Here is a 57,671-nt window from a genome sequence, read left to right as displayed (position 1 = left end):
ATCATTTTTTTCAGGATCAACGGCTTTTATGCTTATATGAATTTTAGGTAAAATGTTATGTTGATCACATGCGTCAAGACCATTTTCTACAAACTCTCTAACTGCAGTGTATAGTGAACGTGCCGGATTACTAAATCCAGCGAGATCACGATTGCGATAAAAGAATTCGCTTGGTGAAATTTGATTGAAATTTTCTTTATTGACCAATATTTTGACCCTCCCACAATATCATTTTTTCTTGTTTTTCTATATGACGTACAGATTCTAATTTACGATACACAGAACGATGAACACTGCCAGAACATAATGATGTAATCGCATCGACTATTAGAGATATTTTTTTTGTTGTAGATATTACAGATACAGTTTTGCCATATACAGATATGTGGGATCCAGTTAAAGTCTCCAAATTACGTCTAGCTTTACCATTTGTGCCTATGAGTCTGGATTTTATACGTTCAATCTGTGATGGTGATTTTGAGCTAAAATCTCTCAAATCCAATATGTGTAATTGATAATCGTCTTTTAATAATTCTAATGCTTTGGATGGAGAAAATCCACGTCCGATCGCATTTACAATATTGACAGCTTTGAAAGGTAAAAGTGGATCAGTGGATGTATTACTAGTGATTAGAATTTCTCCAGTTTTACTATCAATATTTAATTTAACACTACACATGGATTCAATTGTATATTTTGTTTTACCAGATTTACCAATCAACGCACCAATTCTAGCTAGAGGGATACGAACAGGTTTTTCAAATATCATAATGTCACCTCTTTGATTACATCAATTGGATTAGTCACTTGTAAACCTCGTTTAACAAAAAATGAAGAGACATTATTAATGTCTCTCTCCAATAGAGACATAGCATTTGGATGTCTAGTATCAACAGCAGAGCCTAAATCAAATAAGACAAGGCCATTATTAGTCTTGAAAACATTATACCCAGACAAATCAGCATGAATAAGATGTGCTTTGTTGTACAAAATATCAATCAGTTCAATCATGGAGTTATAGTCATTTTTATTTACATCACATTGTACTAGAGTCTTTGCAGGAACTCCACCATCTCCAATAAAATCCATAGCTAGAACATTTTTATCTACATATAGTGGCGCAGGAACAGATATACCAAAACTTTGACATCTATGGAGATTTTTAAACTCTTTTTTTGCCCATTGATATACTAAACTTCTAGTATTTTTTTTAACATGGGTAAATCGTGGATCACCCGTTATGTAAGACGCACGTTTCTTAAAATTAGATGTAGAGGTCAAATATGTTTTAAGTGCAATGTTTACATTATCTTTGACCGCCCAAAAAACTACAGATTCTTTACCGGCGCTCACAACTCCGTTTACATACGAGATTATATGTGAATTTATCATTTTATACATAGTCATCACAGTAGTGCGATCGAGTACTTCATTTACCACTTTATTTTTTTTAAATCCGGCAAATAATTTAGAAGTGTTTCTCGAATTAGATTTATTATCTAACTTTATTTCAAAATCATTTATCAATGATTCATCATTTTTCAAAACAGAGATCGCCTAGACATCAAAAGTCACGGGCCAAATGACCGTTATTTTTGAGCCAATCTACCTGTGGTAATGTAAATCTCCACACTATATCGCCACGTTCATCTGCTTTAAAATCCCACGGAGCAATTATGACAATATCATTATCACGAATCCAAATCCTACGTTTCAATTTGCCACGAATTCTACCTCTACGTGTTATAGAATCTGTACATTTTATCAATACTTGATCGCTACCAAGTAATTTTATTACTCTACCCAACAACTCCCCTTCCTCAGGAAGTTTAATCTCTTTGAGTTCACTTTCATTTAGGACTTTACGTTTTCCCATATATGAGAATAATTCATTTATTATATAATTGTGTAGTAAATATCAGATAATTACATCTTGTAGACAATCAAAAATTGTGTATTATTAATTTTTTTAACTGCACCAGTAGAACCAATTCCAAGTTTTAAAGACAGGGAAATTATATTTTGTCCAACCATATTAAGTATTGTAGATTTACGCAATAATGTTTCAGCTTCAGATATTCCAATTACATCTCCTCCATAGTATTTTGGGCTTATGTGTAAATTCAAAGATTCAGTTGTAATATTTTTATCAAGAAGATCAGCATCACAGATGTTTGTTAGAATTGTATCTTTGCGCTCTATAATATTTACAGAAAATGACATCAGGCATATTTTCCTTTCATGGTAGATTTTGCGCCACATGCCTCACATACTAAAAAGGATATACGATTTTCTTTTACAACTGTAGTGTCAGGACTGGAACATGTAATACACTCTAAATAATCTTTAACATACAATTCTAAAAGACGTGTGAAATCTTCTGGATCTCGTTTACCTATGAACATAGCCATATCTCCAATACGTTCTGCAGGTACTGCAAATTCTTTGGCAAGATACTGCATTAATTTTTCAGGTTCTCTGCGTAACACTTTGGAGAAATCTAAAAAGTTACGAAGAAATGTTTTTTGTCCTTCCCAAGTTACATCAACAACTGGTAATTCAAATCGATCAGCAGTGTTTGTGGCATCGTTGGATAAACTAGATTTAATTTCATCAAGAAGAGCAACATAGTCTTTTTTAGTCATATATAAAAAATTAAAAAGAGTTTGTCTTATATGAATTTATAAAAAAGAGGGGTGAGACTATGCCTTGCCTATACGGAAAACATTAGTCCCACATTCAGGACAAGTACCTTTAAGGGCGGGACGACCGTTTTTGAGTGTTGTTTCTTGTTGATTTTTGATTTCCCGTTTTGTTCTGCATTTTACACAATATGCTTCTGCCATTATAACTAACAACGACATTACAACGTATTTAGTGAGCGTTGGTAAATAATTATTAACAATTAGGATAATCATTATAATGAATTTTAGAAAAATTAGTAAAAAATACTAAAATAAAGTGGATCAAGTTTATTTATTTCAAAAATGTTACAATTTCCACACAACTTTGAAAAAATTAACATAATTTACCAAAAAATAATCTGTAAATTATCATAATCATATAAATTCAAATAATTTAGATTAAGAAAAAACGATCACAATTCAATCACATAACTTTATGAGTTAAATATGCATGACATGAAAAAAAAGCATGGTTGTGACAGTGGTAGTTGGTGGATTTTTCGGAGATGAGGGAAAGGGCAAAATCATATCATATCTGGCACACAAAGATAATCCACAGATAATCGTCAGAGGTGGGGCAGGACCGAATGCAGGACATACCATAAAGGAAGAAGGAAGGATATACAAGGTACGAATGCTCCCTAGTGGTTTTCTAAATAAGAATGCACGAATAATGATTGGGCCTGGAGTCGTGGTGGATCCAACAGTATTACATAAAGAAATTGAAGAATTTAATGTAAAAGAACGAGTATCTATTGATAATAATTGTGGTATAATAACTCAAGACCACAAAGATCAAGACACACAGGGTATGTTGCAAAAAAAAATTGGAAGTACGGGATCTGGAACAGGTCCTGCTAATGCACAGAGAGCTTTACGCACATTACAATTGGCAAAAAATATTGAATCATTAAAATCATATCTTGTAGATGTTCCTAGTATAATTGATACGGCAATTAAATCAAAACAAAATGTACTTGTAGAAGGCACGCAAGGAACATTTCTATCGTTATGGCACGGAACATATCCATTTGTAACATCAAAGGATGTGACAGCATCAGGAATATGTGCAGATGTAGGAATCGGTCCAACAAAAGTTGATGATGTAATGGTAGTATTCAAAGCGTATGTGACACGAGTTGGCACAGGTCCGTTAGATAATGAATTATCAGCAGAGGAGACGGAGAAACGTGGATGGTCAGAGGTCGGAACTGTAACTGGACGACAGAGACGGGCTGCAGAATTTGATTTTAATTTGGCCCGAAGAGCAGTTTTATTGAATGGGGCAACACAGATTGCCATTACAAAGATGGATGTTTTATATCCAAAATGTGCACAAAATACATCATATGATGATTTAGAAGACGATGTAAAAATATTCATACAGAAAATAGAGAAGGAATTGAAATTACAAGTGGTAATTATAGGCACCGGGCCTAATGCCAAAGATGTAATAGATAGAAGATAAGTTAGGTTTTAATTTAGATAAATGATTATTAATTATATATGGACACACTTCCTTTGTATGTCAAAGTTAGTTCTATGCTCGAATTTGCACGGCTTGTATGTGCGTTAGAGAGAATGCCACGTATATCATTTATGCATAAACTAAATGATGTCAAAGTGATTTCAGTACAAATGGATTTATTAAAAGAGAGACCCATCATTTACTACTTCCCAATAGGACAAGAAGATGGAGAATTTATACAATATGGTTTCAAGAATGGTAACGAATACACAGCAATCATAAATTCTACAAAAGATTCACAGTTTATTTACTCACCCATTATACATATAAAATCACTATCACCAAATCTTTTGCCAGAATCAAAAGAGTTGAAAGAAAAGTATCATCCTTTGGAACTAGAAGATTTAACTAGCCTTGCCAGAATCAGTTATGGGTTCGAGGAGGCACCATTCCCACTCTTTGCATTCCCATACAAGGACAAATGGATGATGGGTATTTTTATGAATTTAAATGAAGAAGGTGCATCATATTTTTGTTTTATTAGAATGAACGGTAATCCTAACAAGTCATTTTTGAAATATTCTGCAAATAGTGGTACAGCACCAGAAATTGTCGAGAGTCCCGGAAGTCATGGATTTACACACATCAAAGTAATAAAATTGGAGGAGACACATCCACTTGTCTATTATGAACAGTTACAAGACTAGAATAAAGAAAACCTCTAAAAAAAATGGAAAGATCATACTTGCTTGTGATTTTTCACCAAATGTAGCACATATAGAGGATAAAGTTATAAAAATTATCAAGGATTTAGTTCAGTACATTTGTGGTGTGAAATTGAATATGCATCTATTACTTCCACTTGATGCCAAATCAATTAGTAGAATTACAAAGATAGCACATGAATCAAACCTAGTAGTTTTAGCAGATATAAAACTAAACGATATTGGAAATACCAATAATATTACCACAAAAATATTATGGAAGATGGGATTTGATGGAGTTATAGTAAACCCCATTATGGGATTAGATAATTTGAAAAAAATAGTTGTAGAATCGCATAAAAAAAAGAAAGGTGTGATCGCATTATGTCATATGAGTTCTCCAGAATCTACCACATCATATGAACTGAAAATCAATAAAAAAAAGTTGTATCATTATTTTTTAAAATGGGCAGTAGATACCAATGCAGATGGAATTATAGTCGGAGCTACATTTCCAAAAATTATAACAGAATGTAAAGGAAAAATAGGTAAAAAATTAGAGATATACTCTCCAGGTATAGGGGTTCAAGGCGGTGATGCAAAGAGTGTAATTTCTGCTGGCACAGATTACATCATAGTAGGTAGGTCAATTATTAATTCTAAAAACCCATTACAAAAAATAAAGAAATTATTTATCCAAACTAGATAAATATTCAGAGGCAAGTATTAAAATATTTTTAGAATTTTTATGTGTAGTTCGTTTTATTGCATCATCAATTGATAACCATGCAGATGATTGGTGTTCGTCAGATAGAATAATATCAACAGTTTTAGATTCGGCTAAATAATAAATTACAGTTTTGTGAATCAATTGACCATTGTATGTAAAATCATACTCTACGTGTCGGGAAAAGCCATCGATAAAATGTAAATCAGTAATACCAGTTTCTTCTTTTGTTTCACGAATTGCCGCCTCATGTGCTGTTTCACCATCTTCGACTTTACCTTTTACAAAATTCCAATGTCCTTGAATATATTGAAGAAGCAAATATGATTTACCATCACTTGTGTTACGATATATGATTACACCCCCAGAGGTTTGTGAATATGTCATAAGCCTAAACGTCTATTCCTGTTTTGAAATGTATTTAAAACTTTAAGAAATGTGTTTTTTGTAAAATCAGGCCAAAATTGATCTATAAAAAATAATTCGCTATAACCACTCTGCCATGTTAGAAAGTCACTCAAGCGCTTTTCACCGGATGTACGTAGAATAAGATCAGGGGAGGGATATGGCAAGTGAGATGTATAGAGATTTTCCTCTATGATGTGTTTATCAATTTCGTCTATATTCAGGGAACCACATTTCACTTTAGCAGATATTTTCTTAACGGCATCAAGAATTTCAGTTTGTCCTCCATATGCAAGGGCAAGATTCAGAAAACGAGAATCATAATCTTTCGTAACATCTTCTAATTTTTTTAATATTGATTGAACATTTTGTGGTAAATTATCAATTTTGCCTATCCCTTTTACTTGAATTTTGTGTGTATGTATTATTGAATCATCATATAATTGTTGTAATTTCTTCTCCATTAATTCATACAAGTAGGGCAACCCATCGTATCGCTGAAGATTTTCTATTGATAAAAGATATAATGAAAGAATTTTAATATCAAGATCTGTCCACCATAAAATTATATTTGTGGCAGTCTCAGCTCCCAAAGAATATGCTTTGTGGATAGTTTTAGAATTGTGAAGTGCCCATCTTCTATTTCCATCTAGAATTACAGCCACATGATTTAGTGGTTTTTCACATTGATTGTTGTCTTTAAGTAGGGATGGGGTTTTACTGCGAGATAGTTTTGATAAATTAGACCAAGATAAATTCATATAATTATTATTGCTGAGGGTAATCTAAATATTATTCCATTTCTTCGTTTTTTTGATTTCTATATCTTTTAAACAACAACATGGCAGAGAATAGAGTAACAGACAGACCACTCACAAGTGGGATAATAAGAAAAAAGGGATCATCGTCATAAATCAAAACATTTGTGAATGTATGAACTGTTGGGTATAATGAGGCTAAAACCACCAATCGTAGTATATCAGTGATCTGACGCTTTATACCACCAATCACGTTTGTAAGATATATTCCTGTAAAGATTACACCTATGCCTGCCCACAAGACAGGTAGGGTGCCAGAAATGAATTGGCCAACTAGTACTTTATTGGATAAGATTTGTGAAAAATTAAGTCCAGATAAAACATCAAGTTGTGCTACAGAAATACCAGAGCCTATTGAGGATATAATTAGAATAAGACCAGTAATTAATGTAAAGAGCTTTATAAAACCAGTAGGAGTAGGTTTGGTCCAACTACTCCATGCGCGATCAATGTCAAACGCACGAATTAAAAATGCTCCACCAAGTATGCTTACCAACACCGCAAAAATTTCAGCAGTGTAACCAAACACAGTTGCAATACCACCAATTAATAATAAAATTCCAGGAACACCAAGAAAGAATTTGGAATATTTTGTATCATATGCAATCATTTTAAGATATTTACCAAATACAGCATATGAATATTCTACAGTCCTACTAGTCTTTATTACAACACGCTGAACAGAGACAATTGGAAGAATGGTTTGAATTATAGGAATTACAGATTCATCGTCTTCACCATCAGAAACAATGACTGCCCCAGTAGACAAAAATTTATTATGAAAAGATTTAATTTCTAACAGAATTTTTTCATCAGCTTGTACACCTCAATCTTTAATTCCAGCTGCAATCATAACCTCAGCAGTGTAACCTTTACTTATCAGATCTTCATATGTCTTTATGGCAGAAAAGATTGCGTTCGAGTCTGCATCTTCTGGATCCTCAAGGGCTAATCGTTGTGCAGCTTCAATGCAATTATTACGACCCACAACAGGGGTTTTAATCCCAGCCTTCTCACCTACGTCATTATCACGATCGACACAAATTACCAACAATTTTGCGTGAGTAGATTCAGATTTGGAGACGGGTGTATTTTCAAGCATAGACAATATATGGTATGATCATATTTTTAAAAATTACGAATCTTCAGGATCAAATCACACATTCATGTGATTAATTACGGTCTAGATGTATAAGATTGCTCAATCATGCGTTCAACATTTGCCAATCTAGAACGAATATTCTCTAATTTCTCCTCAATACCATCTGACGACTCGGCAGATAACATCTCAGCGACCAAGATGGTATCTCTGAGATACGAATTATACTCGCGTAACGCATTTATGAATATCACATAACTCTCGACCCATTCATCATCGGCCTGACTCTTTACTAGACGTATGATTTGTTCATTAATTTGATCTGTAGATATTTGAACGCCATATGCGTATTGTTCAAAAGTAATATCATCATTTAAAAATTGTTTGAACGAATCTTGATTGTGATCATTTATAGAGTCATAAATATTTTTTACACCATCTAGATGATCATCAAAGTTTTGAACAATTTCCACCATAGCAAAATTTGTAGGAATAAACCACACAGCCGAGCTGGCAATAGTTATGGCACCAAGTATTGTAATTGTCAGAATTAGGCCTTTCTTTGATATCATGATTTACATTTTAATTCTATGTATTTAAAAATAACAATTGAAGGTTCTGTAACATCTTGGGCGTTATTCATAGAATCATAGAGAAGAAAATAGTTAAAACACTGGATAATGTTATAGAACCTGTATGAGTCAATGTTATATATCTCTCAAAGTATACTAGTATCCATCAAGAGATGTTATGAAAATGGTTTGGATTTATGAGCAAACAGATGGTAAAGCAATAAAAAAATTCCTCAAAAATGGTATGCCAGATCCAATGTATTTTGGTGGAGGATTTTATCAAAATAGAGAATATGATGATTCATCACATTCACGTGCATATGTTGAAATCAACCCATACATAGGCACAAGAAAGCAAAATATGAGTTTACCACTAGCATCCAAGACCGTTCGCAGTATAGAAATCTGGAAGGAGCCCGGATACAAAGATTGTAAACTTGTTGCAACATGTATACCAGAAGAGATGGAAATATTTACGAAAATGCTAAGAACATCACATAGAAAAACAGAGTCAAATATTCCAGATTGGTTAAAAGAAGGATATGGAGCTGATCAAGAAGTTTTAATGTTTGATGTAGAATTAGATCGTCAAATAACATTTACAGAATTTGATGAATCTCAAGAACCATTTCTAGACAAACTCATATACAGACTTGCAATTGAAGATGCCGTTTTTGTTCAAATAATATTTTCACAGATAGATCAATTGTCAGAGGTGTGTAGAAAATCAACAGGTAAATTAAATAAAATTGGGCCGAAGGATAAAACGCAGATTTCCATAACAGGTTGGCACTCCAAATTACCAAAATTATCTGAGAAACGTGAAGTGAAAAAGGAATCAAAATTTTATCAGCGGCAAAAAAATATTTATGAAAAACGTAAGAATGAGCCACTAGTAGCAGTATCCATACGTGGTTTTATATGTACTAAATCCTATAAATCAACACTTGATTCATTGAAAGGGTTGTTTGAAATGATCAAAGTTCAAGATGATAAATTAATTATTCATGATTATCCGCTTCATAGGAATTTTGGTCAATATATGACAGATAGGACTCTATCGTCACAGCACGGATTCAATACATTATTAGCAATGGGATCTAATATCTGGTCAAAAACAAAGTGGGGAGAGGGTAAAGATTTTGTTCCATTTTTAGTTATGAATCATACGGAATTGAACAATATATTTTTAAAATTACCAACAGATATAGCAATTCCAGTAACATTTCAACGTGAAACAATATCTAAAACAAATCCAAAAAAAGTGGGATTTTTGATGGGTTATGCAAGATGAAATTTTATGACACCATAAAATATTAGTAATAAATGATATTGTGTAATGAGTAATGGTAGATGTAGAAATGGACGATGTAGAGAAATTATTTGATAATTGGTCAAATTCTGGGAGGGCAGAAGACATGGAAAAAGGACACAAGACAACTACATTACCATTTTTGAATTCTTTGAAATTGAATAATAAATTTTCATTTTTAGAGATTGGTTGTGGCAATGGATGGGTTATAAGAAATATTGCAAAAAAAGACAATTGTATTAGAGCATTAGGAATTGACAAGAGTTTCGGCATGATAAAGAGAGCAAGATTCATGTCAAAAGATGTCAAAGAACAATTCATACATACAGATTTTGAAAAATATATGTTTAATGAACAATTTGATGTAATATTTTCTATGGAAGTATTATACTATATGAAATCAATACAAAGTGCAATAAATAAAATTTATACTCTTACAAAATCTCAAGGTATAGCAATATTTGGAACAGATTTTTATCTTGAGAATAAAGATACCACTCACTGGGGTAAAGAGATGAATCTTAAACTACATTTATTCAGCATTGAGCAGTGGAATAAATTATGGACAAATGTAGGATTTACCACAAAAATTACGCATGTAACTGATCCGACTAGTGATGAATTGTGGAAGAGAAATATTGGCACATTATTCATTACTAGTACCAAGCCGTGAACGACGTCTTGTGTATACAACTAGTAATACAACGACGAGTCCCATTATTAGAAATATGATTCCAATGTGGTTCTGCTGAGAAACGAGTAATTCAACTCTATCAAATTCAGCTAGAGGTAAAGAATCATTTTGATTACTAGTGATAAAATTTGTCTCCACTATGTCCGGTCTCAAGGCATCATCAGATATTGCAAACAATTTCAGAGTTGTAGCTCCAAGAGTAAAATTTTGTAAAATATTATAATCAAAATGTATACTACCCACATTATCATAAATTTTTATAGAATCAAAAACAATTCCAATTCCTTTAGAATTCGTTAGATAATAATAAACATCATCTACATTGTTTGTTGTTATATTTACTACAAAAGGGGTATTGAGAGATACAACATCAGGTATAATTATACTATTAATCTCTGGTAATTTGACATTAGTTAGAGACAGCCATGAATCTCTATTAATAGAATCATATGATACTGCTTTAACAGTTATAGTTCTAGATTCAGGTCTGTAAGATTCTAATTGAAATGGACCATTACTAATGACTGCATGGTTATTCCCATCTATCCATTTAATTGAAGAGTCGTATCTAGATTGCAAGATGCCTGGGTTTTCATGTGCCAAAGCAGGCGGAATATAATCAGACGGTATATTTTTCAAGTATTCAGATATCAACATTGCATCATTTTCCACAATAAGGGATAGCCAATTTATCATCTTTGCAGTGGCCGACAATCTCGTAAATGCCACTTTATCATCAATAACTGCCTGCTCCATGACAACAAAAATCTCCCATGGTGTAGTAGGCCACACAGAAACTAAATTTGCAATTTCATCATCATCAAAATGCCAAAAATCAAGATAGAGTGTAATGGTGTCATCATCTACAATATGTATTCCAGCAAGTATATTATTAATCGGGGCTAGTTGAGGGCTAAATTCAGGATCAAACGTAGTAGAATTAATACTCGTACCCCATTCTTGTACAAAGTACAAACTATACAGAATGTCATTCATATCCATATTTTCACCGTGATGCCATTTTGTAAAATTTATATCAAATGTAACCATGCTAGTGGCCGTTCCATAGACAGACGTCCACTGTTTTTTGGAAGAATTCCACAATATACTATCAGGGTGGATATCCACAGTACCATCATTTCCATTACTAATCACAGTATAATTTACAAGAAATGGTACAAAATTACCACTATGTGGATGTAGGTATACTCCAGGATCACTTAGTGTGTTTAAAATAACTCGACTATACCCATCAGTAAATCCCCCAACAGGGTTCCACGATCCTTGATAAATTTGAGGCATACCAATTTTAACTAAATTTGAATCTGTTTTTTCAAGATTAACCAAGGTAAATCTGTTTGATATACCGGCACCAAAATCATCTACTACACCAGTAATATCACCTCCCGTCACATAATTATCAAGGGCTCCGGCAAGAAAGATTCGAATTGATTCAGTCATTCCGTGAACAATTGCTTCTTGTACAAGCAATTGACGATCTTGTTCGGTGATGAAATCACCAGTATAGATACGCTGAGTTAGATTATCCAATGCATCATGTTTATAATTCCAATAAGATGGATTTCCAAATCCAGGCATATTACCAAGCCAAGGAGCATACATTTGGGATAAAGATATACGATCATGTTTGACGAATGCAGAAGACGCCCACGCCTCTGTGTATAAATGCCAATTAAAGTTAGCAGGATCGGAGCCATATACTAGTACAAATGCCTTATTCAAATCACCGAATTCTCGCTCTACCATAAAACCGAATTCTTCTAAATGAAACGCCAATAATTCCCCAATGGATTTTCTAACAGGATCATCACTTCTAATAAAGAATTTCAATATGATTGGTTTATCTTCATAATACCAAGTGTCATCAATTAGAACAGCTCCAGAATCTAATAGTGATTCTGTCAGTAGTTGTTTTGCAAACTCTGAATCATATACAAAATTGAAGGATTCGACCTGATCAATAATATTCAAATACGTAGGACTGGTTTTTCCATAATTGGAGGTTTGAGTAAATCCGTGACCGCCAAGAAGTTCATTTACAATCAAATCACGATCTACAAGAAAATTTAACGCAAATCTTGCTTTTTGAGTGGAGAATGGATTGAATTCTATGCCAGTAGCAGGATTGACAAGTATACTGTAAAAGTTACCACTTGCCCTATACACACCTAAATTTTCACGATCATCCAAAGTTATTCTATCATACGGAATAGATGCAAGATAGACATCCAAATTATCATGTCGGATCTCCTCAAGTGCGGTATTTTTATCAGCGTATTGAATAAATTGTAGTGTATCTGTATCTGCATATACAGGATAGAAAAATAAAATGAATAATGGGAAAAAGTATAATAATTTCATAAATGGAATGAGTTAATCACATCTTAATAATTTTGTCATAAATTGATATGCAAAAATACAGTCAAGTCAAAATATTGGAAGTGTGGTGAAAAGATAGAATCCAAATGTGACAGACATGTAAATCTTGGTAATTTTCATAGATTTATCCACAGCNTCAGAGAGAGAACCTAAAAGAAAAGTACCCATAATTTTCACGCTACTTTGTTTCTCTAATAATTCAAATTCTGCCTCAACCATATTACTTGTAGATTCTTTAGCCAACTGTAGATACCAATCAGCTACATTATCTTTAGTAGATATGATTCCAAATTGATAATAGCCATTACGGTTTCGTACCTTCAATTCCCATGAATAATGTGTGTCAGATGTACAGATTTCTAACAATCGTAAATTATTTGCCTCAAATTTAGATACAACATGTTCACGTAAACCATTTTCCATATTGTTAGCATCAGCCCACCCCAAAAAATATTTTTTACCATTTATTTTCATGCATAATATTCCAAGCCCCCCCATAGCTAAATCAGAATTATGTATATTCATATCCTGAGAATTCGCATAGCCAAATTCAAGTGGATAGTCCTTTTTAGTAATTAATTCATCAAGTGTGGATTTTGCAGCTTTGAGTATATCTTTAGAGTCAGCATCATCAATCTCTTTACCCATAGCATTATGGCAGTCTATGGTCAAAACATGTTCAAATTTCCTATTTTTCGCCATTGATTCAATATCATGTCTAGTGTGACTTGGCAAATCTTCCATACCATGTGGAGATAAAGACAAAAGTAATACAGCAGTTCTCCCAAATCTTATTCCAGTAACTCGTGCTTTATTTATTTGAGTCATGATTGGTTCTGTACATGTCAGTCCCTGCGATGATTTTGAGCTTGTAAGTATACTTTGTAAATAATTATCCACCTCTGTTTTAGATGGAAGGTTCAAAGAGTGATCAGATATACTATGCATAATCATTGCAGAAGAGTTTAGACGTTTATACATCAGATACGGGATGTTACTACCACCGATTGGGTGATATGGGCCCGGATGAATATCAGGCAGTACCAGTCGAAAATCAGAATCGCCATCATTTCCATAAAGACGTAATTGAGATGTCATCACTGTAGAGAGTTTAGAATGACTCTCCATAATAGTCTCAACAGAGGTATGATCGCCTTTTACTGACATTAAATATGATTGAACCATTTTGTGAGTGCTCTCCACACCCGGACGTCCAGAACGATCAGTATGAATTGACCACGTAGTGGCAATAATCATAAATATCACCCCAAACAAGATAGCAAAAGGATCCAACAGTATAACACCCCATTGGTCGTATGGAATTAATACTAAAAATAATGATAATGGCTGTAGCATACAAATCAACCAAGATCTAAATACATTCAGACCAAGTGTGGTTGTAAATAAACCAATTCTAAACGCTGCAAACAAAAACATTCCTTCTACAATATACATCGAGTTAATCTCAGTTTGAAAAACAATACTAGATAGATATCCGGTTCCAATTACAGCAAACCACAATCCATTGCTGAATAAAGACATATGTACAGATTTAGAATACTCTTTTTTTGGTGTAAATTTTGAATCTAGATATTGAGTTACAAACAAAACAACAATCATTGGTAAAATTAATAGATAATTTGCAGGGTTGGGCAGATATACAGTATGTACTAGAAGACCAATTGCTGCCACAACACCAATTACAAAGATCAAAGAATGATAGTATGATGATGGATTAAACAAGGTGAGGGTATAACGTTTGTGTATACGTGATGTGTCATCGCTAGGAGCAGTCATGACATTTGATCAGGGAGCCAAAAATATATCAATTGCCCAAGAAACTGCAATCAGAGCTATTGGTATTGTAACAACGATTCTTGGATCAACTTTGAAACCTTTGGTTTCATCCTCAAAGAATCGCAGTAGACCAGCGCTGGATGCAGGTAGTGGATTATTATTTTTCTTACTCATGATTACAAATCGTAAAGTAATTTTCAATAAAAACTTTTTGTATATATGGTCATATGCGTTCAGGTCCCCCTCAGACATTCCAACAACATATCTTTGATGTTCAGGTCACATCCCCATTTCTCCTCCTCCAAGTCAGATAACATGTCACCAATATGCCAAACAGCCTCATTTCTCTCTCATTAATAATATGTCCTCTAACTGTGTGATGAACAACTATCCTTTGCAGTTCATGTTCGGTAGGTATTATTTGTAGTATCCATATCATCATATTTGAGAAATGTAACTAGATTTGGTGCAGATACTTTTAATGTATAACCATACTGTTCTTGTTTGACATTCATGTAGGAACAGGCAATTGATAAGATATGCCGCACTACCATATCCAAATTCATAATATCTAAAGATCACGTTTGTGATTACTAATAATATGTTGAGCGATTTGAGTTTGTGATATCTGTGGAATATCTGTGATTGTTTTAGACATTCTGTTAATCTTGGTAATATTTTTGCTCTTGCATTCATAGCAACATTATACATCACATAGAATTACCCTAGAGGTTTTCTTTTGTGTGATGCTAGTGTGTCCTCTCTTAAATTTCCTCTTTGTACTAGTATTCACACTATCTTTCGTGCTTGCTGTCTTTTTTTTGGATTATTTGTACAATAGTGAATCTGTAGATGATGTAGGATTTGAATTTTCATAAAATAACAGTCTGCACTTGAGTTTTATATTCTCAGATTGTAATGTGTTATTGTCTAGTATGACTTTGACTATAATTATTTAATTTTATCATTGTCTTGAATTATTTTTCCAATTTTTCCACACAGATATCTTACTTTTGAATCAGTCAAGAGTTATCATAATCCCTGTAAATCTTGTATGATTGATACAATCACAACACGACATGAATCAACAAACACTTGGCATACACCAAGCTTTTCCTAATTGAAATGATGGACCTGTAGATTTATTAGGATTAACCTAGGAAATAATGATGAAATAAAAATAAAACTTGATTGTCATTGTGTAGTATGTTAGGAGACCTAAACGCACACATATGGTCACTTGTGATGAATAACGATGCCATAACAATACATTATAATTGATTTTTTAATTCTGAGTATAGATTTGTATAAAAATATGAAAACATTATAACAGAAGTAAATGTCAAAATATTGTTGAATAATATTAGAAGAGACGAGGTAGCAGATAGATTAGTAATAATATCGCCAAAGGACACCTCGAAAAAATCTGACAAAACATGCCCATATTGTCCAGGTAATGAAAAGATGACAAATCCCTCAACATTATCCCTTGTAGAGAAAGACGGAATACTACAAAGATTACAAGACATTGAAGAAAATTATGTCACAAACTGGTCTATTAGAACATTTGAAAGTGCCCAACCGGCATTATCGACAAATGCAGAAAATGAATATGGAGAGAAACCGCTGTATTATGAGCCAGCGTATGGTTATCACCACATTATTGTAGCTACACCAAATCATAAAGAGACATTCTCAACACTAAATGTTGCGCAATGGTCTAATGTACTTGTAGTCATACAAGAGAAAATAAAATGGTTATACACACAAAAAAATGTGGCATATATCTCTCTGTGTATAAATCAGGGAGAAGAGGCAGGGAGTAAATATGATCATCCGTACGTGGATGTAATAACATTTCCTATGATACCACCAGTAATTGAAAAAGGAATCAAGACGACATCAGAGATCATGGATGAGAGTGGAATATGTCCAATGTGTAAATCGACGGAGGACGAATATTGTATGGAGCGACAGATATTGAAAACAAATGGTTTTAAAGCTTTTTGTCCGTGGTCACCATCACATCCATTTGAATTTTGTATATGCCCAGTAAAACATGCTACAATTTTCTCAAAGATAACTCAGAAAGAGATTGTAGATTTGGCAACTATATTATGTGCCACTCTCGGAGGATTAGGCAAAATAAATCCAAAGATTGCATATAGCATAGTATTTCATTTATCTCCAGAAAAAAGAACAACTAAACTCATACACTGGCACATAGAAGTATATCCAATTACACACAAAAAATCAGGTATGGAATATGGATATGGAGTCTTTTTGAATGATACATCACCAGAAGAGGCATCAGTCATACTTCGAACTGAGGCCAGAAAAGTACTAGCCGATATTGTAGGCATTAATTAGTGCATTTTATAGTCATATTTGTTTTTGAAATAAACAAGTAAGATTATACCAACACTCAATATTCCAGTTACAACAAAGAGTAGTTCTAGTGTATTTAGTAGCGAATGAGAGAACGCATCTGTCACAGATATAGAATTTGTGTCTGCCACAAATAGAGCAAATCCATATATGAAATAATTTGTAGCCCAGTGGACTAGTATGGAACATATTAGACCATGATGAACATATACCCAACCAAGTATTATGCCTGCAAGGGTAGCTTGTAGAAATTTTCCACTTGTCCATAAATCTCCAGAGAGAACATGAGATAAACCAAACACGATACTAGATATTATTATAATTATTGGAATAGTGGATTTTGACGAATTTGTTAAATTTGGCCTCCACAGAAAACTAAAAAAAGTTGTGAATGAAAATTTACGGTTATAGAGCAAAAATAATGGTACCCCTATCAAAAGCACACGAAAAATCGGCTCCTCCACAAGTGGAGCAATTAAGACACGATAGAATTGAATTAGAATCAGATCAATGTCCAAGATTTCAGTAGGAATTCCAATATGATCTTGAACTGTGGTGACTATGAGAGACACTAGAATCAGAATGCTAAACCATTTAATTACAACTATCAAAGTATTATACTCCACGTCAGGTTTGGCATCAAGTATTCTCTTTATTGATACAAGCAAATTAGCACGTCTGCCAAATATAGAGATAGAAAATAATCCTAAAAATATACACCAAATTATGGTAAATGCGTCACCTACGGAAATTAATAGATCAAATCCAACTAGCCATTGAAGATCAACATTACCTATGATATAATCATAATGAATATTATCATCAACATCTGCATTAAAAACAAGATAAATACCAAGTGGAAATGATAACAACATTAAACCAAATAATATAGAGATCAGTGCTGCATAAGGAATACATAATAGTTGTAAAAGTTTCTGTGGAATATTCAATAGTTCTAATGCAGCTCGATTGTTGATTCAGTGAATCCAAGTCCAACTAGGGATTCTTTTATCGTATCACGATGATCGCCTTGAAGAAAAATATATCCGTCTTTTGCAGTTCCACCACACGCGTATTTTGATTTTAATTCTTTAGCCACACTCTCAAGATTATTCAATTTAGAATCAAGACCTTCGATCATAGTACCTTTTTTCTTAAAACGTCTAGTTTCTAAGCGAATAATGATTTTAGTACTATCTTTAGCAAGATCACCACAAGCACACAAATCTTCTGGTAGTCCACAAGTGTTACAAATTACTGCCATTCGTTCACTTTTATAAGCGACTATACATTATTAAGCCTTGTTAGTTGTAGTCATTAACTTAAAAGCGTTACATCATACAATGATCAATGTAATTTAATCAAGATTTATATAAAAATATAGAAAGATCTGTTTGTTAGAAGATGTCAATGCAAATAACAAATAAAACTGAAAATGGGTTCATGCGCAGAGAAGAAATTCATTGTGAATTTACTAATCTTGGAGGCAAGTTAACCAGAACGCAAGCCAAAGAAATGGTTGCAAAGGAATTAAAAAAAGATATCGAATCTATAATATCCATAAAATTACAAACTCATGTAGGAAAAACATTACTAACGGGTCTGTTTTATATTTATGATGATCAGGAATTGGCTAAAAAACATGTTAACCCATCGATCTTTAAACGTATTGAAAAAGTGAAAAGTAAATTAGAAGAAAAAGAGGGTAAAGATGAGAAACCAGTAGAAGGTAAAGATGAGAAACCAGTAGAGAAATCAGTAGAAGGTAAAGATGAGAAACCAGTAGACAAATCAGTAGAAGGTAAAGATGAGAAACCAGTAGACAAATCAGTAGAAGGTAAAGATGAGAAACCAGTAGACAAATCAGTAGAAGGTAAAGATAAGAAATCAGTAGAAGGTAAAGATAAGAAACCAATAGAGGGTAAAGATGAGAAACCAGTAGACAAATCAGTAGAGGGTAAAGATGAGAAACCAGTAGAGAGTAAAGATAAGAAACCAGTAGAGGGTAAAGAGAACAAAGGAGATGTAAATACAGATGACAAGTAAGAAAGGATTTAGCCCTAAAGTTTCCGCATATTTTAAAATTGAAAATGATAAAGTTGTGAGAGAGCGTAAAACGTGCTCACGTTGTGGCAAGGGAGTATACATGTCACAGCACAAGGACAGAAGTACGTGTGGCAAATGTGGATTAACTGAATTCAAATAGCACCTCAACAAAATTGAGTCATCACAAATCAGATGGCTTTTCCAGATTCATCATTGGTGTAAATTATACAATAAATCACTATTTGTTAAATCTGTTGTAGTAATTTGTGTGCTTGACGTTTTTGTATTTTAGTACTTTTTTGTACAAACATATCAAGTTTTTCTTTAAATTCAGATGTAAGTTTAACTTTTGATAACATCTGAACAGATAGTCGTGTGGTATTTTGATCAAGATCTATATTAGTACGTGGAAGACCGCATGATAACCAAAATTTCAACGTCTTATCTTCCAATTTATAATCACGAAATCCAGATGGAAATTTTTTGGTGATATGAGATACAAGAGTTTGATCTGAAAATATTGCTCGGGGTTCAAGTAAACGTGAACTATCTGAATAAGTATTCTCAAAAATACTACTTGAAATTTCATCAGATATAATTCCCATTGTAGATACACGATGCATCAATTCCAAGTAGTGTAAAAATTCATGTCCCAATATAGCATGAATGGTTCCTTTTAATCCAAAAGCTACAAGAGGTGCAGATATTTGAATTACAGATTTAAGTTTATCATCAATTGTTAATGGTATTGTACGCGCATAAAGAATACCGTATTGATTAGAACTAGTGTCACCTCTTGCAATAACAACAGAGGGATCAACATATGCTACAGGATAATTTATTCCAGATGCTTTTTCAATTCTATTAATTCCCTCAACAACTAGAGGGAACCGCTTCTCAATTAGATCACATATTTTTTCAGGTAACGCACCGGACTGTTTGGATTTATCAACGTGAGCCAAGGGATTCATTATACAACATGAAATTCAAACATGGGTAAAAAGGTTAAATTAAAAATATATAAACTCAGATTAATCATGCTGTTATTTTATCTAGAACGTGGCTTTGATGCCTTTGCAGTTTTCCTACGACGTCTTGTAGCCTTTTGATCGGCCCAACGCATATGTTTTCCTGTTTTACGTAATGGCATATTTAGACCAAATATAGGGCATAGTTAATTGTTGTCAAACATAATCAAAGTATACACTAGACACCCATCAAAGCAGTTCAACATTTTTGATATCAAAATGTAAGCAGGTACATTTACAGTCAAGTAATTCAGATAGATTGGGGGTTGTGTCAGAATCGGCAATAAATCGTTGTATTGGAAATCCACCATCTACAGTGATTAGTAATTTTATGGAATTTTTGAGTAGACGCCGATAAGACAAACGATGAATTGTTTTCACCACCATACCAGATTTTTGTAATGTTGAAACTTTAGAACCAGATAGATTTCTCAATGCAGATAATTTGAAAGTAGATATAGGTACATCAGTTGTGATAACAGCACTAATAGTAGATTGAAATTTGATTGGAGATGGTGGAATTTGTGGAATTACACGTAATTGTTGTACGTGAATAAATTTATTTTTCATAAAATTAATTTTGATATTACGTTTTTTTGGATTTAATAATTTAACAAAAAATGGGCGGCCGTTTCCAGAAACAAGACTTTGAGAATCCTCGCTCCCTATCCACACATATCTAGAATCTTTATTCAAAAATTCTTTATACAAAAAATCATTAATTGTTTTTTGAATTGATTCTACATCATCATCAAATGAGGATTGTGGTATTCCACGATGATGTTTTGTGTATCTGCCAAAGACAAAAAATGGGGCAGATTTTACAAAACAAATTTGTTTAGAGAGATTAATGAGAATTATCAAATCAGGTTTATGTGAATCAAGTTTTGTGTGGGTTTTACGTGCAAATATACTAGAAATTTTACCAGTAACATCAGTTTTGATAGCACGTGAACCTAATAAATGAAACCTAGATCGAATTAGATCATCTCTGTCACATATGGATGGTTTTATTATAGTACCTGCCACAAATGTAGAGAATTGATAAGGAATAGATTCAGATATTACCATATCTACATATTTGTAAATATCCACAAAGATGTTTTTACAGATGAAACACGGTAAAATAGCAGATTTATTTAGTAATTTGAATATTTTAGATCCCAGAATTTCACTAGAACGTAGATGTAATGAATTGACAAATAATCTACCAAGACAGTTAGTACATAATGGATATTCATCGATAATTCTGTTAGCAACAGGTAGGATATCTTGAATAGTGTTGGTCATTAATAATATAGAATCATACTATTAAACTCATAAAAAGACTTGTAAGAGAACAAACTAGCCCAAACCCATACGTCGTAGGGTTCCTTGCATCTGTCTGCCCTTGGAAGCTTTAATCATAGTTTTAGATTGCTCATAGTTTTTTAACATTTCTTTTACATCATGTTCAGATGCCCCAGAACCACGAGCTATACGTTTTTTCCTAGAGCTATTCAGTAGTGAAGGATCATTTTTCTCATCATGAGTCATGCTCTGTATAATATATCGCCATTTTTGTATACGTGTTTCCAAATCTTCAGTCTGATCAGATTTCACCATGCCGGAGAGTCCGGGTATATTATCTACAAATGAACGAAGAGAGCCCATTTTGGAAACCTCTTCAAGTTGATAGTAAAAATCATCCATGGTGATTTTACCACTTGCAATTCGTTTTAATCGAACTTCATCACCTTCACTCTCTAGACGTCTTGCAAGATCCAAAACAGCCTGTATATCACCCATATCAAGTAGCCTACCTACAAAACGAGTGGAAGAGAATTTTTCTAGATCATCAATACGCTCCCCCGTACCGATATACATAACACGAGCACCAGTAGCTACAGATGCAGCAATTGCAGCACCACCCTTGGCAGAACTATCCAATTTTGTAATTACAATTCCTCCAACATCTACAGTTTTTTGAAATGCTTCTGCCTGCTTCATACACTGTCTTCCTATGGTACCGTCAATTACTAGTAGAGATAAATCAGGATTTGAAATTTTACGTATGCGTATCATTTCATCTAATAGATCTTTATCTTCCTTGTGTCTACCGGCTGTATCAATTAAAATTATATCTAGTTGAGACTTTTCAAAGTATTCAAGTCCAGATTTTACGACATCTGTAGAATCATCACTTTTCTCATTACCGTATACTTCTACTTTGGCTCTCTCACACATTGTTTTGAGTTGTACCAAAGCTCCTGGACGATATGTATCAGCACCGATTACTCCGACTTTGTAGCCTTGATCAGTTAAAAATTTAGCAAGTTTTGAGGCTACAGTTGTTTTACCACTTCCTTGAATACCTAACAATAATACCTTGTTCAATTGATTTGGTTTGAATACAAACTCTTCATTATCAGTACCGAGCATTTTAGCAAGTTCATCATAAAGAATTTTGACGATATGATCTTTACGTGATAGTCCAGGCGGAAGTTTATCATTCAAGGAGCGTTGTTTGATATTATCAGTAATTTTTAATGTCAAGGTTACATCTACATCAGATTCCAATAATGCTCGTTGAACATCACGACACAATTCTCGAATCTGTTCTTCATCTATACCAGATGAATTTACAATTTTTTTGATTGCAGATTGTAAATTCGTCTTTAACGCGTCAAGCACGATAACCAAGTTGTGCTACAGATATATCAATTTTGCCAGAATAACCATCCCAATCTTTAGTAAAAGTTTGTATATCAATCGGATATTCGAATAATGGGCAATCAATCACCAATGTTTCAGCCTCACCTCCTTCAAAATTCAAATTAAATCCATATTTTTTCGATAGATTCTCTAAATCTACTAAATTTTGTGTGGTGATTTTTACACCCAACCATGAATCATCCAATCCATCAGAGGAGACTCCACTTAGAATAAATTGAAAATTAGCATCAAGCAAAGTATGCATGTATTGTTTATCTGCATGCCATACTGGTGCAAATATTTGTAAATTTTTATCTACACATAGACTTTCAAAATAACGTTTTTGGAATTCGCTAAATATTCCACCATGAACTATACCTTGAATTTGAAATTCATCAATGCCACGTTGAATTAATTTTCGTAAAATATCGCATTCAGATTCAACATCAATGGAATTTGACTTGGCAGTAAGATGAGGAATTTTCATCGATACAGCTTGAAGACTAGTAATTGATATACATGGAGAATGAAGTAGCATACTCTCCTCAGAGTGTGGTATGACAGTTATAAGACAAGATATCTCATGCCCCTGACTTTTTGCATGATGAATAGCAAATGTACTGTCTTTACCGCCAGAAAAAAGAACACCTAGTTTCATATATCTAATATTTATCAACATGATTTATAGAATTGCAAGATGGTGGTTAAATTTTAGACTCTTTTTCATATAATTGAAAATTTAAATTTCTAAAAATAGTACGAATTTGTGAAAAAAATTCAATAAAAAAGGGATAAATTGAAAAAAAATATTAAATGTATCTAATTATCATCATCTTTATATCTAAAATTAGACAAGTATTACACATGTCTGATGTTATGTGGAAATGTTTTAGATGTGATTTAAAATTCCAAGATAAAATTCATGCAAATATACATAAACGTATTTCGGGTCACGATGTCACTAAAATCAAAGCCGTGCATATCACTTTTTGACAAATCTAGACTCAATTCGTTGATCACTAGGACGATGCTTTCCAGTCACTATATAATTAATCGCGTCACTCATAAAGACGGCATGATCACTGATACGCTCAAGATATCTTAAAAGCAGTGCTTCGGTAAGTGCACATTTTGTGTTTGATGATTTTAAAAGACTCAGTAACCTCTCATCATACATGCAATCTATAAACTCCTCATCTTCACGAATTTTAACTGCAGTACGTATATCAAGAGTAGCAAAAGATTGAATAGCTGTTTTAGTCATATGCATTACTTTGTCTACAGACTCGGACAAGTATTCATTCTTACATTCTGATATGTTACCAAATTTATCTCTTAAAAGAGATATATCATAAGCATATCTACTAAATCTTGCATAAGCATATGAGATTTCAGTAGATGAACGAATTAATCTAAAGTCTTCTCCAAGTGGTTGATATTTTAGAAACATTTCAAATGTAAAATCTTCTACTTCATAATATTTTTTTGTTATAGAATGAGATATCAGTCGTACCTTATCAGATGTGTTGTTATCATTCAGATATGAATCGATAGCAAGAGATATAGACTCAATTACCATATCTCCCATTTCAGTCATGATGTCAGTAAGTCTAGTTAACGATGATTCTATAAGACGTGTCAATTAACCAAACCTACCTTGAACATATTTTGCAGTGAGATCATCTGATGGATCAGTGAATATTTTATTTGTATCATTGTATTCAATTAAATCTCCAAGATACATAAAGCCAGTACTATCAGAAACACGAATTGCTTGTTGCATATTATGTGTCACTATGATTATTGTAAATTCTTTTCTAAGTTCCATTATGGTCTCCTCCACTTTTTGGGCAGCTATTGGATTTAGTGCCGATGCCGGCTCATCCATCAAAAGAACCTCAGGTTGTATGGCCAGGGCACGTGCAATACATAGCCGCTGCTGTTGACCGCCAGAGAGTTCTATTGCAGGTTTTTTGAGGATATTCTTTACCTCATCCCACAAATATGCCAACTTTAACGAATCCTCAACGATCTCATCGAGGATCTGCCTCTTTCTTATGCCATTAAGACGAAGTCCTGCAGATACATTATCAAAAATAGACATTGTAGGGAAAGGGTTAGGTTTTTGAAAAACCATTCCAACTTTGCGTCGATAATATATTGGATTTACATTTTTAGCATATAGATCAACACCATCAATCAAAACTTTTCCTTGTACATTAGCATGTGAAGTCATATCATGCATTCTATTCAAACAACGCAAAAATGTTGTCTTACCACATCCCGAAGGACCAATAAGAGCAGTTACAGATTTCGATTTGAATTTCATATTGATGTGATTAATTGCAGGAATATTATTAAAAGTAACACTGACATCATCAGCTATCATTTTGTAATCATCAATTATTTTATCGTGTGTGTTCAATTCAGGGATATCAGATTGTGTTTTTGATTGTGTAGGGATTGTAGTAGGTGTCAATTTCTAATTCTCCTTTGTAAAAAGACCCCAATACCATTATTATTTTTATGTAATACGAAATAACGTACTGCAAGATTTATCCCAATAATTATAATGATCAATACAGCTGCAGAACCCCATCCATGTAATTGTGCACTATCATATGGTTGTAATGCAAGGCGCCAAATACGTAAAGGTAATGCATCAAGTGGTTCATTGAAATTTTGAAAGAATTGACTAGAGCCCAATATGGTCATAATTAATGGTGCAGTTTCACCACTTATTCGTGATACAGATAATAGTATGCCTGTAACTAGACCCTTTTTTGCCGCAGTCATTACTATACGTGTGGTTATAACCCACTTTTTCAACCCCAAGGCAACACCTGCTTCCCTGTATGATGTTGGAACTAACTTTAGTGACTCTTCAGTTGTTCTAGCCACAATAGGGAACATAATTAATGATAAGGCAAAGGCCCCTGCCCACACAGAAAAATTTCCAAGTACTAGTACAATTATAAGAAATGCAAATATTCCAAGTACTATTGATGGAAACTCCATAAAGACATCATTGAAGAATCTGATAAATTTGGCCAGTTTGTTATTACCATATTCAGCAAGAAATACTCCAGACATTAATCCAATAGGAATTCCAATTAGGCTTGCCAACCCAACTATAATCAAAGTTCCTTGAATAGCAGGTCCTATACCACCATCTCCAGATCCAATTGCCCCAGGTGGAGCAGTAATAAACTCTAAACTTATAGCAGCAATACCATTACGAAATACTTCGATTAGAATGCTGCCGAGTGGGATTATTGCAATAATTACACATGAAAAAACAATTAAGCGAACTATTTTATCAATAATTAGACGTCTTTCTACATTTTGCCGAAACAGTGTTCGATAATATTGACGTTTTGTAATATCAGTCATAAGTTAACTGCACCTTCTCGAACCTTTAACATTCTAGTTACTAACAGATGAGCGACAATATTGATACAAATTGCGGTAAATAGTAAGACTAGTCCTACTGCAAGTAAGGCAGGTAAATGCAGCGTTGCCGGTGACGCCTCTACGAATTCATTAGCAATTATACTAGACATGGTCTGACTCGGATCAAATACCGTATTTACAATCGCAGATATTCCCGTAGCGTTACCAATCAATAGAGTAACAGCCATAGTCTCCCCCACGGCACGACCCAGACCTAGAATCGACGCTCCCATAAGACCAGTCTTTGCATACGGAAAGATAGCAAGTTTGAACATCTCCCAACGTGTGGCTCCAAGCATGTATGCAGCTTCCTTTTGTTGTTGTGGAATAGCACTCATCACTTCCCTAGCTACAGAGGATACGGTAGGAATTATCATTATTGCTAAAACCACACTAGCAGTTAAGATATCTAATCCGAATGGTGTACTTGAAAATATCCAAATTGAATCACCGAATGTTTCATACAACGGAGTTTCAATCCAATTTAAAAAATAATTTCTAAATATAAACAAGCCCCATAAACCATATATCACACTTGGAACAGCTGCAAGCAATTCTACAATAAATCCAAGAGCACCACCTATTTTTGCAGGAGCATCAGAAATAAACATCGCAATTCCTATACTAAGTGGAACACCAATTAACATAGCAAGTCCTGCAGTAACCAGAGTACCGAAGATATATGGTAAAGCACCAAATGACTCTCTACCTTCAACGGCATTCCAATCAGTACCAACGATAAATGAGAGACCGTAGGTATCCCAAATTTCAGATGATTCAAAATATAATTGAAAAACTATCAAGACTATTACAACTAGTACATAAGAACCGGCAACAGTAGCCCCAATCTTAAATATTTTGTCAGATAATAAACCATGTTTAGAGTTGCCAAGTTTGTGACGCAATATACAATTCGTATATATTCAATCAGTATATACAGTTCCAATATAGATTATTGTGATATCTATAGATCAGTAGATTATTCACAGTTAGTCAATAGTGTATTTGTAGTAGAATGTATAGGAATACATGAATCAAGACCCAATCCACCATTTATCAAATTCAGACCAATATCATAATAAATTATATCATTTCCAGATTGTGCATGAATAGTATTATCACCAATACCGGGAATTATCCAATCATCACCAGAATTGCCAAGTATAATATCATCTCCAGAGCCACCGAAGATACAATCATTTCCAGCACCGCCATTAATTATATCATTACCACCAAAACCAACAATTAAATCATCAGATGATGTTCCAATTAAAATATCATCATTGTCTGTACCTTGGATTAAATTAAAGTCAGATACTTGACGTCCACATGTTTGGACATTAATATTTTGAATAGATGTGACATCATTACCGAATTTATCTACAGAATACCAAGATATACTAGTTTGACCAAATAAGAATATACCAGTAGAATTATTTTGTACTATAGGTGCAGAATCAGTCAAATCAGATATGCTGACATTTCCAATATTAATTTTTGACACAATATTTGTTGCACTAATAGTAATATCTTCAGGTAATATCATAACAGGAGCAGTAGTGTCTTGTATGATTACTGTTTGAGTAGCAGTGGCTACATTACCAGAGGCATCTGTAGCTGTCCAAGTTATTGTGGTAAGACCAAGTGGGAAGGAATTTGGTGCATCATTTGTGATTTGATCTACACCCACTAGATCAGTGGCATCTGCAGTTCCAATGGATACTGCAGTCTGATTAATTGATTCTGCTTCCTGTGTTATGTCAAAAGGCAGAGTAAGTGTTGGGGCAGTAGTGTCTTGTATGGTTACTGTTTGAGTAGCAGTGGCTACATTACCAGAGGCATCTGTAGCTGTCCAAGTTATTGTGGTAAGACCAAGTGGGAAGAAATCTGGTGCATCATTTGTGATTTGATCTACACCCACTAAATCAGTGGCATCTGCAGTTCCAATGGATACTGCAGTCTGATTAATTGATTCTGCTTCCTGTGTTATGTCAAAAGGCAGAGTAAGTGTTGGGGCAGTAGTGTCTTGTATGATTACTGTTTGAGTAGCAGTGGCTACATTACTAGAGGCATCTGTAGCTGTCCAAGTTATTGTGGTAAGACCAAGTGGGAAGAAATCTGGTGCATCATTTGTGATTTGATCTACACCCACTAGATCAGTGGCATCTGCAGTTCCAATGGATACTGCAGTCTGATTAATTGATTCTGCTTCCTGTGTTATGTCAAAAGGCAGAGTAAGTGTTGGGGCAGTAGTGTCTTGTATGGTTACTGTTTGAGTAGCAGTGGCTACATTACCAGAGGCATCTGTAGCTGTCCAAGTTATTGTGGTAAGACCAAGTGGGAAGGAATTTGGTGCATCATTTGTGATTTGATCTACACCCACTAAATCAGTGGCATCTGCAGTTCCAATGGATACTGCAGTCTGATTAATTGATTCTGCTTCCTGTGTTATGTCAAAAGGCAGAGTAAGTGTTGGGGCAGTAGTGTCTTGTATGGTTACTGTTTGAGTAGCAGTGGCTACATTACCAGAGGCATCTGTAGCTGTCCAAGTTATTGTGGTAAGACCAAGTGGGAAGAAATCTGGTGCATCATTTGTGATTTGATCTACACCCACTAAATCAGTGGCATCTGCAGTTCCAATGGATACTGCAGTCTGATTAATTGATTCTGCTTCCTGTGTTATGTCAAAAGGCAGAGTAAGTGTTGGGGCAGTAGTGTCTTGTATGGTTACTGTTTGAGTAGCAGTGGCTACATTGCCAGAGGCATCTGTAGCTGTCCAAGTTATTGTGGTAAGACCAAGTGGGAAGGAATCTGGTGCATCATTTGTGATTTGATCTACACCCACTAGATCAGTGGCATCTGCAGTTCCAATGGATACTGCAGTCTGATTAATTGATTCTGCTTCCTGTGTTATGTCAAAAGGCAGAGTAAGTGTTGGGGCAGTAGTGTCTTGTATGGTTACTGTTTGAGTAGCAGTGGCTACATTACCAGAGGCATCTGTAGCTGTCCAAGTTATTGTGGTAAGACCAAGTGGGAAGAAATCTGGTGCATCATTTGTGATTGAATGAATATCAAAGAAATCTGATGCAGATACAGATCCATAGTCTATGAAATTTGTACGTAAATCTAAAGCTTCGGCATTAACTGATCTAGGTATGGTTAATTTAGGAGGAGTAGTGTCTTGTATGGTTACTGTTTGAGTAGCAGTGGCTACATTACCAGAGGCATCTGTAGCTGTCCAAGTTATTGTGGTAAGACCAAATGGGAAGAAATCTGGTGCATCATTTGTGATTTGATCTACACCCACTAAATCAGTGGCATCTGCAGTTCCAAGGGATACGGCAGTCTGATTAATTGATTCTGCTTCCTGTGTTATGTCAAAAGGCAGAGTAAGTGTTGGGGCAGTAGTGTCTTGTATGGTTACTGTTTGAGTAGCAGTGGCTACATTACCAGAGGTATCTGTAGCTGTCCAAGTTATTGTGGTAAGACCAAGTGGGAAGAAATCTGGTGCATCATTTGTGATTTGATCTACACCCACTAGATCAGTGGCATCTGCAGTTCCAAGGGATACTGCAGTCTGATTAATTGATTCTGCTTCCTGTGTTATGTCAAAAGGCAGAGTAAGTATTGGGGCAGTAGTGTCTTGTATGGTTACTGTTTGAGTAGCAGTGGCTACATTACCAAAGGTGTCATTTACAGACCATGTAATTATAGTATTACCAAGTCTGAAGATTTCTGGTGCATCATTTGTTACAGATACAATATTTATTTGATCAGACACAACAGCGTCACCAATTGATATAATCATACCACTGGAATTATTTATCTCATGCACTAAATCAATAGGTGTAGTAATATTTGGTGCAGTTGTATCAACTACCAAAATAGATTGATCCTCAGTTATGAAATTGCCGCTAGTATCATTTACAAACCATGTAATTGTAGATAAACCAAGAGGGAATAAAATTGGTGCATTATTTGTTATTGTATGAATTTCAATCGTATCAAAGACAGCAGGATTACTGAATTGTACAAGAGTACCTTCCAAATTTGTTGCCTCGACAGTCAAATCCTCAACAGAATGTATTGTTGGAGGAGTAGTATCTACGATTGTTACAAACTGGACAGATGATGCACTATTACCAAACTCATCAACAGCAATCCATGTAACTAGGGTAGTACCAAGCTCAAACAATTCTGGAGAATCATTAGATAAATTAGATATACGACTAATATCATGAACAGTGACATCATCCAAAGATACTGGGGTTAGAAGATCAACTGCCTCCATAGTGATATTTACGGGAGTTGTCATCTCTGGCGCCGTGGTGTCATGAATAATAATAAATTGTGTAGAGTTTGCATTATTTCCACTAGAATCAGTAGCTATCCATTGAATAGTATGAGTTCCAATAGAGTATACATCGGTACCGTTGTGAACAAGTATGATATCTTGAATATCAGATACGTTAGGGAGAATAATTATTGGTTTATTCTCATGTGCAGAGGTTGCCTCAAATTCTATATTAGATAAAATAGGAAATTCGGGCGGAGTATTATCTACAACATTAATAATTTGTTGTGCGGTTGCAGTATTATTGAAAGTATCTGTAACATACCAAGTTATTGTTGTGTTACCAATAGGATATACAGAAGGAGCATCATTAGTTATGGACGAAATCATGCCATTGTCTATCACATCAGGTGGACTGAGAGGTATACTAGTTTCATTTGATGTGGCATCTATCATAATATCATAGAGTGATTCAATTTTTGCAGATTGGGTATCAATAACATGAATAGTCTGTGTCGCAGTTGCGATATTACCTGCAAAATCAATAGCAGTCCATGTAACATGGGTAGTACCAAGTGAGTACACAGAAGGAGCATCGTTGGTTACAGAGACTACACCTACCGCATCAAATATTTGAGGTGTTTTTAATGTTATCAAATTTTGATCAAATGAAATAGATTCAACAGTAACATCATTATCAATACGTATTATAGGTGGTATCGTGTCAGTTACATTAATTTGTTGAATTGCAAAGCCGGTATTTCCTGAACCATCAACAGCTGTCCAAATTACATTGGTTAAACCCAGCGAAAAATTTTCCGGGGCATTATTTTGTAATATCAGCTATACCACTTTCATCAATTGCCACAGCTTCACCTATAGACAATGTCGTTAAGATCCCAGTAGCTTCAATCACAAGATCGTTGGGTGGGTAAATTATAGGCGCTGTAAAATCATCAGAGATTGAAGTTAGAACTGATGATTCAGATCTAGCATTAGATGCAGATTGAGGAGTATCAGTAGACAGAGTTACATCAGATACTGTCAAGGCAGATTGTTCTAAAAAGTACGCACGTAATGGGCTAGTGAATTTTTGTATGCGTTTTAAATTTAAATCCGATACATAGATGGAATAATCAGAACTTACCGTAATATCATTAGGATAGTTGAATTGACCATCAGCAGTACCCAATATGCCAAAAGATGCTACTAGTAGACCAGTGAAATCAAACAATATCACTCGTTGATTAGACGGATCTACAACATAGATATTATCAGAATCATCTACTGCCATCCCCAAGGGTGCCATATGACGACCTCCAGCATTTGGTCCAAATTCATTTACATAATTTCCAAGTGAATTAAATACATAGATAGCAGAGTTACGTGCATCTGTCACATATACATTGTTAGAAGAATCTACAGCAATATCATTAAGAGATACAAATATTTTAGTTTCAAATGTATCTTGTCCAAATAATAGTATAAATGTCCCATTGGATGTAAATACTTGAATTCTATTATTACCAGAATCTATTACATAGATATTTTTATCTAAATCTTGTGCAATACCTTTAGGTTGTATAAATTTACCATCACTAGAACCAACAGTGCCCCATTTAGAAATAAAAAGACCATCATGTGTAAATTTTTGTACATTATTTAATCTCTCATCAGTTACATAAAGATATTCATCATCTGCTACAATTCCAGATATGTGAAATATGTTTGAACTAGTCCATGCTAGTAAATATTCACCGTCACTGTTAAATTTTTTAAAACCATTACTTCCAGAATCATACACATAGACATTACCATTTGGATCTGTTGTTAGATGTTGTGGTGAAAGAAATTTATCAGTATCAGCACCATGAGAGCCCCACTCGGTAATATAGGAATATCCAGAATCAACTGATGCCATGTTTACAGAGAATGCGACAAGGCATAGATGTATCAAACTTATCAGTATAATTTTATTCAACAAAAAATATCGTTTTATAAATAACAAGTTATCAATAGTTAGTAAATATTACAAATTTAGTCAATTTTAGATACTTGTATGACTAGCTAAACACAGAATGAGTCCAAATTAGACACATCAATCATGAAATCAGTTAAACCGGTTTACTCACTTCACGGGTAAATACAAAACTTGTAATTCCAATCATGCAAATGGCAAATAAAACAATAACTATCAAACTAGATGATAACGGAACACTACTAGAAACACCTGCCATGAGATCACGAATGAGTAGAACAGCATAAGTCACTGGATTAAATTTTGCTAGAAAAGCAAGCCAGGAGGGTAATAATTCTAATGGGAATAATGCAGGACTAAGCATAAACAGAGGCATGCCTAAAAAATTTATAAAAGCCCAAAATGTTTCTTGGGATTTTGCAATTGCAGCTATAGTGACAGAGACTCCAGAGAATCCAAGTGAGAATATTATCACAGTACCAATTATAATCAAGATAGTAAAAGGATCAGGGATCCTAACACCAATTGCAAACGCAATACCTAAAATCATCGTAGCCTGTAAAGTTGCAATTAAGGATATTGCAAGCATTTTACCAAGTGCAATCGATGATCTAGATATAGGAGATATCAAAACACGATTCATAAATCCATATCTTCGATCCCAAACTGTATTTATACCACCAAATATACTGGTAAAAATTGCAGTAAGAATAATTATTCCAGGGGTAATAAATTCAACATATTCACCTGCAAATCCAACAGATTCGATTAATGGTTTTGTACCGGCAAAGGTATTACCTACAACAATTATCCATATAGCCGGTTGAATTAACCGTATTAGAACCGCATGTTTTGATTTACGGTAGCGTTTAACCTCACGCCAAAAAATAGTATAAGTATCGTTGAGAATCATTGGTGTCTCCTTCGATATTCTTTACGACAATCAAATTTAGCATCATTTTTCAACTCATGACCTGTATAAGCTATAAACGCATCATCAAGAGAAGGCTGTTTAAGAGAAAATGAGGTTATTTTTATACTCAATTTTGTAGAGATTTGGAAGAGATCAGGTATAGAGAAGGTATTATTTGATGAAAATATCCTTATATTTCGAGTCTCACTATCAAAATTAATCTCTTTTATCGAATCCAATGATTGTAAATGTTCAATGAATGTATTAATATCAACACTATTACCTGCAATATCAAATGATATTATATCATTACCCACACTAGATTTAATATTTTTTGGAGTGTCGATTAATTGTATAGTACCATGATCTATAATTGCTATACGAGAACACAAATCATCTGCTTCTTGCATATAATGTGTAGATACAAGAATTGATATTTTAAATTCTTGATGTATGTGACGTATGTGATCCCAAATTTTTTTCCTAGTTTGTATATCTAATCCAACTGTTGGTTCGTCCAGGAATAATACTTGCGGTCTATGTAAAAGTCCTCCAGCTATATCTAGACGCTTTCTCATCCCTCCAGAATAAGTGACTACAGATTCATGTTGTCTATCTGTCATATCAATTAAATTTAATGTATCATCAATACGTTGATCAATTATTGATCGTGGTAAGTGGTTTAATTTTGCCTGTAATAGTAAATTTTCTCTACCAGTAAGATATTCATCTACAAGAATATCTTGCTGAACAAAACCAATTTTTTTCCGTACCTGTTTTGCATCATGCGAAACATCATAACCACATACCTTAGCACTGCCAGAGGTAGCTTTTAGCAGAGTAGTTAGAATCATCATTGTAGTACTTTTACCTGCTCCATTTGGACCGAGAAATCCAAATATTTCATTTTCATCTACAGAAAAAGACATATCATTTATGGCAGTCATATTGGAAAATTTCTTTGTTAAAGATTCAGTATGTATCGCGTCCATTAAATACAGATTTCTGTTTTAGTCACGATATTAATTAGCTTAAATCATAATTTGTGATTTATCTGGAATCAATCTATCAAATATTAAATAAACACAACAATTATCTAAATTATCAGATATCAGAGAGGGTGATTGAAATTTATATCTGAAATTTCAGAGAATATACTATTCTGTGTATAATATAATGAATTTACACAATTTAATAGTCATACTTAACTATACAATATTTTATCAATATATCATGAAAGGATTATGCCATGTATGTCATAGTTCTAATGTAGAAATTATATTACAAGAAAGAAAAATCATATGTAAAAAATGTGCAAAAGTCTAGACAATATGTACAATTGTGGTCACACCACGTTTATCAGATTCCATTTTATCTTGAATCTCAGAAATAGTTGTTGTGAAAGATATAACATCACGTTTCTTTGCACCAGTGGCATCTAATTTGAGTGAAATATTCAATGAGTCATGAATGCTAGTATCTAGGTTTGACTCAACAATGTGTGCATTACATGTAGATTCAATTCTGAATCTAGTATCCTTAAAATGAAATCCTAGTTGAGTTTGTCGATTTTGTCTGCCATTTGCTTTTACTACAACATCAATAATACTAGAGTGTGCCACAGTATAGAAGGATTTTTGGTTAACAAAAACCCCAATTGGGAATGGTTGACCGGCGGTAGCTTCGGCCATCTTTTGAATACCATCATTCATCACCACATCAATTGCGCGGATACTTTGAGACACTTTAGCGATCCAATCACTAGTACGAGTAATGGTAGAATTGATCATTTCACGTCTCCTATGATCTTCTTTTGAATCAAGTTCGTATCTGTCTACCCAAGCAAGATAGTCTTTGGATATATCCTGTATAAAATCAATACAGGTAACACGATAACCATCTAGACCTTGTGGTTCTGCTTGCTCATCAGATATTCCCATTGGTAATGCCATCTAGTAAAATCACAATGCATTATGTAAAAATCAATCGAACAATAGAAATTAAAGACACTCACATCGTATCATATGCTATTCAATGAGAATCATAGAGGATTTGCAAAAAGCATTAAAAAGTGATTTGGCACAGATTCAGTTTTTACTGAAAAAAAATCCTGCAATGGCATATACAAAAATCACAGAAATTGGAACAAAAACAGGACATAAATATAATGTAAAATTGATTGTAAACTTTCCACATGAAGGGAAAATTGAGGAATTTGACATGTATGGAAAACGAGATCTAAGTTTGATTATTGATCAGACAAAGACAAATTTTCCAATAAATCGTAATATAATAAAATTAAAAGCACAAGAATTATTCCAAGATGCAAAGGTTCAAGACGCATACATGTATGAGGGAAAAGAGGGAGCCAGAGTATTATTTAATGGTGGCAGAATAGATATTTTACCACATTCATTACACATTTGGTGTGAATTTACCCCCAAAGTAATTGAATTTTGTGATTGGTTATTTACTAATGTGTATCTAAAATAATCATTCTAGTTTTTCCATCATTGTTTTTGCAGATCGATTATATGGTTGTTCTTTAAGAATGATTTTACAACAATTAATCGCCTCTTTAGTTTTACCCAAAGCCACAAGGGCTGTTGCTTTTAACATAATAGCTTCAACATCAGAATTTGTAATTTCTAAAATTTTATCCACATAACGAAGTACACTAGGGGCATCTTCAAGTATGTAATATGCTCCTGCCAGAATAAACAAAACATCGGTATCATATGGATCTTTTTCAAGTAATTCATGAGCAAGTGTGACAGCTGAATTGTACTCTCCTTTTGTGATTAATTTTCGTAAATTTCGTTTAGGATAATGGAAAAATTTCATTATGTTAGACGACGATTATTCCATTTTCTACTAGATATTGTAATCCTAGCGCAAAGGTTTCATCATCAATTACACCATCAACCCAAAAGCCAGCGTTATTTTTTACCCATGATGGAATACTAGCTTTGCTTGTAGGTTCTACAGAGTCATTTAAAGGAACAATAATTATTCCATTATTAATTAGATATTCAATTGCGTCAGCAAAGGTGTCATCATCAATTACACCATCAACCCAAAAGCCAGCGTTATTTTTTACCCATGATGGAATTACAACATCAACAACAACAGGTGTGACAGAGGACACGGGAGGAGTTGTCGCATCATATTTGGGATTTTCAGATATAATAATATCTAGTGAAACTAGATCTAGTTGATCAGCAGATGGTGGAATATGCTTGGGACTTAGTCCATAAATTACCAAAACATAGTGCGTGGTTCCTACCTCTTGGGCAGTTGTGGTTCTAAAAGATTGCCCAGATGCTGAAAATAAAAAGTCAGAGCCAGTAGATTCTGCCAAAGAAGTTAATGGTACACCAGAATCATCTACTGTTAAAATATCATACTGTACTTGATTTAAAAATTCAGTAGGATTGTGTTTCTTTTGAAAGCTTAAGCGCCATTCAATATCGCATCCTTGTTTTGGATTCTCAGGGCCATATTTGATACCTATAAGATATTTAAAATCTTGTGTGTTTTCAAGGGATTTAACAAGAATCGTAATTTTGTGGACAGCCTAGTTCTTTGTTCTTTCCTGAAGTAGACACTATATCTTTGAAAGGATTCTCCATAACACCTTGTTTGTAATCTAAAATTTCAAATCTATACTCTTGAGGTGGAATACCCTCAGATACATGTGTCCAAGTACTAGCCTTTACTGGAAATGGAAAATCATCAACTATCCAAACTTTGCTTTGAGAGCCACCAGTTTTCCATTGCATTCGTACTGTCTCAACTGATCCTATAGGTAAAAATAATGTCTCTACTTGTGTTGGTAGGATTTGCTCACCGCCAATATTTGCAATTTTACCCCAAGACGGAAGTGTAAATGCTTTTGGACCTTTGCCAGCGATACCAATGTCTTTTGTAGCATATGCAGAAAGCCATACTATAGATGATTTGAATGCACTACGATAAACAGTGAGTTCTTCATCCCCACCAGTAGGTTCTGGTGCAACAGTGCCCAGATGCATCTTACCAGTAGTGATAGTATTACCATCATACACTACTACTTGTACTACCCATTTTTCCTCATTAGAAATTACCTCTAATCCTTGTACCCACCAATCAATTTGAAATTCAGTGCATTCTAGATAGTCTACAAAACACAAATTATAACTAAATTGATCTCCGGGATTTAGACCTTCACCCACATACCAATCACCAGGATAGTCAACACCACCTGTTTGAAATTGGGCACTTGCACTTTGAATCAGACCAAAACTGATCAGTACAGTGAATAGAATATAATATGATAAAGTCAACCTGATCCCATGTTGGAATAAGGGGTTAAAAAAGTTGCTAAAGTAGCAGAAATTTAGACACAATATATGAAATACAACTAAACTTTTAAAAAGTAGAGAAATAATAGTAAAATATGTCAGATGCAGCATGTGGATGCGATGCCTCCAAATCAACAGGAAACGATTGTGATTGTGAATTGCAGGGACAATGTTTCTGTGACACAAATTGCAGGTGCGAAGGCGTCGTTTGTAAATTAGCAGTAGCAGAAATGTAGTAATTTTTCTATTGTTTATTATTCTTCTTCATTTTTAAATCCCCACAATTTCATAAGATCTTTTTGAAAAATGTCAGATTGTTTTTCACCCAAAGCAGAACCACAGTTTTTGTGCGTTGGAACTACAATCATGCCATCAAGTTTGAACTCTACTTCATATAAATGAATTTTAGAACATTCGCACATATTATACTACACATTATATGACTATTATATTTGTATGATGTCACACAATACATAAATCAACAATATTTAAAATTCCAAAGTAGATATGTCACATAATTTAGGATTCATTCCATGCCATAAATCCACCTCTAAGATTTACAATATTTAAAATTCCAAAGTAGATATGTCACATAATTTAGGATTCATTCCATGCCATAAATCCACCTCTAAGATTTACAATATTTAAAATTCCAAAGTAGATATGTCACATAATTTAGGATTCATTCCATGCCATAAATCCACCTCTAAGATTTACAATATTTAAAATTCCAAAGTAGATATGTCACATAATTTAGGATTCATTCCATGCCATAAATCCACCTCTAAGATTTACAACATTAAATCCAGCTTTTTGCAACTCATCGGCGGCAATATTGCCCCTATAACCACTAGCACAATATGTACAAATCTTTTTTGATTTTAAATCTTCTATAAATCCTTTTTTGGCATTTCTAATTACAAGACCAAGAGGCATGGAAGTGGAGTTTTCTATTTTAGAACTGAGTTCATCAGGTTCACGTACATCAAGCAAAACAAATTCGTTCAAATTACTCTTCAACTCTTCAACAGTGATCATATTTGCCATGTACAATCACTGGACATACACACTAATAACTATATAACCAATCATTATTCTGTTAAGATAAATAAAGTTTAGAGAGAATGAAATGAATGGAAAAATATATCAGTTTACAGGTTACAAATTTACAATATAAAGTCAGATATTACAAAACATTTAGTTGGCCATACTTTCCCTTTGTAAGGGCAACCTCGCCTTTAAACGTGGTAGTATAAGCATTTGTGAGTTGTATTTTGGTACCATTTTCTATTTTCTCGATATCTTCTGCCCACAAAGTCAGTTTGATCTTACCCATATCATCTTCCAGATATGCATCACAAACATTGATTGTTCCACCGCTTTTAGTATTAACGGAACGAATCTCACCTTTGTCAACAATAGTACCTGAAATATCTATGGCATTTCTCATATTCTTTGCATCGTCGGTATTAGTCATATTAAGAGTAAAATAATAGCCATTATTAAACGCTTTTTTAATAGATCAAGATACAGAAAATTAAATATATAATTAAATATACCATTTCTTAAAACTTGGTGTGAGTAAACCAGCAGATTTAGGATCATTAAAGATAGGATCTTACATATTATTACCAGTTTCAGATCAACCCACAGGAGATCCTTGCAAGATAGTAGAGTACGATACCAGTAAACCAGGAAAACACGGAGCTGCAAAGGCAAGAATAGTCGGAGTAGGTATTTTTGACGGTCAGAAAAGACCACACGTAGGACCGGTCAGTATGCAGATTCACGTACCATTAATTGATAAACGTACTGGTCAGATCATATCAATGAATGGTGATAATGTACAATTAATGGATTCGGAGACTTTTGAGACCGTGGANTGTTCTCTTGTGGAAGAAGGGGTCAAAGAAGATTTAGAGAACGGAAAAAATGTAGAATATTGGCGCGTTATGGATAATTTAAAAATAATGCGTGTTAAAAGTAGTTGATCATTAATTATGCAGGAGATGGGATTCGAACCCATGAACCTCTAGAGGAAAGGATCACCCTTATGAGTATCTTGAGTCCTTCTCGGTTAACCTAACTTCGATACTCCTGCAAAAAAATATTAAAACTACGATTATATAATTTAAACCAGAACACATAGAGAATAAAAAAATTAAAATTATGATTTAAATATAATTAAACTATTTTATTATTATTGATACCAAAAAAAATAGGAGAAAACCAATACAGAATAGATGTAGATCCACAGAAGGGGATGAAAGTTCCAGTGGTGATATATGCTGACGATAAATTATTACAAAAAATGACTACTGATAGAACATTATCACAGGCAATAAACGTCTCAACCATTCCAGGAATTCAAGGAAACTCTATCGTATTACCAGATGGTCATGAGGGATATGGATTTCCAGTAGGAGGAGTGGCTGCCATGGATGCAGAAGAGGGGATGATTAGTCCCGGAGGTGTCGGATATGACATAAACTGTGGAGTGAGGCTTTTACGAACAGATTTGGACGAATCCATACTACGTCCTAAACTAAGAGAGTTGGTGGATGATTTATTCGACTCTATACCAACAGGCGTCGGCTCCAAGGGTACTATAAAACTGAAAAACTCAGAGTTGGACGAGGTGTTAACAAGAGGAGTAGAGTGGGCAATAGAGAATAATTATGGTACAAAAAATGACGCACTAGTATGCGAGGAACATGGACAGATGAGTGGCGCAGATCCGAACAGAGTATCACAAAAAGCAAAACAAAGAGGATCATTACAACTTGGAAGTTTGGGGTCAGGGAATCACTTTTTAGAAATACAAAAGGTGGATAGAATTTATGATGAAAAAGCTGCCAATAGAATGAATATAAAAGAAGGTCAGATTACAATCTTGATTCATTGTGGATCAAGAGGTTTTGGACATCAAATTTGTAGTGATTATTTAAGAATTGCAGAAAACGCGTTCAGTAAATATGATATTAAATTGGCAGATAAAGAGTTGGCATGTGTACCGAATACATCTGAAGAAGGAGAAAGTTACAGAAAGGCCATGTTTGCAGCTTTGAATTTTGCGTGGGGTAATAGACAGATGATCACACATTGGACAAGAAAATCATTAGAAAGGGTGTTTAAAATGTCAGAATCTGATCCTAATACCGATTTAGTATATGACGTATCACACAATATTGCCAAGATTGAGAAACATAAAGTCGATGGAGAAGAAAAGAGACTAGTGGTACATAGAAAGGGTGCAACTAGAGCATTTCCTGCAGGATCAGATGATTTATCAAAGGCATATTTTGATCTTGGGCAACCTGTATTGGTCCCCGGTTCAATGGGAACAGCAAGCTGGATACTGATAGGAAAACCCGCTTCCATGGATTTGACTTTTGGATTTACTGCTCACGGAGCTGGAAGAATGATGTCAAGATCTCAAGCTAGACGTGATTTTACAGAAGACTCTGTCAAAAAATCATTAAGCGATAAAGGAATAATAATTAAATCACTTACAAGAAATGGGATCGTAGAGGAGACACCTCAGGCATACAAGGATGTTGATGCGGTAGTAAATGTTTCACATCAATTAGGTATCGCCACCAAGGTAGCTAGACTTGTTCCAATAGGAGTAATCAAAGGATGACGGATGACGAATTAAAAAAATTAAAAGAAAAAAGGTTGGAGGAGATGCAGAAAAACATCACACATCTGAGTAAAAACCAAGAAAACGAGAAAAATATAGACAGTAGAGAAGTTTTAGTGGCCAGACTCGGACACAGAGGGCTCGAAGTACTACAAAATGCAGAAAGTCAGTTTCCAGCACAGACCAGAACAATAACTAAAAAACTCTCAGAGTTGATAATCTCAGGTGAGATTGATGTCAAGATAGAAGGAGGGGATCTGCTCGCATTATTCAGATCAGTTGGAATGGATGTTAGAATGGCGACCAAGATAAATGTGCAAAAAGATGGTAAGACAATATCACTGTCAGAGAGTATGAAATCTAAAAAATAAATTCCAACTAAACACGACGTCCTCGTTTTCCGCCCTTTTTTCGTGTAGTATCATGAGGTATCGGAGTAACATCATCTATGCGTCCAATCCTAAAACCACCACGAGCAAGGGCACGAATAGCAACTTGAACTCCGGGACCGGGAACACGAGATCCTACACCACCAACTGCACGAACAAAAATATGAAAACCCGTAAATCCTTTTGAACGCGCAACCTCTATCACAGAATTTGCAGCTTTCATTGCAGCGAATGGTGATGATTCGTATCTATCGGCGGTAACATGTATTCCACCAGAGCTGATCGCTACAGTTTCAGCACCGGTTAGATCAGTCATATGAATAATAGTATTATTATAACTACTAAAGATATGTACAACTCCAAATTTTTCAGGGGCAATCTTTTCAGCTGTTGGTTTTTCAGGAACTAGGTCTTCTTTTTCTAAACTAGGCGCCTCTTGTGTAACTTTGGATTTTAGTTCTTCAGCTCGTTTTGCAAGTTGTTCATTCTTTATGGATAAATCCTCTGTAGTAGATTCAACTTTAGGGGTATCTTCCATCTCTGTTTTTGACAATATACCATTTAATATACAGGGGTTTTAAAAATATGGCGATTTTAGGCTCTGTTATCTTCTAGGTTGGTATTCACAAGCTAACAGAACCCGATTTTATAGATAATAGACGTATTTTTCTCAATTTTTACATACCAAAGTACGTGAATATGCAGTAGATTTATTTTAAATTTAAACTTGAAAATATTGTTGGCAATATTACCAATCGATGCAGGAAGATATGGGACAGAAGAGATGATGTCTATATTTGAAGAGCAGTCAAAAATAGATTATCAATTAGAGATAGAGGGAACTGTTGCACTAATACAAGGACAAATTGGAATTATACCATTAAATCATGGAAAAAATATTTACACAGTATCGAAATCAAAAAAGATTACAGCAAAGCGAATAAAACAACTTGAAGTAAAAAATGATCATGATACAGCAGCTCTGGTACAAGCATTAAGTGAAAAATGTAAAACCAACGCAAAACCATGGACACATTATGGATTAACCAGTAATGATTTAGTAGATACAAGCAATTCAATGCAGATGCGCGATGCGTTAAAAATAATTCAACCCAAAATTGCAAAATTAAGTATCATATTAGCAAATCATGCAGATAAATACAGGCTAGTTCCAGCTGTGGGGAGAACTCATGGACAACACGCAAGTATAATCTCATTTGGATTAAAATTTGCGAATTGGGCATCAGAGATGTCTACACATATACAAAGAATTGAAGAGTTGAGAAAGAGAGTATTGTTGTGTAAAACATTAGGAGTTGTAGGTACCGGCTCTTTGATGGGAAATAAGGCAGTTAATGTTCAAAATAATGTCGCAAAAAAGCTTGGATTATACCCAATAGATGTTGCAACACAACTAGTACCAAGAGAGAGATATGCAGAATATACATTTGAATTAGCACTTGTGGGTGCCACACTAGATAAAATTGCCGTAGAGATACGTAACTTGCAGAGAACAGAGATTGGAGAGGTTGCAGAAAATTTCAAAGCAGGTCAAATGGGGAGTAGTGCAGTACCGGTAAAACGAAATCCAATAAAGAGCGAACGCATATCATCATTATCAAGACTATTACAAAGTCAGGTATTCGTAGCATTTGAAAACATTCCATTATGGCATGAAAGGGATCTGTCCAACTCTGCAAATGAACGATTCAGTATTCCTATGACATCAATACTTGCTGATGAAATGTTGGATACAATGATCAAAGTTATGACAGGATTACAGATAAAAAAAGACAAAATTACTAAGAATCTTCAAATTACAAAGGGGCAAATCTTTGCAGAATTTGTACTCGATGCTTTATTGAAGAAAAAGGTTTCCAGATTTGTAGCGTACAGAGATGTTCAACGTGTTGCATTCAAAGCACATAAGGAAAATAAAAAATTCATAGATGCAATAATGCAAGATAAAGCAATATCTTCCAAACTCACACGTGAAGAAATTAAGAAAATTTTTACAGCAAAACAACACTTGGGATCATCATCTAAAATAATAAGAAATGTGTGTATAAAAGTCAAAAAGACCTGTCGTGGAATTTAGATTTTAGTAATTTTTTATGAATTAATGATCCATATTGCATTGCTTTCTTTGGCTTAAAACATGAGAGTTTAGGAATATCAATACTATACGCCGCATCACGTATGATATGCTTACGCATAAGATCATCTGTGCCATGAATCTTGCAAGAAAATGGTAATCGTTTTGCAAAATTAATAAATGGTGCAGACAAGAATGGCTGAAATGATTTTACAGTAAAGATGGATGTAACATTATTAATTGCATTTAACATATCAAGTTCATTAGTAATTTTTCTATCCACCATAGTAGATAAGGAATCAATTTGATCGGCAACCTCTCTATATGCATTGTAACCACAAAATAATTCATCTATGCCATTTGCAGTAACAATATTATCAATTCCTAAGGAATTGGCAAGTTTGGAAATATAATAAAAGGCAATACCGTTTTCTATCCAAGATAAATTATCGACAGATATTATTTTCTCGATATTCTGTACGGTGTCATCAAATTCAGTAGAATCTATCTCTAAGATATGATGTTTGTAGGACAGAGTTTGATTTACCTGTTGTGCAAAGAGAATATCATGTGATTTACTAAATCCAATAGTTAGTAAAACAAGATCAAATTTTAGATCTGAACATAATTTTGCTAGCAGGGTGCTATCAACGCCACCAGAGAACGCAATCCCAATTTTTCCTAATGGAATAGTTTGTTGGATTGAGTATCTCATCGATTCCAACAGATCTTTTGTGTCATGCATGATATAATTATTAATAATGATTACAAATTTCTTGTGTTAGTTTTTCTATATTGATAAATATTAAGAGATTTTATCAGTATTATGGATCATTTTTTAATAGATTATGTAGACACTCTTTTACAAATCCAAAAAGGAGATCCAAGCAAATTAGGACACATTAGACACATGTTACAAAATAATACGATTATAAAATTACAGGAGAGGGAATATGTTGAGAGATTAGTGGAGGGCTCAAAAAATAAATCAGAGTTTAAAAAAATAATAACACAGATAACTAAAACAAACAGAATCAATAAAATAAATAGAAAGAAAGAAAATAAATCACATATAATTAGAAAAGAAGAATCAGAAATAAAAAATACAAAATCAAAAATTCAAATAGAAGAATCTGATGTAAATACAACACAAAAGATCGCCATAAAGATAGAACCTAAAAAACAAATAAACAATACCAAAAAAGAAATAACAAAAAGTATAGAGTCACAAGTATCAGATAATAAACAAAAAACTAGTCTAAGTATACAATTAGAAAAAATTTGGTCTTCTAAATAATAATCAAAGTATCAATACCAAAGATTAAACACAAAAATTAAATCAAAGAGTTTCGCTGATAAATTTTTACATGTGTAATCATGACGTGTTTATAAAATGAGACCAACCTTTATCCGGTATTGAAGAATCATTATTTAACATCACACCAGAGCCACGGGTAACGGTTCCAATATTCATTAATGTAACTTTGTGTAATTTAGCAAGTTTCTCTATTTTTGAATAATTTTTTCTAGAACATGTTGCAACAATTTCATATTCTTCACCACCGAATAAGACTAGTTGATGCAGATTTTTGTCATTTTTTGCAAAGGAAACGATAGAATCATCACACGGAAGTGAGGTTAGATGAATTTTGTGTTTAGATTGCCTTGCTAATTCATGAAGTGTCGTAGCAAGCCCATCACTAGAATCCATAGAGGATGTAAAATATTTGGCCGCAGATATACCAAAAGATAGTTTGGGATCTGGTCTGTAAAATGCACTCAAAGCTTGTTTCATAAATTGTTTTGTTGCACGTCTCCCCAAAGCAATTTGTAATCCAGAACTAGAATATCCAAATGGACCTGTTACAAATACAATATCACCAATACAAGAATCCTTTCGTGATGTTATATTTTCAGCATGTCCAAATAAACAAATAGTAATTGTTAATTCTTTTCCTTGATTAGTATCACCACCAAGAAATTTAATTTTAAATTCTTTTGACGCATTTGCAAATCCAATTGTTAATTTCTTTATCATGTTTACAGTAAATTCCTTTGGTATTGTAATAGATATTATACCAAAATATGGACGTACACCTTTTGCTGCAAAATCACTTACACATGCAACAATACTTTTTCTTGCAACATCAATAAGAGGAAAATTTGGAGTCAGATCAGTACTAGATACCAAAGTATCAACCTTTACTACATTAATTTTTTTATTTGATGGAAATATTTCTACATCATTAATCATTGATCTGAGTTGAAATTGTTTACGAAAAATTTCAATGATTTGTTTTTCACTAATATTGTTCAACATATTTATTCACCAAGTTTACAGTTTCATTTGCTATAGATGATACTTTTTCTAGACTAGTAGACTCACACGAGATACGAATAGCATCCTCAGTGTTTGAGGGTCGAACCAAAACCCAACTATCTTCATCAAAAATGGCCTTTACGCCATCAATGGTAATTATTTCACTAGATGCAGAAGAAAGATCTTCGGATATCGCAGAGAGAACGGTATCATGTAAATTAGAATCCACATTTATCTTTGTTCTAATTTGATAGTAATTTTCCATCGTGGAGACTATATCGTTAAATGTTGAAGTATCAATTATCGAAGTGATTAGACCAGCTGTAAGCAGGCCATCGCGACAATTATTAAAAGAGGATAGAATAAATCCTGCACTACTCCCCTCCCCACCGGATTGAGCACCATGTTTTAGTATAGAATCAACCACATTTGCTTCACCAACAGGAGATCTCCACACAGTTGCCCCATTATCTACCAGAAATTTTTCTATCGATATACTAGTATCCAAACTTAGGACAAATTTTTTATTACCAAGTTGTAATGATTTAGAAACTCCAAGCCCCAATGTCATATCTGGAGATAGTTTTTTCCCATCTTTCGCAACGATTAATCTATCTGCGTCCAAGTCAAACGCAAATCCAATATCATGTGTTTTAGAATGATTAAGAAGATCAGTTAGTTTATCAGTAGTAGGATCAGGTCCACGTGAAGAAGTTTCAATTGTTTCGTTAATTACAGATACATCACAATTTATTTTTTTAAATAATTCAGGCGCAACATATCTGGCAGCTCCACCACCAATATCGATTACCACTTTACATTTATTTTCAACATGTCCAACAAGATCAATTACCTGATTTACATAATCAGAATGGATTGATTGAATATTACCTACAAAAGTAGATGTTTTATTCGTATCATTTAACAATACATCAAGTTCTGTAGAATTTATACCTCTACCTTCAAGTATGAATTTGAGTCCATTCCAAGAAATTGGATTATGTGATGAGGTAATCATTATACCGGCACCAAATTTTCTAGATTCCCGGAATACAACTGGTGTAGGCACCATACCTAAATCGTAAACTGCAATTCCCATGTTACTCAACGTAGAGCAGACAACATCATGAATATCTCGGCCTGAAGGTCTTGTGTCTAAACCCACAACACAGTTATTTTTTGGTATCATTGTACAAAAAGTTGTACAGTATTGTTTGATATGATCTAATGTTAAATCGCTTCCATAAATTCCCCGTATGCCAGAAATAGTTTTCTTCATTCATTAAATTCAGTAAGGCTTTTTATAAACTCTAATTGTAAATTGTATTCGTATGCCTCGGTAGCTCAGTCTGGTAGAGCGAACGCTTCGTAAGCGTTAGGTCATGGGTTCAGATCCCATTCGAGGCTGTAAATTATAAAATTTCTAACTAATAATTACTCAGTAATAAAAGATTCAATATCGACTTGGAAGTCATTGTGTAAACCTTCCCACCAGTTCTCATCTTTATCAGTTAACATTAAATTAAATTTTATACTCACTTATACGTTTTAGCTGATTTTGATCTTACTAGTTGGTAAAAATTCCATATTATGTTTGATATTTTGATTTATAATATCAAAAGTAATATAAAATAACATACACGAATAGAAAGAAAATTGAAATTTATATTATCAATAATTAGTTTTTAGATAGTGGTCAACGTCTGTTCAATTTGCAATGGGAAAATGCTTCAAAGATACAATCCAATGTCAAATTGGAACATCAAGGGGCAGTTGTGTAGTAAATGTTATTCAAAGAAGATCAGTGAGCATTACCCTGGGGAACACCTACGTGTAAATTTGGATAAATAACTCTAGAGGTTCTTTTTATTTACGTGTAAACAGTTCCAAGATAACGAGTCATCTTTGACCTTATCTATTGTTAAAAATTTTATGTCGGTAATTGTTTTTTTCTTTTTTAACAACGTTACTTCAAATGTTTTAAATTCAGTACATTTGCATTCATCGTGTAAACATTCACGGTTATTGTTTTGATCATCATGATCATCGGCTTCGTGTGTACATTCACAGAATGCATCACCCTTTACTTGATTTAATTGTTTAACAGCATATGTACCAAATCTTAAATATGCTTCACCATCATTACCTTTTTTAAAACGAGTGTAATAATCAGATTGATTTAACATTTTAAAAAAAGATTTGTTTGACTCTTCTCGTTTGGATTCACCACCCATGATAAACCAATATTTATTATCAACATCTTCTACAAATCTTACTTTGATCATAGCATTACCCCACCAATGTATTGTGTTACGCCACATATCCGCAGCTGTTTTTCTAGTTTTAAATAAAGGAACAATATTCATGCGCAAATCATAATATCTGTATGCGAGTCCAAGAAAATCATTATACCAAATTGTATTTGCCATATACACAGATAATGTAAACTAGATTATATCTTGTTGGATTTAAAATTATAAAAGTTGTCATATACAAGGATACTAGTCAGTTATAAAATCAGTTTACAAAAAAATTTATTTCTAAATTATACACATATGTTGGAAATAATTTTAAAGTATACAAAGTAAAATAGGCCATAATGTATGATGCCAGAGTTTATGAGATGTGCTCAGGTTCTCAACACGATTCGTAAAACTATTCGATGTCAATCTTCAAAATATCATACCTAGTAATGGTTTTATACCTGAACGTATGCCTAGGATGAAACAATACATTTAATACAGAAAATATACTAATAGTAGCTGATTAAAATGCATGCTCATAGGTTAACAAATAAGATAGTTGCAGATTTACTTTACGTTACTAACGAATTCGGTCAAGAAGGCATAAAGACGACCACTCTGCTTACAAAGGCGAATTTATCACATTCCAGATTATCTAAATTTATCACAAATCTAACTAGTGCAGAACTATTAAACAAGATAGAGTATGATGGTAAAAACACTTTTGTCATTACCGAAAAGGGTAGAGAATATCTCGAATCTTATACAAGATTTGCAGAGATTACAGAATCTTTTGGATTAAATATTTAGTTTTTACCTTTGTTCTTACGTAAATGTGAACGTTGTTTTCTATTTTGATATGCATTATACATAATGATTATTATCGCCCCTACAAGCATAGAATAAAAAAGTTGAGGCTGTAGTGGGTCACGTGTAAGTGCAATTCCCATACCACCAATTAGAAAGATTAGAACAATTATCAGATATTTATCCATGTTATAATAGACATATCTTTTAATATAAACTCATATTAGTTTCTCATATTGATAAAAATTCTAGAAATCATAGCATTTGGGTGTATCGGAGGAATGATTTATGCATTTTTGGGTCCCATAGCACAGCAAAATTCCATAGGCTGGCCAATATTTTGGATGTGTGCCGGCGGATCACTTGCAATAATATTATATAGAAATAGAATGCGTAAGACCAAGCAGAAAAATGTTTAAAAAAAAATAAGCATAATTTCATAAAATTATGGTTTTAACTCGAGATTTTATAATTTACAAAGACAGAGGATAATAACCGCCATACTTTTATGCCACAATACGTGCTTGAAATTTAATGTCTCTATTATTAAAAGATCGTGTCTACACCATGGAGTCATCCACTGCTAAACGTGGCATATATCCTCTACACGGATACAAACTAGGACTATACAGAATGCCCATTAAAATGGACGATCCGGGAGAAATAAAATCAGTACATGATGGACTAAAAAAGACATTTGAGATGGATATGTTTGCAGATAGAATTTATGCAACGTATAATTGGAGTGAGGTAAATACAAATTCACCAGATAAAGAAACTGCAGAATTATCTGTAACAGTAGAAATTGTTACTGGAGAAGTATTAGATATTATTTATCAAATATTTCCAATTGAAAAATTTGGAGATCCACAATGGGTAGAGGATTATAGAATTAAAGCAAATCATTATGCAAAAATGGTCATAGATACCATATTAAGAAATACTATTTTGGCAGATAAATTGCAAAAATCTCTTGTTAAAACTGAAAAAATCACACTAGCTGAAGCTATGCGGAGACTTGAAGAGATGACACCATTAGCTCAGATTGTTCCTAACGCAAAACCAAAACCACAGATTCCTAAAAAAGAAAATGAATTGTCAACAGGAAAGGAAGAAGAAATAGTAGAGATACCAGATGGTGCAAAACCTGGACCTATTGATATAGAGTACAAATCAAACACATCTCAAAGCGCAAAGTATGTTGTAGAAGACGGTACAGAGATAAAGACATGGGGCCGCAAAGGAGAAGATAATGCAATAATGGGTGTATGGGGAGAATATGTTTCAGTAGATTTTGATATTTGTGTTGCAGATGGAGCATGTATTGATGCATGTCCAGTAAATGTATACGAGTGGTTTGACACTCCAGGAAATGCAGCATCAGAGAAAAAACCTCTAATGTCAAAGGAGCCAGACTGTATATTTTGTCTTGCTTGTGAAGGAGTTTGTCCCCCACAGGCGATTAAAATCTTTGAGAAGAAATGATAAATCCAACATTCAAATAAAGTAAAGTGTTCTTTTAGGTATGTTGGTATCAAATGCTTTCATGCAATTGATATTTGACATTTTTATATTCTCTTCAGTATTGATTGTGGCATATACTTGTAATTTTTATTATTTAGCATATCTATCCTCACATAAAAAAGATAAAACAGTAATTTTCAATGGAGATACACCGTCAGTTACCATTCAGCTTCCAGTGTATAATGAAAAATACGTAGTGGTCAGATTAATAGAATCGGTATGTAACATGGATTATCCAAAGAATATGATGAAGATCATGGTATTAGATGATTCAGATGATGATACAGTAATTGAAGTAGAAAAGGTTGTAAAAAAATATTTTGACCAAGGTTTTAACATTGAACATATCAGACGCAAAAATAGAAATGGATACAAAGCTGGAGCATTAAAATTTGCGATGAAGACTACCAATACTGATTTTGTAGCAATATTTGATGCAGACTTTATACCACCCAACTGGTTTTTAAAACGAGCTATACAATATTTTACAAACGATAACATTGGTTTAGTTCAGTGCAGATGGGGGCATGTAAATGAAAACTATTCTGAAATAACACGTGTTCAAGCATTGAGTTTAGATTTTCATTTTTTAATAGAGCAGAAGGCAAAAAGTAATTCCCATCTTTTTATGAACTTTAACGGGACAGCTGGCATATGGAGACGTGAGTGTATAGAAGATGCAGGAGGGTGGCATACGGCAACACTAGTAGAAGATTTAGATCTTAGTTATAGGGCCCAGATGAAGGGTTGGAAATGTATGTTTTTACCAGATATAGTCGTTGATGCAGAGCTTCCAGTTCAAGTTAACGCTGTAAAACGACAACAGTTCAGATGGGCAAAAGGATCCATTCAATGTGCAACAAAATTACTAACAAGTATCATATTTCAAAGAAAAATTGCGGTAGGTACAAAAATCCAAGCATTTGTACAACTAACAAGACACATAGTATTTCCACTCATGTTGATACAATTTTTAACCCTGCCTATACTACTGGCAGCTAAAATTAATTTATACGTAATCAGTTTTCTTCCAGTTCTCACTATTGTGATGTATCTGTTGATGGGGCCTGGTGCTTATTTGCTCATAATGCGTAAAATGTATGATACCTCATGGTCATCAAAGATCAAGACATTGCCATTTTTGTTGGTCTACTCTACTGGACTTGCAGTGAATAACACAGTGGCAGTATTTGACGCAGTATTTGGTAGGAAAAATGAATTTCTCCGTACTCCAAAATATGGTATAATAAAAAAAGAGGACAATTGGAGAGATAAAGCATACAATCTACCATTTACAAAGACAACATTATTGGAGTTATTTTTTGGGGTGTATGGAATATTAGCAATATTCATCGCAATAATGAGTTCAAATGCAATATTTGTTCCCATAATTGCCATACAAACTACAGGTTTTCTAGTAATAGCAATACTGAGCATATTTCACTCTAGATTTAAAAATAAGAGTGGCATCCCAAAGAGTAGAGAGGAGAGAAAAAGTTTGATCACACAAAAAATAATCACAGGAGTAATACTTGGAATAATAATATTTGGGGGATATAGTGCGTTTGTAGGTTATGAGACAAATATTTATCCACTAGATAGAACAGTAGGAAATTTGGATGCAGTCATTGGATCATCAAATCCTCAAATTATTAAAGAGGCTTTACTTCGTGCAGATGAAAACATCAGAATAAGTTTAAATTTATTACCAGAAGATAATAAAAACCCAGTATGGTTGTTCCCTACGCAATCTACTGATTTGATAAGATTAAGCGCAGATGTAAAGGGTATGATTTCTGATATTGAAGGCATATCATCAATTTCTAAAAATAATGCAGCATATCATACGGCTATGAGAGACATAGATGAAAGGGCAGATTTACTAAAGGACAATATTGTATTAATTATTCCCTACATGTATGTCAGTATTTCGAACGTAGTATTTGCATCATTATGGATAATCTTATTACTAGTAATATTTTCTGTGTTGAATAAAAAGAAAAAACAGCTAGAAGAGGCAGCCAATATGGATGACGGCATTTAAGTTAAATTAACTTAAATTAAGTTAAATTAACTTAAATTAAATAAAATTAAGTTAAATAAAACAAAATAAAATAAAATAAAAAAATTATTCATTTACAGTTTGTGGATCATGAAGTGTTTCATGGAAAAATTTGGTGGTCAAACCATTCATGGATTCAGCAAAAGTACTATTGCAATAATCACATTGTAACATAATATACCGTACCGTACGGTACTATTTAATATAAGGTTATTATGAAATAACCATAGTCAGATACCCCAGGTATACTCATCATACGTCAGTTTACCTAATCATCATTCTATGATCAGATGGTTAACATCTTCACAATATCCATTGTACGATTTGCAAGGAATCCCTTGGTTATAGAATTAATACGTTTACCATCGCCACCTAGTAGAAACATCTCAATACATCGATCGTCGTCAATTTTACTATGTAAATGAGTCTTTATAAGGTCCTCATAATCATGCTTAATTTTGACAACTTTACTATCAAATTTATTTTGATGTACTACTAACAGTATAGAACTAGAAATTGCATCCAAATTTTGATCATTATTTTCCTGCTCCAAGAGAGTTCTAATTCCAGCCCTGATTATCTCAGATCTAGTCGCGAATCCCAAAGAGTCCTTCAAGTGATCCATATCCTGAATCATCTTTTCGCTTAATGACGCAGAGATTATTACCATTGGTTATTAAATATATCATATATTATATTAGTTTTTTCATATATATTTTAGATTTAAAATTATTAATTATTAATATTTTAAAAAAAACATATAAAACTTAATAATACAATGTATTATTTTAATAAACATTATATGAAAATTGTTTTGATAGGAATTATAGTGGCTTTCATATCCGGAGGTATCATAATATCAATGCAAATACAGGGAGAGGAGAAGACAGATAATATCACATTGATATTTGGATCATTTTATCCATACTATGAATTTACAAAAGGGGTAGTTGGAGAAATACACACTACAAAACAATTTGTCCCTGCAAAAGCAGATATACATCATTGGGTAATCAGACACCAAGATATCATACAATTAAAAAGTGCCACAGCAATAGTGTATAACGGATTAGGAGCAGAGCCATACATTAACAAATTAATAGATTCAAAAGAATTTGTAAATGTTACATTCATTGACGCATCAATAAATATAGATACCATACATGTAAAATCAGATCATAACAATCAGAATATTAGGACAAAAATTGATCCACATATTTGGTTAGATCCAATTCTTGTTAAAAAACAAATACAGAATATTGGAGAGGAATTGATATTGATTGATCCCTCGAATGAAAAAAAATATAGACAAAATATGTTGGAGTATAATGAAAGATTGGATGATCTAAATGAAGATATAAAATCTAAATTTGTAAATTGTAAATATAATTCGGTTATTGTTTCTCATAATGCATATGAATATTTTGCACAAAGATATGATATAGATATTATTTCTACACATGGGTTTACAGATTATATAGAAATTACAGCACAAAGTATACGACAGTTCATAGATACAGTAAGAGAGAAAAATATTAAATTTATCATAGATGATGATGCAAGAGATTCTAGAATGGTTCAGATATTAGGTGATGAAATAGGCATAGACATACTATACGCAAGTACAATTGAGTCTATTAATTCAGAAGAGGAGATAACATATTTTGATAAAATGAAAAATATCGCACATGTGTTCAAGACTGCCAGAGGATGTAATTAGTAATGTTGGATATTAATAATCTCACAGTTATGTTTGGTAACAGAGTAGCCGTACAAGATATCAACATTAGTGTGAAAAAGGGAGACATACTAGGAATTGTCGGTCCAAATGGTGCAGGCAAGACAACTCTGTTTCGTGCCATATTAGGACTACAGAGACAAAACAAAGGAACTGTGAAATTGTTCGGATATGAAAAAAACAGATTATCACTACTGCCACTAATTAGTTATGTACCACAAAATATTTCATTTGAGCAAAATTTTCCTGCAACTGTTTCAGATGTAGTAAGGATGGGAATGATAGAAAAAAGATACATGAGTAAAGCAGTAAAATTGATAGAAAAACATGATTTTGAGTGGAAGAAGATTTATGGTAATTTACATACAGACAAGGAAAGAATTCTAGAGACATTAAAAATAACAGGAATTAGTAATTTGAAGGATCAGAGAATAGGAGATATATCAGGAGGCGAAATGCAACGAGTGTTAATTGCAAAAGCATTAATCAAAGATCCATTATTATTAATTTTAGATGAACCAGTTACAAGTGTAGATGTTGATGCACAGATTAAATTCTATGATATTATAACTCGCATAAATAAAGAAAACGACATAACAGTTGTGTGGTCATCACACGACTTGGACGCATTATCTAAATATGCCACAAGGATTGCATGCATGAGTACAAAACTATTCTTTCATGGTAGTAAGAAAAAATTTTTTTCGGATTCAAAATTACTTGGAATGTATTCAGAGTCCACAATGCAATCACATTTGCATAGTCACAAGGGGGAAGAGGGATGTTAGACATACTCGGTTATGAATTCATGCAAAAAGGATTGATAACTGGTGTGATAATAGCCATGACTTGCTCATTTGTTGGAACATTTCTAGTATTAAGACGATATTCTCTATTCGGAGACGGCATAGCTCACGTCGCATTTGGAGGAATTGCAGTCGGATTATTTACAGGAATATTTCCGTTTTGGACTGCGTTTGTAGTGGCGATCGCCGGAGCTTTAGGATTACAGACACTAAAACAAAATGCAAACATATCCGGTGATGCTGCAGTAGCAATCATACTTACTGCAGGCATATCAATTGGAATTGTATTGATAAGTGCATCAGTTGGCTTTACAGTAGATTTATTCAGTTTTCTGTTTGGTAATATTTTATTAATTGGGTTAGATGAAATGGCATTTATAATTATTACATGTGCAACTGCGTTTATTATTTTACTAGTTATTTATCGACCTTTATTACATCTTACATTTAATGAAGAACAGGCCAAGGTATCTGGTATCAATACAGTATTTTTAAATTATCTGTTTGTTGTACTAGCAGCAGTTATTGTAGTGGCATCTATGAAATTGGTAGGAATATTATTAATATCAGCACTAATTGTAATTCCAAATATTACAGCAATGATGTTTGCAAAAAATTTCAAAATGACAGTATTGATATCAATGAGTATTGCAGTGGCAACTGTAGTAGTAGGGCTAATAGCATCATATTATCTAAGCTTGGCTCCATCAGGAACTATAGTGATGTGTGTACTGGGAGTATTTTTAACGGCACTAATATTAAAATCTAGAAGGGTTTTTGAGAAAAATACAGTACAAAATAGTATAAAGACAGAAGAGATAATTGATTAAATGGTTCTGTTGCAAACTTAGGTATTATTCATAATAGAGCATATCCATAGTCAACCACATAGGAGTCTCGCCAATAAGATTAATATTTTAAAACAATTGGATATTTAAGTTCATTAAATTATAAAAATTTTAATTATTAGAATTTATCATATGATGCCATTCTAATTTCTATAATTTTGTAAATCAATAGATAAATTTTTAAGATTGTTAAACGAATTAAAACTAAAATGTTGTTTAAAATTTTCCGCCATATATTGAATCATATTTTCACCACATAATGAAATTATAAAATCATCAAACCAATCATCAATTATACCTAGGTCTATTTCTAATTGTCTGGTTATTATTGACATATGATCTAATTTACGATACAATTTATATAATGATGGTAATTCTTCCTTTGCAAAATCTGGAGATTTGGACGTTTCATAATATTCTATAACCTTATCTACAGTAGTTTTCTTAATAAATTTTAAATCGTTTATTTCTTTTATCAAATCATACATCATGTTAACACTGACTAATCTAGTTTGAAAGTGAAATTCCTTTTTTTGATGTTTTATTTGTTTGTATATAAGATAAACCAAAATGCCAGTAATAATGGAAAGAGAAATACTGGCTATAATATCTATATTATTCCAAGAAATGGATTGTAACAACATTGATTCATAATCTGTTGAATTCACATTGTATTTCCCATATTATGATATATGTAGATTATGATTAATAATTTCATCATATGATCTATCGTGATTTGATAGTATTATGTGAATAAATGTTTAAGATTAAAATATACATATTTCGAAGTCGAATCCATGTATTCGAGCATTGGGCTAAACTAGTAAAAGATCAGAAGTTGTGAATGATACTATTAAATCATTTTGTAATCATTTTTAAATCATTTGTAATAGTACATTGTTCCAAACTCGGCGCTTTCTAATCTACTGTTCAATTCGGCACTTGAGAATTCTATGAATAACTCCACTATTCATCATTTCATATCTGCTGATATAAATGCGCCAAAAAATATTATTGAACCCCCAATAATTCCACATGCAGTTCCAAATAGTTTAAAAACTTTAAACAATAGCATTCCTAGTAAAACAATGAGACAACCTAAAAATACTACGAGTCCATTTACCATTCTGCATTTCAGAAAATTTCAATCATATTTTTACTTTTGTTATATGGGTTCTGTAACATCTTTGGATGTTATTCATAGGTATGCAAACTCGCATTTTGAATAAGTGTATTCCATTTGTTAATACCTTCTACTTTTATATTTGAGGCCTCAGCAGGAGTTTTACCTTTTAGTCCCATGTGTTTTCTGGTATAATTGTAATAAATTTTCATACCATCTGTTATTGGTGTGTCAAAAATTTTAAGATCTCTAAAAT

The 57,671-nt window shown here is 33.5% G+C and carries 63 protein-coding genes, 2 tRNA genes and 2 pseudogenes (2 of these 67 cut by a window edge); 22 read left to right on the top strand and 45 right to left on the bottom strand.

The features are described 5' to 3' along the window. The 7 genes in view from R1F52_05465 to R1F52_05435 are tightly spaced (at most 57 nt apart) and all read right to left on the bottom strand, a layout consistent with a single transcriptional unit that may run on beyond the window. Positions 1–207: the 5' end (the start) of a DNA topoisomerase VI subunit B gene (locus tag R1F52_05465; GenBank protein ID WOV92561.1), read on the bottom strand. 1,641 nt of this gene lie to the left of the window's left edge; only the first 207 of its 1,848 coding nucleotides appear in the window; the start codon lies at positions 205–207; the stop codon falls past the left edge of the window. Continuing rightward, positions 197–769: a KH domain-containing protein gene (locus tag R1F52_05460; GenBank protein ID WOV92560.1), complete on the bottom strand. Its 573-nt coding sequence runs from the start codon at positions 767–769 to the stop codon at positions 197–199. Before R1F52_05460 ends, R1F52_05465 begins: the two co-directional genes overlap by 11 nt. Next, positions 766–1,545 carry a serine protein kinase RIO gene (locus R1F52_05455; protein ID WOV92559.1) on the bottom strand — a complete coding sequence of 260 codons (780 nt, stop codon included), beginning with the start codon at positions 1,543–1,545 and terminating at the stop codon, positions 766–768. Before R1F52_05455 ends, R1F52_05460 begins: the two co-directional genes overlap by 4 nt. 19 nt (positions 1,546–1,564) lie before the next feature. Beyond that, on the bottom strand, positions 1,565–1,876 hold the full coding sequence (gene eif1A, locus R1F52_05450; protein WOV92558.1) for a translation initiation factor eIF-1A: 312 nt from the start codon (positions 1,874–1,876) through the stop codon (positions 1,565–1,567). 50 nt (positions 1,877–1,926) lie between these two features. After that, positions 1,927–2,223, bottom strand: coding sequence for a DUF424 family protein (locus tag R1F52_05445; protein WOV92557.1), 297 nt, complete (start codon positions 2,221–2,223; stop codon positions 1,927–1,929). Then, positions 2,223–2,645: a translation initiation factor IF-2 gene (locus R1F52_05440; protein WOV92556.1), complete on the bottom strand. Its 423-nt coding sequence runs from the start codon at positions 2,643–2,645 to the stop codon at positions 2,223–2,225. The genes R1F52_05445 and R1F52_05440 overlap by 1 nt, the downstream gene beginning before the upstream one ends. Positions 2,646–2,702: 57 nt before the next feature. Then, complete coding sequence (locus R1F52_05435) at positions 2,703–2,846, bottom strand: DUF5679 domain-containing protein (protein WOV92555.1); 144 nt, start codon at positions 2,844–2,846, stop codon at positions 2,703–2,705. A gap of 307 nt (positions 2,847–3,153) precedes the next feature. Here R1F52_05435 and R1F52_05430 point away from each other — a divergent pair, with 307 nt between their 5' ends. Genes R1F52_05430 through pyrF form a run of 3 tightly spaced genes read left to right on the top strand, consistent with a single transcriptional unit; the run spans position 3,154 to position 5,565 of the window. Next, positions 3,154–4,152, top strand: a complete 999-nt coding sequence (locus tag R1F52_05430; protein ID WOV92554.1) for an adenylosuccinate synthetase — start codon at positions 3,154–3,156, stop codon at positions 4,150–4,152. A gap of 38 nt (positions 4,153–4,190) precedes the next feature. Continuing rightward, positions 4,191–4,859: a hypothetical protein gene (locus tag R1F52_05425; GenBank protein WOV92553.1), complete on the top strand. Its 669-nt coding sequence runs from the start codon at positions 4,191–4,193 to the stop codon at positions 4,857–4,859. Beyond that, a complete protein-coding gene (pyrF, locus tag R1F52_05420; GenBank protein WOV93873.1) occupies positions 4,840–5,565 on the top strand; it encodes an orotidine-5'-phosphate decarboxylase in 726 nt (241 codons plus the stop codon). Before R1F52_05425 ends, pyrF begins: the two co-directional genes overlap by 20 nt. Here pyrF and R1F52_05415 read toward each other — a convergent pair. The 4 genes and pseudogenes from R1F52_05415 to R1F52_05400 all read right to left on the bottom strand — a co-directional run bounded on the left by R1F52_05415 (position 5,545) and on the right by R1F52_05400 (position 8,477). Next, positions 5,545–5,970 carry a bis(5'-nucleosyl)-tetraphosphatase gene (locus R1F52_05415; GenBank protein ID WOV92552.1) on the bottom strand — a complete coding sequence of 142 codons (426 nt, stop codon included), beginning with the start codon at positions 5,968–5,970 and terminating at the stop codon, positions 5,545–5,547. The genes pyrF and R1F52_05415 overlap by 21 nt on opposite strands. Beyond that, entirely contained in the window at positions 5,967–6,749 is a 783-nt protein-coding gene (gene uppS / locus R1F52_05410) for a polyprenyl diphosphate synthase (protein WOV92551.1), read from the bottom strand. Before uppS ends, R1F52_05415 begins: the two co-directional genes overlap by 4 nt. Positions 6,750–6,780: 31 nt before the next feature. Further along, positions 6,781–7,908 (bottom strand): annotated as a pseudogene (locus R1F52_05405) (DUF373 family protein). A gap of 74 nt (positions 7,909–7,982) precedes the next feature. Then, positions 7,983–8,477: a hypothetical protein gene (locus R1F52_05400; protein WOV92550.1), complete on the bottom strand. Its 495-nt coding sequence runs from the start codon at positions 8,475–8,477 to the stop codon at positions 7,983–7,985. Between the two features lie 184 nt (positions 8,478–8,661). Between R1F52_05400 and R1F52_05395 the strand changes: the two genes are divergently transcribed. Both R1F52_05395 and R1F52_05390 read left to right on the top strand, forming a co-directional pair. Then, a complete protein-coding gene (locus R1F52_05395; GenBank protein ID WOV92549.1) occupies positions 8,662–9,771 on the top strand; it encodes a hypothetical protein in 1,110 nt (369 codons plus the stop codon). A 52-nt stretch (positions 9,772–9,823) separates the two neighbouring features. After that, positions 9,824–10,462: a class I SAM-dependent methyltransferase gene (locus tag R1F52_05390; GenBank protein WOV92548.1), complete on the top strand. Its 639-nt coding sequence runs from the start codon at positions 9,824–9,826 to the stop codon at positions 10,460–10,462. Here R1F52_05390 and R1F52_05385 read toward each other — a convergent pair. From R1F52_05385 to R1F52_05375, 3 genes are all read right to left on the bottom strand, one after another. Beyond that, positions 10,436–12,865 (bottom strand): ABC transporter substrate-binding protein, encoded by a 2,430-nt coding sequence (locus tag R1F52_05385; protein WOV92547.1) that lies wholly within the window; start codon positions 12,863–12,865, stop codon positions 10,436–10,438. The genes R1F52_05390 and R1F52_05385 overlap by 27 nt on opposite strands. 66 nt (positions 12,866–12,931) lie before the next feature. Then, entirely contained in the window at positions 12,932–14,680 is a 1,749-nt protein-coding gene (locus R1F52_05380; GenBank protein WOV92546.1) for a DUF2070 family protein, read from the bottom strand. A 9-nt stretch (positions 14,681–14,689) separates the two neighbouring features. Continuing rightward, positions 14,690–14,854, bottom strand: coding sequence for a preprotein translocase subunit Sec61beta (locus R1F52_05375; protein WOV92545.1), 165 nt, complete (start codon positions 14,852–14,854; stop codon positions 14,690–14,692). A gap of 1,179 nt (positions 14,855–16,033) precedes the next feature. Here R1F52_05375 and R1F52_05370 point away from each other — a divergent pair. Then, the gene (locus R1F52_05370) at positions 16,034–17,050 is read left to right on the top strand and encodes a galactose-1-phosphate uridylyltransferase (protein WOV92544.1); all 1,017 of its coding nucleotides are present in this window, start codon (positions 16,034–16,036) and stop codon (positions 17,048–17,050) included. On the opposite strand, the gene R1F52_05365 is transcribed toward R1F52_05370, so the two are convergent. Both R1F52_05365 and yciH read right to left on the bottom strand, forming a co-directional pair. Then, complete coding sequence (locus R1F52_05365; GenBank protein WOV92543.1) at positions 17,047–18,018, bottom strand: CPBP family glutamic-type intramembrane protease; 972 nt, start codon at positions 18,016–18,018, stop codon at positions 17,047–17,049. The two genes, R1F52_05370 and R1F52_05365, sit on opposite strands and share 4 nt — an antisense overlap. A 5-nt stretch (positions 18,019–18,023) precedes the next feature. Beyond that, complete coding sequence (yciH, locus tag R1F52_05360) at positions 18,024–18,332, bottom strand: stress response translation initiation inhibitor YciH (GenBank protein WOV92542.1); 309 nt, start codon at positions 18,330–18,332, stop codon at positions 18,024–18,026. 146 nt (positions 18,333–18,478) lie between these two features. Between yciH and R1F52_05355 the strand changes: the two genes are divergently transcribed. Both R1F52_05355 and R1F52_05350 read left to right on the top strand, forming a co-directional pair. After that, positions 18,479–19,114 carry a hypothetical protein gene (locus R1F52_05355; GenBank protein ID WOV92541.1) on the top strand — a complete coding sequence of 212 codons (636 nt, stop codon included), beginning with the start codon at positions 18,479–18,481 and terminating at the stop codon, positions 19,112–19,114. Next, positions 19,104–19,274: a 30S ribosomal protein S27ae gene (locus tag R1F52_05350; GenBank protein ID WOV92540.1), complete on the top strand. Its 171-nt coding sequence runs from the start codon at positions 19,104–19,106 to the stop codon at positions 19,272–19,274. The genes R1F52_05355 and R1F52_05350 overlap by 11 nt, the downstream gene beginning before the upstream one ends. 85 nt (positions 19,275–19,359) lie before the next feature. Here the strand turns inward: R1F52_05350 and R1F52_05345 are convergent, their stop codons facing one another. From R1F52_05345 to R1F52_05285, 13 genes are all read right to left on the bottom strand, one after another. Next, positions 19,360–20,085 (bottom strand): hypothetical protein, encoded by a 726-nt coding sequence (locus R1F52_05345; GenBank protein WOV92539.1) that lies wholly within the window; start codon positions 20,083–20,085, stop codon positions 19,360–19,362. A gap of 246 nt (positions 20,086–20,331) precedes the next feature. Continuing rightward, positions 20,332–21,432: a hypothetical protein gene (locus R1F52_05340; protein WOV92538.1), complete on the bottom strand. Its 1,101-nt coding sequence runs from the start codon at positions 21,430–21,432 to the stop codon at positions 20,332–20,334. Positions 21,433–21,486: 54 nt separating this feature from the next. Next, positions 21,487–22,815 (bottom strand): signal recognition particle receptor subunit alpha, encoded by a 1,329-nt coding sequence (locus R1F52_05335; GenBank protein WOV92537.1) that lies wholly within the window; start codon positions 22,813–22,815, stop codon positions 21,487–21,489. Further along, complete coding sequence (locus tag R1F52_05330) at positions 22,808–23,494, bottom strand: diphthine--ammonia ligase (GenBank protein WOV92536.1); 687 nt, start codon at positions 23,492–23,494, stop codon at positions 22,808–22,810. Before R1F52_05330 ends, R1F52_05335 begins: the two co-directional genes overlap by 8 nt. Positions 23,495–23,818: 324 nt before the next feature. Then, positions 23,819–24,478 carry a PhoU domain-containing protein gene (locus R1F52_05325; protein WOV92535.1) on the bottom strand — a complete coding sequence of 220 codons (660 nt, stop codon included), beginning with the start codon at positions 24,476–24,478 and terminating at the stop codon, positions 23,819–23,821. Then, positions 24,479–25,315: a phosphate ABC transporter ATP-binding protein PstB gene (gene pstB / locus R1F52_05320; GenBank protein WOV92534.1), complete on the bottom strand. Its 837-nt coding sequence runs from the start codon at positions 25,313–25,315 to the stop codon at positions 24,479–24,481. Beyond that, entirely contained in the window at positions 25,312–26,229 is a 918-nt protein-coding gene (gene pstA / locus R1F52_05315) for a phosphate ABC transporter permease PstA (GenBank protein WOV92533.1), read from the bottom strand. Before pstA ends, pstB begins: the two co-directional genes overlap by 4 nt. Further along, a complete protein-coding gene (pstC, locus tag R1F52_05310; protein WOV92532.1) occupies positions 26,226–27,194 on the bottom strand; it encodes a phosphate ABC transporter permease subunit PstC in 969 nt (322 codons plus the stop codon). Before pstC ends, pstA begins: the two co-directional genes overlap by 4 nt. Before the next feature lie 74 nt (positions 27,195–27,268). Further along, a complete protein-coding gene (locus tag R1F52_05305) occupies positions 27,269–31,240 on the bottom strand; it encodes an HYR domain-containing protein (protein WOV92531.1) in 3,972 nt (1,323 codons plus the stop codon). A 169-nt stretch (positions 31,241–31,409) separates the two neighbouring features. Further along, positions 31,410–32,540, bottom strand: a complete 1,131-nt coding sequence (locus R1F52_05300) for a 6-bladed beta-propeller (protein WOV92530.1) — start codon at positions 32,538–32,540, stop codon at positions 31,410–31,412. Positions 32,541–32,697: 157 nt separating this feature from the next. Further along, positions 32,698–33,474, bottom strand: a complete 777-nt coding sequence (locus tag R1F52_05295) for an ABC transporter permease (protein ID WOV92529.1) — start codon at positions 33,472–33,474, stop codon at positions 32,698–32,700. Further along, entirely contained in the window at positions 33,471–34,466 is a 996-nt protein-coding gene (locus R1F52_05290) for an ATP-binding cassette domain-containing protein (protein WOV92528.1), read from the bottom strand. The genes R1F52_05295 and R1F52_05290 overlap by 4 nt, the downstream gene beginning before the upstream one ends. 330 nt (positions 34,467–34,796) lie before the next feature. Beyond that, entirely contained in the window at positions 34,797–35,426 is a 630-nt protein-coding gene (locus R1F52_05285; GenBank protein ID WOV92527.1) for a hypothetical protein, read from the bottom strand. 82 nt (positions 35,427–35,508) lie between these two features. Between R1F52_05285 and R1F52_05280 the strand changes: the two genes are divergently transcribed. After that, positions 35,509–35,967: a hypothetical protein gene (locus R1F52_05280; GenBank protein ID WOV92526.1), complete on the top strand. Its 459-nt coding sequence runs from the start codon at positions 35,509–35,511 to the stop codon at positions 35,965–35,967. Here R1F52_05280 and R1F52_05275 read toward each other — a convergent pair whose 3' ends face one another. The 6 genes from R1F52_05275 to R1F52_05250 all read right to left on the bottom strand — a co-directional run bounded on the left by R1F52_05275 (position 35,968) and on the right by R1F52_05250 (position 39,294). Beyond that, a complete protein-coding gene (locus R1F52_05275; protein WOV92525.1) occupies positions 35,968–36,318 on the bottom strand; it encodes a CDC27 family protein in 351 nt (116 codons plus the stop codon). It abuts the gene before it with no gap. Between the two features lie 4 nt (positions 36,319–36,322). Next, entirely contained in the window at positions 36,323–36,835 is a 513-nt protein-coding gene (locus tag R1F52_05270; protein WOV92524.1) for a hypothetical protein, read from the bottom strand. 187 nt (positions 36,836–37,022) lie between these two features. Further along, a complete protein-coding gene (locus tag R1F52_05265) occupies positions 37,023–37,688 on the bottom strand; it encodes a hypothetical protein (protein WOV92523.1) in 666 nt (221 codons plus the stop codon). A 383-nt stretch (positions 37,689–38,071) separates the two neighbouring features. Next, entirely contained in the window at positions 38,072–38,239 is a 168-nt protein-coding gene (locus tag R1F52_05260; protein WOV92522.1) for a hypothetical protein, read from the bottom strand. Between the two features lie 331 nt (positions 38,240–38,570). Next, complete coding sequence (locus R1F52_05255) at positions 38,571–38,864, bottom strand: rhodanese-like domain-containing protein (protein WOV92521.1); 294 nt, start codon at positions 38,862–38,864, stop codon at positions 38,571–38,573. A gap of 139 nt (positions 38,865–39,003) precedes the next feature. Further along, positions 39,004–39,294 carry a DNA-binding protein gene (locus tag R1F52_05250; GenBank protein WOV92520.1) on the bottom strand — a complete coding sequence of 97 codons (291 nt, stop codon included), beginning with the start codon at positions 39,292–39,294 and terminating at the stop codon, positions 39,004–39,006. A 100-nt stretch (positions 39,295–39,394) separates the two neighbouring features. Between R1F52_05250 and R1F52_05245 the strand changes: the two genes are divergently transcribed. Beyond that, entirely contained in the window at positions 39,395–39,808 is a 414-nt protein-coding gene (locus tag R1F52_05245; GenBank protein ID WOV92519.1) for a translation initiation factor IF-5A, read from the top strand. A 10-nt stretch (positions 39,809–39,818) separates the two neighbouring features. Here R1F52_05245 and R1F52_05240 read toward each other — a convergent pair. Continuing rightward, positions 39,819–39,918 (bottom strand) — tRNA-Leu (locus tag R1F52_05240). Positions 39,919–40,080: 162 nt separating this feature from the next. Here R1F52_05240 and R1F52_05235 point away from each other — a divergent pair. Both R1F52_05235 and R1F52_05230 read left to right on the top strand, forming a co-directional pair. Then, entirely contained in the window at positions 40,081–41,460 is a 1,380-nt protein-coding gene (locus R1F52_05235) for an RtcB family protein (protein ID WOV93872.1), read from the top strand. Continuing rightward, positions 41,457–41,831 (top strand): DNA-binding protein, encoded by a 375-nt coding sequence (locus R1F52_05230; GenBank protein ID WOV92518.1) that lies wholly within the window; start codon positions 41,457–41,459, stop codon positions 41,829–41,831. Before R1F52_05235 ends, R1F52_05230 begins: the two co-directional genes overlap by 4 nt. A gap of 7 nt (positions 41,832–41,838) precedes the next feature. Here the strand turns inward: R1F52_05230 and R1F52_05225 are convergent, their stop codons facing one another. Beyond that, complete coding sequence (locus R1F52_05225) at positions 41,839–42,402, bottom strand: 30S ribosomal protein S11 (protein WOV92517.1); 564 nt, start codon at positions 42,400–42,402, stop codon at positions 41,839–41,841. 186 nt (positions 42,403–42,588) lie between these two features. On the opposite strand from R1F52_05225, the gene purB reads away from it, so the two are divergent. Continuing rightward, positions 42,589–43,947 carry an adenylosuccinate lyase gene (gene purB / locus R1F52_05220; GenBank protein ID WOV92516.1) on the top strand — a complete coding sequence of 453 codons (1,359 nt, stop codon included), beginning with the start codon at positions 42,589–42,591 and terminating at the stop codon, positions 43,945–43,947. Here the strand turns inward: purB and R1F52_05215 are convergent. Further along, positions 43,922–44,659 carry an asparagine synthase C-terminal domain-containing protein gene (locus tag R1F52_05215; protein ID WOV92515.1) on the bottom strand — a complete coding sequence of 246 codons (738 nt, stop codon included), beginning with the start codon at positions 44,657–44,659 and terminating at the stop codon, positions 43,922–43,924. The genes purB and R1F52_05215 overlap by 26 nt on opposite strands. A gap of 111 nt (positions 44,660–44,770) precedes the next feature. On the opposite strand from R1F52_05215, the gene R1F52_05210 reads away from it, so the two are divergent. Further along, positions 44,771–45,241, top strand: coding sequence for a hypothetical protein (locus R1F52_05210; GenBank protein WOV92514.1), 471 nt, complete (start codon positions 44,771–44,773; stop codon positions 45,239–45,241). Between the two features lie 78 nt (positions 45,242–45,319). On the opposite strand, the gene thiL is transcribed toward R1F52_05210, so the two are convergent. Next, positions 45,320–46,264, bottom strand: coding sequence for a thiamine-phosphate kinase (thiL, locus tag R1F52_05205; GenBank protein WOV92513.1), 945 nt, complete (start codon positions 46,262–46,264; stop codon positions 45,320–45,322). Continuing rightward, positions 46,248–47,543 (bottom strand): phosphomannomutase, encoded by a 1,296-nt coding sequence (locus R1F52_05200; GenBank protein WOV92512.1) that lies wholly within the window; start codon positions 47,541–47,543, stop codon positions 46,248–46,250. Before R1F52_05200 ends, thiL begins: the two co-directional genes overlap by 17 nt. Before the next feature lie 54 nt (positions 47,544–47,597). Here R1F52_05200 and R1F52_05195 point away from each other — a divergent pair. Next, positions 47,598–47,671 (top strand) — tRNA-Thr (locus R1F52_05195). Positions 47,672–48,117: 446 nt separating this feature from the next. On the opposite strand, the gene R1F52_05190 is transcribed toward R1F52_05195, so the two are convergent. Then, positions 48,118–48,693 (bottom strand): hypothetical protein, encoded by a 576-nt coding sequence (locus R1F52_05190; protein ID WOV92511.1) that lies wholly within the window; start codon positions 48,691–48,693, stop codon positions 48,118–48,120. A gap of 342 nt (positions 48,694–49,035) precedes the next feature. Between R1F52_05190 and R1F52_05185 the strand changes: the two genes are divergently transcribed. Continuing rightward, positions 49,036–49,317, top strand: coding sequence for a winged helix-turn-helix domain-containing protein (locus R1F52_05185; protein ID WOV92510.1), 282 nt, complete (start codon positions 49,036–49,038; stop codon positions 49,315–49,317). Here the strand turns inward: R1F52_05185 and R1F52_05180 are convergent. Further along, positions 49,314–49,502 (bottom strand): hypothetical protein, encoded by a 189-nt coding sequence (locus R1F52_05180; GenBank protein WOV92509.1) that lies wholly within the window; start codon positions 49,500–49,502, stop codon positions 49,314–49,316. The genes R1F52_05185 and R1F52_05180 overlap by 4 nt on opposite strands. Before the next feature lie 48 nt (positions 49,503–49,550). Here R1F52_05180 and R1F52_05175 point away from each other — a divergent pair, with 48 nt between their 5' ends. The 3 genes from R1F52_05175 to R1F52_05165 all read left to right on the top strand — a co-directional run bounded on the left by R1F52_05175 (position 49,551) and on the right by R1F52_05165 (position 52,882). Continuing rightward, positions 49,551–49,733, top strand: a complete 183-nt coding sequence (locus tag R1F52_05175) for a hypothetical protein (protein WOV92508.1) — start codon at positions 49,551–49,553, stop codon at positions 49,731–49,733. Positions 49,734–49,848: 115 nt separating this feature from the next. Beyond that, positions 49,849–50,799: a 4Fe-4S binding protein gene (locus R1F52_05170; protein ID WOV92507.1), complete on the top strand. Its 951-nt coding sequence runs from the start codon at positions 49,849–49,851 to the stop codon at positions 50,797–50,799. 40 nt (positions 50,800–50,839) lie between these two features. Then, complete coding sequence (locus R1F52_05165) at positions 50,840–52,882, top strand: glycosyltransferase family 2 protein (protein WOV92506.1); 2,043 nt, start codon at positions 50,840–50,842, stop codon at positions 52,880–52,882. A 304-nt stretch (positions 52,883–53,186) separates the two neighbouring features. On the opposite strand, the gene R1F52_05160 is transcribed toward R1F52_05165, so the two are convergent. Then, positions 53,187–53,570, bottom strand: coding sequence for a CopG family ribbon-helix-helix protein (locus R1F52_05160; GenBank protein ID WOV92505.1), 384 nt, complete (start codon positions 53,568–53,570; stop codon positions 53,187–53,189). Between the two features lie 192 nt (positions 53,571–53,762). Here R1F52_05160 and R1F52_05155 point away from each other — a divergent pair, with 192 nt between their 5' ends. From R1F52_05155 to R1F52_05145, 3 genes are read left to right on the top strand one after another with little or no spacing between them, the layout of a single operon-like run. After that, positions 53,763–54,620, top strand: a complete 858-nt coding sequence (locus R1F52_05155) for a zinc ABC transporter substrate-binding protein (GenBank protein WOV92504.1) — start codon at positions 53,763–53,765, stop codon at positions 54,618–54,620. Positions 54,621–54,622: 2 nt separating this feature from the next. Next, the gene (locus R1F52_05150; GenBank protein WOV92503.1) at positions 54,623–55,426 is read left to right on the top strand and encodes a metal ABC transporter ATP-binding protein; all 804 of its coding nucleotides are present in this window, start codon (positions 54,623–54,625) and stop codon (positions 55,424–55,426) included. Further along, the gene (locus R1F52_05145) at positions 55,420–56,274 is read left to right on the top strand and encodes a metal ABC transporter permease (GenBank protein WOV92502.1); all 855 of its coding nucleotides are present in this window, start codon (positions 55,420–55,422) and stop codon (positions 56,272–56,274) included. Before R1F52_05150 ends, R1F52_05145 begins: the two co-directional genes overlap by 7 nt. A gap of 161 nt (positions 56,275–56,435) precedes the next feature. On the opposite strand, the gene R1F52_05140 is transcribed toward R1F52_05145, so the two are convergent. Together R1F52_05140 and R1F52_05135 are read right to left on the bottom strand one after the other, a co-directional pair. Then, the gene (locus R1F52_05140) at positions 56,436–56,960 is read right to left on the bottom strand and encodes a hypothetical protein (protein ID WOV92501.1); all 525 of its coding nucleotides are present in this window, start codon (positions 56,958–56,960) and stop codon (positions 56,436–56,438) included. A gap of 526 nt (positions 56,961–57,486) precedes the next feature. Further along, positions 57,487–57,671, bottom strand: a pseudogene (locus tag R1F52_05135) (DDE-type integrase/transposase/recombinase); it runs 283 nt beyond the window's last position.

Source organism: Nitrosopumilaceae archaeon AB1(1) (genome assembly GCA_033471095.1).
Lineage (GTDB): Archaea > Thermoproteota > Nitrososphaeria > Nitrososphaerales > Nitrosopumilaceae > Nitrosoabyssus > Nitrosoabyssus spongiisocia.
This window is presented reverse-complemented; position numbering and strand designations above follow the sequence as displayed.

Coding starts and splice junctions, on each gene's coding strand:
- R1F52_05460 (WOV92560.1), bottom strand. CDS start 769: ATGATATTTGAAAAACCTGTTCGTATCCCTCTAGCTAGAATTGGTGCG.
- eif1A (WOV92558.1), bottom strand. CDS start 1,876: ATGGGAAAACGTAAAGTCCTAAATGAAAGTGAACTCAAAGAGATTAAA.
- R1F52_05445 (WOV92557.1), bottom strand. CDS start 2,223: ATGTCATTTTCTGTAAATATTATAGAGCGCAAAGATACAATTCTAACA.
- R1F52_05440 (WOV92556.1), bottom strand. CDS start 2,645: ATGACTAAAAAAGACTATGTTGCTCTTCTTGATGAAATTAAATCTAGT.
- R1F52_05435 (WOV92555.1), bottom strand. CDS start 2,846: ATGGCAGAAGCATATTGTGTAAAATGCAGAACAAAACGGGAAATCAAA.
- R1F52_05430 (WOV92554.1), top strand. CDS start 3,154: ATGGTTGTGACAGTGGTAGTTGGTGGATTTTTCGGAGATGAGGGAAAG.
- R1F52_05425 (WOV92553.1), top strand. CDS start 4,191: ATGGACACACTTCCTTTGTATGTCAAAGTTAGTTCTATGCTCGAATTT.
- pyrF (WOV93873.1), top strand. CDS start 4,840: ATGAACAGTTACAAGACTAGAATAAAGAAAACCTCTAAAAAAAATGGA.
- R1F52_05415 (WOV92552.1), bottom strand. CDS start 5,970: ATGACATATTCACAAACCTCTGGGGGTGTAATCATATATCGTAACACA.
- uppS (WOV92551.1), bottom strand. CDS start 6,749: ATGAATTTATCTTGGTCTAATTTATCAAAACTATCTCGCAGTAAAACC.
- R1F52_05400 (WOV92550.1), bottom strand. CDS start 8,477: ATGATATCAAAGAAAGGCCTAATTCTGACAATTACAATACTTGGTGCC.
- R1F52_05395 (WOV92549.1), top strand. CDS start 8,662: ATGGTTTGGATTTATGAGCAAACAGATGGTAAAGCAATAAAAAAATTC.
- R1F52_05390 (WOV92548.1), top strand. CDS start 9,824: ATGGTAGATGTAGAAATGGACGATGTAGAGAAATTATTTGATAATTGG.
- R1F52_05385 (WOV92547.1), bottom strand. CDS start 12,865: ATGAAATTATTATACTTTTTCCCATTATTCATTTTATTTTTCTATCCT.
- R1F52_05375 (WOV92545.1), bottom strand. CDS start 14,854: ATGAGTAAGAAAAATAATAATCCACTACCTGCATCCAGCGCTGGTCTA.
- yciH (WOV92542.1), bottom strand. CDS start 18,332: ATGGCAGTAATTTGTAACACTTGTGGACTACCAGAAGATTTGTGTGCT.
- R1F52_05355 (WOV92541.1), top strand. CDS start 18,479: ATGCAAATAACAAATAAAACTGAAAATGGGTTCATGCGCAGAGAAGAA.
- R1F52_05350 (WOV92540.1), top strand. CDS start 19,104: ATGACAAGTAAGAAAGGATTTAGCCCTAAAGTTTCCGCATATTTTAAA.
- R1F52_05345 (WOV92539.1), bottom strand. CDS start 20,085: ATGAATCCCTTGGCTCACGTTGATAAATCCAAACAGTCCGGTGCGTTA.
- R1F52_05340 (WOV92538.1), bottom strand. CDS start 21,432: ATGACCAACACTATTCAAGATATCCTACCTGTTGCTAACAGAATTATC.
- R1F52_05330 (WOV92536.1), bottom strand. CDS start 23,494: ATGAAACTAGGTGTTCTTTTTTCTGGCGGTAAAGACAGTACATTTGCT.
- pstA (WOV92533.1), bottom strand. CDS start 26,229: ATGACTGATATTACAAAACGTCAATATTATCGAACACTGTTTCGGCAA.
- R1F52_05295 (WOV92529.1), bottom strand. CDS start 33,474: ATGATTCTCAACGATACTTATACTATTTTTTGGCGTGAGGTTAAACGC.
- R1F52_05290 (WOV92528.1), bottom strand. CDS start 34,466: ATGGACGCGATACATACTGAATCTTTAACAAAGAAATTTTCCAATATG.
- R1F52_05285 (WOV92527.1), bottom strand. CDS start 35,426: ATGGCATTACCAATGGGAATATCTGATGAGCAAGCAGAACCACAAGGT.
- R1F52_05280 (WOV92526.1), top strand. CDS start 35,509: ATGAGAATCATAGAGGATTTGCAAAAAGCATTAAAAAGTGATTTGGCA.
- R1F52_05275 (WOV92525.1), bottom strand. CDS start 36,318: ATGAAATTTTTCCATTATCCTAAACGAAATTTACGAAAATTAATCACA.
- R1F52_05260 (WOV92522.1), bottom strand. CDS start 38,239: ATGTGCGAATGTTCTAAAATTCATTTATATGAAGTAGAGTTCAAACTT.
- R1F52_05255 (WOV92521.1), bottom strand. CDS start 38,864: ATGGCAAATATGATCACTGTTGAAGAGTTGAAGAGTAATTTGAACGAA.
- R1F52_05250 (WOV92520.1), bottom strand. CDS start 39,294: ATGACTAATACCGACGATGCAAAGAATATGAGAAATGCCATAGATATT.
- R1F52_05235 (WOV93872.1), top strand. CDS start 40,081: ATGAAAGTTCCAGTGGTGATATATGCTGACGATAAATTATTACAAAAA.
- R1F52_05230 (WOV92518.1), top strand. CDS start 41,457: ATGACGGATGACGAATTAAAAAAATTAAAAGAAAAAAGGTTGGAGGAG.
- R1F52_05215 (WOV92515.1), bottom strand. CDS start 44,659: ATGAGATACTCAATCCAACAAACTATTCCATTAGGAAAAATTGGGATT.
- R1F52_05210 (WOV92514.1), top strand. CDS start 44,771: ATGGATCATTTTTTAATAGATTATGTAGACACTCTTTTACAAATCCAA.
- thiL (WOV92513.1), bottom strand. CDS start 46,264: ATGTTGAACAATATTAGTGAAAAACAAATCATTGAAATTTTTCGTAAA.
- R1F52_05200 (WOV92512.1), bottom strand. CDS start 47,543: ATGAAGAAAACTATTTCTGGCATACGGGGAATTTATGGAAGCGATTTA.
- R1F52_05190 (WOV92511.1), bottom strand. CDS start 48,693: ATGGCAAATACAATTTGGTATAATGATTTTCTTGGACTCGCATACAGA.
- R1F52_05185 (WOV92510.1), top strand. CDS start 49,036: ATGCATGCTCATAGGTTAACAAATAAGATAGTTGCAGATTTACTTTAC.
- R1F52_05180 (WOV92509.1), bottom strand. CDS start 49,502: ATGGATAAATATCTGATAATTGTTCTAATCTTTCTAATTGGTGGTATG.
- R1F52_05170 (WOV92507.1), top strand. CDS start 49,849: ATGTCTCTATTATTAAAAGATCGTGTCTACACCATGGAGTCATCCACT.
- R1F52_05165 (WOV92506.1), top strand. CDS start 50,840: ATGTTGGTATCAAATGCTTTCATGCAATTGATATTTGACATTTTTATA.
- R1F52_05160 (WOV92505.1), bottom strand. CDS start 53,570: ATGGTAATAATCTCTGCGTCATTAAGCGAAAAGATGATTCAGGATATG.
- R1F52_05155 (WOV92504.1), top strand. CDS start 53,763: ATGCAAATACAGGGAGAGGAGAAGACAGATAATATCACATTGATATTT.
- R1F52_05150 (WOV92503.1), top strand. CDS start 54,623: ATGTTGGATATTAATAATCTCACAGTTATGTTTGGTAACAGAGTAGCC.
- R1F52_05145 (WOV92502.1), top strand. CDS start 55,420: ATGTTAGACATACTCGGTTATGAATTCATGCAAAAAGGATTGATAACT.